The organism is Clostridium sp. CTA-17, assembly GCF_054767895.1.
This window is the reverse complement of the sequence record NZ_BAAABF010000008.1, coordinates 57,672-115,342: the sequence shown is the minus strand read 5'-3', so window position 1 is coordinate 115,342 and position 57,671 is coordinate 57,672. Positions and strand designations below refer to the sequence as shown.

The following is a 57,671-nucleotide window of genomic DNA, read 5'->3' as shown; positions in this document are numbered from 1 at the left end:
AATGAAGCATCATCTGCTCCATAAAAATGCATCATTGCTCTCTTAACCCAAACATCTACTGGGAATGCAGAACTTTTTTTCATAGAAAATAGCATTATACAATCTGCTACCTTTGCTCCTACTCCCATAAATTCTTGAAGTCCTTTATGACATCCATCAGCATCCATATTAGTTATCTTTTCTAAATCATATTTTTCTAATATTTCAACTATATCTTCTTCTGGTGCATCTAGTATTCCCTTTTTAGCTAACTCACAATTATATATATTTTTAGTTGTCTCCCATATATACTTACTTCTAAATGAAGCTCCTGTCTCTCTTATATCATCTATTGAAGCCTTAGATAGACTTTCTGGAGTTGGGAATGAATAATAAGTATTTCCCTTATACTCTATTGGTTCTCCCCATTTTTCACTAATTTTCTTTATGGTCTTTGAAATTACAGGAATACTATTTCTTGCTGATATTATAAATGAAATAACAAGTTCAAATGGATCTTGATTTAATATTCTTATTCCATATCCAAATTCAACAGCACTCTTTAATGTTTCATCCCAAGATAAAGCTTCCTTTACCTTTGAGTAATCTCTTTCTAAATCAAAATAATCAATCCAAATATTTTCAAAGTCCTCTTTGTTAGTATTGTATATTATTACATCATCGCCTTCTTGAGCTAACTCTATAACCTTTCCAAAGGCAACTCCTATATATGAGCCACTTTCTGTTCTTTCCCATCTAAAACATTGACCACATTCAAAAACTTGTTTTATATTAAAGTTTTTTGCATCTTTTAATATTACTTTGTTCTCTCCATATTCTACACTTTTAAAATCCATTCTTTTCACCTATCTTTCTCTTCTTACGATTTCATCTAAAACCTCAGCTGCCGCTTCTATCATAACTATGCATCTTCTGTCATCATCTTTTTTGTACTTAGCTTTTAAGTCAGTACAATTATAGTATCCCAATTTATCATAAAACTTTTCCATAAATTCCCGTGTTAATGCTCTAGTTTGTGGACTTTGATGACCTCTATCCTCTGTAAATATAAGTCCTAGAACACCGGCTGCCCCTGTTGCTGCTCCACATAAATTTCCTATTGCTAATCCTCCACCAAAAGAAGACATTACTTTTAAAGTTTCCTTTGATAAATTTAAATTATATTCTTCATTTGCAGCATACATTATGCATTCTGCACAATTTAAATCATGTTTCTTATCCCATTTTTCTCTTGCTTTTTCAACTAACATATTATCCCTCCAAAATAAAGTTTTATTACTATAAACTTCTATCTTCTAGTTATTATAAATAAAAACTTTATTTTTAAAAATACATATAAATAATATTTTAAATTATAATTTTAAAACCTTATACTAATAATATTATACTAATAAAAGTTATTAATAAATAGTCTTTTTATATAATCTAAAAAGAAAAACACGGATAGGTGTTCTTTCGAATCACCCTCCATGTTATTAATCTAAGCCTTTATTGTTTTTTTCTTATCAACTTTAAAAGTATCCCAAAGTATGCTTATTGCAATTAGAACCATAAGTCCTGATATTACTATAGGCTTTGATAAAAATACTGTAACATACCCTAAGAAAGGCATATGAAATAAAACTTTTCCTATTAAGTCTTCTACTCTAACTATTTCAGTATCATTAGCATTATTATTATCACCCTTTGTTATAAATCCCTCTTCATTTTTTTCAACAACTCTATGGGTAACTACTTTCCCCTCATATTTAAATGTTATTATATCTCCAACTTTAACATCCTCAGAATCAATACTCTTAACAATAGCTAAATCTCCAGTATTAATCTCTGGTTCCATACTTCCACTTAATATTGAATATGTTCTAAATCCAACAGCTTTAAATATTGAATCTGACTTACTCATAAAATTATTTACTAATATTATAACTAACATAAAAATAACTATGTAATATATAGTATTAACAATCTTTTTACTATTCATAAATTCACCCTTGCTAAATATAAAATATAATTCTCCTATTATATGTATATTCAAAGATTATGTAAAGTATTCCTATATAAAAATAAAAACTGTACTAAAAGCAAATAAAATTACTCTTAATACAGTTTTAATTAAACTAAATTATAAATTATGAAGATTACTATAAACACCACCAAGCTTAATAAGCTCTTCATGTGTTCCCCTCTCTTCTATGCCTTTATCCGTTAATACAACTATCTCATCAGAATTTTTAACAGTTGAAAGTCTATGAGCAACTACAAGGGTTGTTCTATCTTTACTTAATTCTTCTAAAGCTTTTTGTATTTCATATTCTGTAACATTATCTAAGGCTGATGTAGCTTCATCTAATATTAATATTGCTGGGTTCTTTAAGAATACTCTAGCTATTGAAATTCTTTGCTTTTGTCCTCCAGAAAGCTTAACCCCTCTTTCACCTATAAATGTATCATATCCATCTTCTAAGCCCATAATAAAATCATGTAGACATGCATTCTTAGCTGCCTCTATAACTTCCTCATCTGTGGCATTAGGATTTCCATACATTATATTTTCTTTTATAGTTCCTGTAAATAAAAATACATCTTGTTGAACTATACCAATATTTTCTCTTAAGGACTTTAAAGTAACAGTACTTATATCCACATCATCAATAAAAATTTGACCACTTTCATAGTCATAGAATCTAGGTATAAGATTACATATTGTTGTCTTTCCTCCACCTGATGGACCAACTAAAGCAACCATTTTCCCTGCTTCAATATCTAAATTGAAATTCTCTAAAATACTCTCTTTATTATCATATCTAAAAGTAACATCTTTTATTGTAATCTTTCCTTTTACATCTTTAAGATCCTTTGCATTAGGAATTTCTTTTTCGTTTTCCTCATTCATTATCTCTTCATATCTTTCAAAACCAGACATTCCATTTTGGAACATTTCATTGAAATTTATAAGCTTTCTAATAGGCTGTAAGAACATCTTTATATATAATAAGTATGCTGCAAAATCTCCTACATTTATTTTTCCTAAGTAAGTAAAATATCCAGCTGCTATTAAAACTATAAGTTCAAGCATATCTACAAGGAAAAACATCCCTGAAAAATATTCAGCCATTGCCTTATAAGCATGTTCTCTAGCTTTCTTAAAGATACCATTACTATTATCAAACTTTTCCATTTCATAAGCCTTATTACCAAAAGATTTAGTTACTCTAACCCCTGAAATACTATTTTCTATAGTAGCATTTACTTCACCAGTTTTAACTCTTGTCTCTTTAAATGCTTTTTTCATTTTATTTCTCTTATGAATAGTATAAAAAAGTAAAAAAGGTATTATAGCAAAAGTAATAATTGTTAAAGGTACATTTATTGTACATAAAATTATAAATGATCCTACTAACATAACTAATGATATAAATAAATCCTCTGGACCATGGTGAGCTAATTCTGATATATCTAGAAGGTCATTTATAATTCTAGACATAATAACTCCAGTTTTATTATTGTCAAAATACTTATTAGGCATATCCTGTAACTTATCAAATAAGTCTCTTCTCATATCAGCTTGCATTCTAACACCAACTACATGTCCCCAATATTGCATAAAATAGTTCAATCCTGCCTTAATTAAGAATATTAGAGTAAGTACAATTGTAAAAACAAACAATAATTTTATCTGCCTATTTGGAATAACATCATTAATTATATTTCTTGTAATCATAGGATAAAATAAATCACAAGCTGAAACTAAAAATGCCGCTAATAAATCTAAAATAAACAATTTTTTATATGGTTTATAATAACGTATAAATCTTTTTAACATGCTACCTCCTTTTAATGATAAAAATTATTAATTAACACCAATTTTCATTCTTTTAATTATAATGAACTTTCTAAATTAAATCAACCTGATAAAATTATTTAAATAAAAAGCTTTTTATAAAAGAAAAAAGAGATTGATAAAATATCAATCTCTTACTTTGCTTCAATCTCATCCTATAATATATACCTTAAAATATTATAGAAAATTTATACCTTATAAACTTTCAATATTATGCGTTGTAGTTGTAGAATCCTCTACCAGTTTTTCTACCTAACCATCCTGCTCTAACATATTTTCTTAAAAGACTGTGAGCTCTGTATTTACTATCTCCAGTTTCTTTAAATAATACGTCCATTATAGCTAAGCAAACATCTAATCCTATTAAATCTCCTAAAGCTAAAGGTCCCATTGGATGATTAGCTCCTAATTTCATTGAAGTATCTATATCTTCAACTGAAGCTATTCCTTCTGCATATATTCCAACAGCTTCGTTTATCATAGGGATAAGTATTCTATTAACTACAAATCCTGGTGCTTCAGCAACTTCTACTGGAGTCTTTCCTATAGCTTCTGACATAGCTTTTACTTTGTCAAAAGTTTCTTGTGAAGTAGCCATACCTCTTATTACTTCAACAAGTTTCATTATTGTTGCAGGGTTAAAGAAATGCATTCCTATAACTCTATCAGGTCTGTTTGTAGCTGAAGCTACTTCTGTTATTGATAATGAAGATGTATTTGAAGCTAATATAGTTTCTTCTTTACAAATTTTATCTAATTCAGCGAAAATTTGTTTTTTGATTTCCATATTTTCAACTGCAGCTTCTATAACTAAATCACAGTCAGCAGCTAATCCTAAATCAGTAGTTCCAGTGATTTTTGATAATACTGCTTCTTTATCTTCTTCAGTTATTTTTCCTTTAGAAACTAATTTAGTAAGACCTTTGTTGATTCCAGCTATTCCTCTATCAACAAACTCGTCTTTGATATCTCTAACGATAACTTCATATCCTTTTTGTGCAAATGCTTGAACTATTCCAGCACCCATTGTACCTGCACCAATTACAAAAATCTTTTCCATATTAAGTTCCTCCTAAATACTCTCTTTAATTGGACTTTTCTGACTTAACAGAAAAGCCCTACACCATTAATTGAAAAATTTTATAAGTTTACCCTTGTTATATTATTTATTAATTAAGCTTCTTCCTTCATAGCTTTTAATTGAGCTATGAATTCTGGAACAACTTTATTTACATCCCCAACTATTGCATAATCAGCAATCTTCATTATTGGAGCATTAGCATCTTTATTTATAGCTATTATCATATCTGAATCTTGCATACCAGCAGCATGTTGAATAGCTCCTGATATACCACAAGCTACATATATATTTGGTCTAACAGTTTTTCCTGTTTGTCCAACTTGGTAATCTTTATCTACCCATCCTTTTTCTACGGCTGCTCTTGAAGCTGCTATTGATCCATTCATAACTTCTGCTAATTCTTTAAGCATTTTAAAGTTTTCTTCTGAACCAATACCTCTACCACCTGCAACTAATACATTAGCTTCTGATATATCAACGATATCTTTGTGTTCTTTAATTATTTCAACAATTTTTGTTCTTATATCATTAGAGTTGAATTTTACTTCAACATTTTCTACAATTGCATCATTTTCTCCTAGTGGAAGTTTTTCAAAAACTCCTGGTCTTACTGTAGCCATTTGTGGTCTATGATCTGGACATACTATTGTAGCCATTAAGTTACCGCCAAATGCTGGTCTTGTTGCTAATAAATCTCCACTTTCAACATCAACATCTAAAGATGTACAGTCAGCAGTTAAACCAGTTTCTAATCTTGCAGCAACTCTTGGACCTAAGTCTCTTCCTATGAATGTTGCTCCTATGAAAATTATATTTGGTTTTTTAGCATTAGCTAATTCACATATAGCTTTTGTATATCCATCAGTTGTGTAATGTTCTAATTCTGGAGCATCAACAACTAGCACTTCATCAGCACCATGTCTTGATAAATCTTCAACCAAATTTTGAACTTTACTTCCTATTAATAACGCTGTTAATTTTGATCCTAATTTATCAGCGATTTTTCTACCTTCACCTAATAATTCTAATGAAACTTTTTGTAATTGACCTTCTCTTTGCTCTGCAAAAACCCAAACGCCATTGAAATCTGCTTTATTCATCTTAAATACCTCCCATAATCCTTAGATGTAGTGTTTTTCTTTTAATTTGCCTAGTACATAAGTAACTGAATCTTTAGGTGATTCTTTAACTATTTCTCCTGCACCCTTAGCTTCTTTAGTCATTGATCTCTTAACTTTTGTTGGAGATCCTTTTAATCCTAATTCAGCTTTATCTACATCTATGTCATCAGCTGACCATACTAAGATTTCATCATCAGATGTTTCAAATATATTTTTAACATTCATGTATCTTGGCTCATTTAACTCTTTTATAGCAGTTAAAAGTACTGGAGCCTCAACTTTTATTAATTCATATCCATCTTCTAAAGCTCTATTTACTAATAATCCATCTTCTTCAACTTTAACGCCTTGAACATAAGTTACTTGAGGAATATTTAAATGTTCAGCTATTTCTGGACCAACTTGTGCAGTATCTCCATCTATAGCTTGTCTTCCTGCGAATATTATGTCATATTCTAATTTCTTTAATGCTCCTGCTAAAGCCTTTGAAGTAGCTAATGTATCTGCACCTGCAAATGCTCTATCAGTTATAAGAATTGCTTTATCAGCTCCCATACATAAAGCTTCTCTTAAAGCTAACTTAGCTTGAGGTGGTCCCATACTTAATACAGTTACTTCTGCTCCATTATTATCTTTTAATTGTAATGCAGCTTCTAAAGCATGCTTGTCCTCTGGGTTTATTATTGATGGAACTCCATCTCTTATAAGAGTTCCTGTTTTTGGATCTATTTTAACAGCTGTTGTATCTGGCACTTGTTTTAAGCAAACTACTATTTTCATCTCAAAGCCCTCCTAAAATTATCTTAATATGCTTCCTGCAATAACCATTTTTTGAACTTCTGAAGTTCCTTCGTAAATCTCAGTTATCTTAGCATCTCTCATCATTCTTTCTACTGGGTATTCCTTAGTATATCCATATCCACCGAATAATTGAACTGCCTTAGTTGTAACTTCCATAGCTACATCTGCAGCGAATAACTTAGCTCTTGCAGCATCTATAGAATATGGTTTACCCTCTTCTTTTAAGCAAGCTGCTTTATATACTAAAAATCTTGCAGCTTCGATTTTAGTATCCATTTCTGCTACCATCCATTGTAATCCTTGGAATGCAGATAATGATCTACCAAATTGTTTTCTTTCTTTCATGTAAGCAACAGCTTCTTCTAAAGCTCCTTCTGCTATACCTAATGCTTGAGCAGCGATACCTATTCTACCACCGTCTAAAGTTTTCATTGCTATTCCAAATCCTTTTCCTTCTCTTCCGATTAAGTTTTCTTTTGGAACAACACAGTTTTCCATGATTAACTCAGTTGTTGAAGAAGCTCTTATACCCATTTTGTCTTCTAACTTACCAATTGAGAATCCTGGGAAATTCTTTTCAACTATGAAAGCTGAAATTCCTCTTGTACCTTGACTCTTATCAGTCATAGCAAAAATTATGAAAGTATCTGCAACTCCACCATTAGTTATGAAAATTTTACTTCCATTTAAGATATAATTATCTCCTTCTAATACAGCTGTAGTTTGTTGTCCTGCAGCATCTGTACCTGCTCCTGGTTCAGTTAATCCAAAAGCACCTAATTTTTCACCTTTTGCAAGTGGAGTTAAATATTTTTCTTTTTGAGCTGGAGTACCGAATTGATCTATTAATGAAGCACATAATGAAGTGTGAGCTGAAACTATAACTCCTGTAGTACCACAAACTTTTGATAATTCTTCAACAGTTAAGATGTAAGATAAAGTATCTCCACCAGCTCCGCCATATTCTTTACTAAAAGGAATTCCCATCATTCCTAATTTAGCCATTTTCTTAACATTTTCCATAGGGAATCTTTCTGTTACATCTATTTCTGCAGCTATTGGTTTAACTTCATTTTGCGCAAATTCTCTAACCATTTGCTTAACTAATTCTTGTTCTCTTGTTAATTGAAAGTTCATTTTAATTACCCTCCTTAAATCCACACAACCATTTTGTTTAAAAAATTACTTGTTTTTAAAGTTCTTTTCTCTTCTTTCTACAAAAGCACTCATACCTTCTGTTTGATCTTCTGTAGCAAAACATTTTCCAAAATCTTCAGCTTCTATAACTACCGCTGAATCTATATCAACTTGCATTCCTCTATCAATTGCATCTTTACATAACTTAACAGCTATTGGTGCATTATTAGCTATTTTCTTAGCTATTGACATTGCTTCTTCCATTAAATTCTCTGGTTCAACAACCTTATTTACTAAACCAATTCTTAAAGCTTCATCAGCTTTTATCATATCTCCTGTGTAAATAAGCTCTTTAGCCTTACCAGGTCCAACTATTCTTGGTAATCTTTGAGTTCCACCAAATCCTGGAGTTATTCCTAATCCAACCTCAGGTTGAGCAAATTTAGCCTTTGTAGTTGCTATTCTTATGTCACAAGCCATAGAAATTTCACATCCACCACCTAAAGCGAAACCGTTTATAGCAGCGATTACAGGCTTGTCTAATTTTTCTAATCTTCTAAACACTTTATTACCTAAAAGTCCAAATTCTCTCCCCTCTTCTTCATTTAGATCTTTCATTTCTGCTATATCAGCACCTGCAACAAATGCTTTATCTCCAGCACCTGTTAAAATAACAACATATATATCATCTTGTTTTTCTATATGGTCTATAGCAGTATCTAAATCCTTTAAAGTTTCTGAGTTTAGTGCATTTAATGCCTTAGGTCTGTTAATTGTTAAAACCCCAATGTTTCCCTCTTTTTCAAAGATTACATTATTTAATTCCATTGTATTTCCTCCCTCATATACCATAGCGAATATATGGTTTTAAATAACTTAACAACTAATAACTAACAACTTAATATTTTTTATCCTATGCTTTTTCCAGAATTTATTGTTAATTTTGTAACAAGCAAAGACAAAAAAAATAATTGAAGTACTCGGTACTTCAATTAAATTATAAAACTTAAAAGTAAATTTTTCAATATATTTTTTTGAAAATCTAATACTATTTTTCCATATTAAACAAATTTTTATAAAATAAAACCAATTTATTTTACATCATTGTGATTTAAAAGATATACTAAAGTCATCATGCTTTCACTTAAGTGTACATTCTCTACTCTTATATCTTTTGGCACCTCAAGATCTATAGGCGCAAAGTTCCATATACCTTTGATTCCGCCTTCAACAAGATCATTACATACCTTTTGAGCATTTGTTCTTGGAACACAGATTATACCTATTTCAATATCATTTTCTTTTACGAAATCTTTTAATTTTTCAACATCTTGTATCTCAACATCTCTTATTTTTATTCCAAACATTCTTGGATTAGCATCGAAAATACCTTTTAATTTAAATCCTAATCTATTGAAACTATTATAGTTTGCAATAGCCTGACCTATGTTACCAGCTCCGATTATAACTGTGTTATAGTCTCTTGTAAGGCCTAATATACTTCCTATGTTATTATATAATTCTTTTACATTATATCCATATCCCTGTTGCCCAAAATCTCCAAAACAATTAAGATCTTGTCTTATTTGAGAAGCAGTAAAGCCTATTTTTTCGCTTAACTCTTTTGAAGATATTCTATCAACATCATTTTCCATTAATTCTTGTAAATATCTATGGTATTTAGGCAATCTTTTTATAACAGCCATAGATATGCCTTTTTTCTTTTCCATTTTAATAGCACCTCTTTCTAAAATTGTTCTTTTTTTAAAAAGCAATTACTTTTTAGACTGTATTCTAAAATCGAATGATAAAATTACAAATTTAACCTTCTAAAATATTACCATAACCTAAAAAGTTTGTCTATATTTTAACATTCTTTTGGTTTCACTATCAAAAATATATGTATTAAAGTGTATTTTTTACATTTAATTGCATTTTTTATATTTTGCAATTAATATTATTAAATTTATACTATTTCATTATAACTTAACTTCATAATAAATTTCTACAAAAAAAATAAGGCTTGCGTGGCTAAAACCCTACGTGCACACAAGCCTATTTAAACATTTCATAATGTTTAATATAAAAGTTTAAGGGAATTATTTACAATCTATACCCTATGCCTGAAAGTATTCTTACCTTATTAAGATAGCAAAAAAACTAATCCTTGTCAACAACATTAGACAAATTTCACGCTTATAATTTTTTATTTTTTAATATTCTACTTGAATTTATTACTGCTATTAGGGTTACACCTACATCTCCGAATACAGCTTCCCACATATTAGCCATTCCTAGAGCACCAAATATTAATATTACAATTTTAACGCCTAAAGCAAAAATTATATTTTGCCATACAATTTTATTTGTTTTCTTAGCTATTTTTATTGCTTTTATTATCTTACTTGGCTTGTCATCCATTATTACCACATCTGCCGCTTCTATTGCTGCATCTGATCCAACTCCACCCATAGCTATTCCTATATCTGCTCTAGCTAATACAGGTGCATCATTAATTCCATCTCCAACGAAAGCAACTTTTTTACCTTTACTCTTATCTTCAAAAATTTGCTCTAATTTTTCAACTTTATTTTGAGGTAATAAACTACAATACGCTTTATCTAAACCTATTTCTTTAGCAACACCTTCTCCAACCTTCTCATTATCCCCAGTTAGCATAATTGTTTGCTTAACTCCTATTTCTTTTAATCCAGTTATGGCTTCTTTAGAATCTTCTTTTATTTCATCTGAAATAACTATATATCCTAACTCGCTCTTTTCATTTGCTAAATAAACAACAGTTCCTATTTCATTGATTGAAGAAATCTTTATATTAAACATATCCATTAACTTTAAATTACCTGCTAAGAATGTTTCTCCATCAATGTCTACTTTTATTCCTTTTCCTGAAATTTCTTCATAATTTGAAATTAAGGCTTTGTTAATTTCTTTATTAAATTCACTTACTATAGATTTAGCAATTGGATGATTTGAGTAATATTCAGTATAAGCTCCTAATTTTAATAATTCTTCATTACTTAACTTGCTTGTGCTCTCTGATTTTTTAACTTTAAATGTACCTTTTGTTAGTGTTCCCGTTTTATCAAAAACTATACTCTCCACATTATTTAGTGCCTCTAAATAGTTACTTCCTTTTATTAAAATACCATTTTTAGAAGCTAAACCAATTCCAGCAAAATATCCAAGTGGTATTGATACTACTAAAGCACAAGGACATGAAACAACTAAGAATATTAAGGCTCTTGAAATCCATTGTGAGAAACCTTCTCCACTTATTACTAAAGGCGGAATAATTGCAAGGGCTAAGGCAGAAAATACAACTACTGGTGTATAATATCTTGCAAACTTAGTTATAAATTTCTCTGTTGGTGATTTTTTATTTCCTGCATTCTCAACTAAATCTAGTATTTTAGAAACTGTAGATTCTCCAAAACTTTTTGTTACTTTTATTTTTAATAATCCACTTTTGTTTATTGATCCTGCTAATACATCGTCTTTTGCCTCAACTTCTTTTGGTAAAGATTCTCCTGTTAATGCAGATACATCAAGAGTTGCCTCTCCTGATAAAACTACTCCATCTAGAGGAACTTTTTCTCCTGCTCTTACCACTATGATTGATCCAACATTAACGCTTTCTGGAGATACTCTTTTTTCCTCTCCATTAAGATCAATTAAATTTGCAAAGTCTGGTCTTATATTCATTAAATCAGATATTGATTTTCTTGATTTATTTACAGCATAATCTTGGAACATTTCTCCTACTTCATAGAAAAGCATTACTGCTACCCCTTCTGGGAATTCTCCTATAGCAAAAGCTCCAATTGTGGCTATAGCCATCAAGAAGTTTTCATCGAATACTTGTCCTTTTAAAATATTTTTAAATGCTCTTAAAAGAACTTCTCCACCTGCTATAATATAAGCTACACCAAAGATAATAAACTCATACATTTTATCTAAATTAACTATCATTCCTATTATAAATAAAACTAAAGCTATACCTAGTCTAAAAAGTTCCTTCTTTTCTATGCTTTGGTTGACTCCTCCATGATTATGAGAATGTCCATGTTCATGAGAATGTGAATTTCCCTCTCCATTATTGTGTTTATGAGATTCTCCTTCTCCACAACATCCATCATTGCATGCATTAGCTGAAGGTTTCATTCTATTTTTATCCTTTAGTACTTTAACATCTGGCTCTAAATCTAAAACTATTTTTTTAACTTTATCTTCTAACTCTCCTTCTGAAACACCTTCTTTAGGAGTTATCAATAAAAGTTTTGTTGAAAAATTAAGCACAGCTTCCTCAACATCATCAAGTTTATTAACTTTATCTTCAATTTTACCAGCACAGTTCGCACAATTTAAGCCATCTAAATAAAGCTTTATATCTTTCATGTCTAAATACCTCCTTTACTCTAAAACGTGATTTAAGCCTTCATTGAATATGTGTTTAACATGATCATCAGCTAAAGAGTAATAAACTATCTTACCATCTCTTCTAAACTTAACTAATCTAGCTTGTTTTAAAACTCTTAATTGATGAGATACTGCTGATTGACTTACACCTAATAATTCTGCCATATCACATACACACATCTCTCCTTCAAAAAGAGCACATAAAATTTTTATTCTTGTTGAATCTCCAAAAACTTTAAATATTTCTGCTAATTCATAAAGTACTTCTTCCTTTGGTAAATGTTCTTTCACCCTACTTAATATATCTTGGTGGATATAAGAACAGTTACAACTTTCTATTTTATTATTATCCATATCCTTAACTCCTATTATTCATTTTTACATATGAGCATTTGTTCATATGTTCACTTTTATTATATGTCTGTTTTACAAAAAATGCAACTAAAAAAGGTTATATCAAAAAATTTTATTGATACAACCTTTTTCCATTATTTATTTAAAAACATTTCTATTTTTTTTAATATGTCTTCTTCTCCAACTACAAGTAGATTATCATCTTTTTCAAATTTCAAATATGGTCCAGGAGATATTATTAACTCTCCTTTTCTCCTTATAGCAACAATAGTTGCCTTTGTATTTTGCCAAAACTTTGAATCTGAAACACTTTTACCTATAAGACTGCATTCCTTTGGCAATTCTATTTCTATAGGTGTCAAAGGATTTGTATATCTAAGCCTGTTAGAGTAATCCACTATTTTATCTATCATTTCGCCTATATTTTTTTCTATAGCCTTTTTCTCTTCCATTAAGGATTCTATATCATGTTTTAAAGATGTTACACTTTCAATTGAATGAAACCTATTTATGAAATTATAAGCATTATCTTTTGAAATAATTGTTACTCCACTCCCCTTGCTTGATGATACCACTTTCATATCTTCTAATAGCTTAACGGCTTTTCTAACTGTTTCTGGTGATACATTATAACTACTTGCTAAAGTAGATCTACCATGTATCTTTTGTCCTACCTTTATGTCATTATTATATATTCTACCTGCAATATCTAAAGCAATTTGCTTATATATAGGTTCATTTACCTTACTCTCCATCTCATTTCCTTTCTATTATAAAAATTAGTTTAATCAACATACATATATAATTGATTTTAACATATTTTATTAATCAAAGGAAATATTTGTATTAAGCTATAGCTTCAGAATAAGCTGTCTTTGTATTTTTAGCTATAGAATCGCTTATATATTTAACTATACTTCTGCATGCAAAGTATGCATACTTCATATCATTCTCATAACTTTCTCTTTTTCTATATATCTTATGAGCTTCTTCTAAGAAAAACTCCACAGACATATTACCCCATATTTTAAAATCATCTTGTGATGGAATATATGTTTTAGCAAAGTTAGCTAACTCTTTTTCATATTTAACATGTTTATTCATACTATGCTTAAATTCCCATCTTTCACTATGAGGAATGCAAAAAAAATCACATATAAAATGACATATAACTCCTAGTTCCTGACTAAATCTACTTACTGAAAATTTCTTTTTAAAATCATACATACTAAGTGATGCTAATTTTTTTATCTTATTAACTATCATATCAAAAGATTCATCTAAATAATGCTTCTTTAATTTATATTTTGAAACCATATCAGGTTTTACATTTCCATATATAAAGTTTTTATCACTTATTTTAAAATCTACGTCAACATCTCTCAATATATTTTGTGCAATAAGAATGTGAGTGTTCATTAACATAATTTATTACCTCTAATCTCTTTTAAAAAAGTCTCTTATTAATATAGTATTTCATATTAACTAAAAGTATATTACAAAAATCTATTGAATTTATTAATTAATTATTAATTAATGATTTATCTATAGTATAAAATGATTCCTAAAATAAAAAAACTAGACATGTAAGTTAAAATTTACAGGTCTAGTCTTATTAAAAATATATATTAATAATCGTACTTTCCTACATTCTCACAAATTCTTATATCTAAAAGGTCATCTGAAAGAGTTTTTTTGTATGAACACAAGAACTCATTTAACTCACTGTCCTGAAGATCTATATGTTTAGGACTAGTTATAAGAACTTTGTTATTTTCTAAAATTAATTCAATATCATTTTTTTCATTTTTAATAAAATATGTAGTAACAGTAGATGTTTTTACTTTTCCTTTATACTTCTCTTGAAAACTCAAAGTTTTTCTTAAACTTTCATAATCTCCACCTTGAATTCCTAAGTTACTCATATCTATACCTAAGTTTTTCATTTGCCCTTCAATATCACCCATATCAAAGCCATATCTCTTAAGCATTTCTGCTTGAATATTTAAAAACTTTTCTTGAGAAATATTATTTTCATTCATATATTTAGTTATCTCTCTAGAAAGATCCATCATACTCATTTTTCCTTGAGCTACTGAATAATATAAATCATAAATATATGACTCAAATTTATCTATATCTTTATCTCTTGCCTTATTTTTTAACTCATTAAAATCTACAATTCTATCACTCATAAAACAATACCTCCGTAAAGTTCAAACTTATATTATTACTATAATAACATAAAAATATCTTTATAACATATTTTAAAGATTAAATTTAATTTTATTTTAATTTGGTGTGAATTTTAAATAATTTTATTCCTTCTCAATAAATTTCAAATAAAAAATCTACTAAAAAGTCCTATATCATACACCTAAAGTATATGATATAGGACTTTTTTTACATAAGTTTATAAACTTATAGATATTCTTTAAATTCCTTCTTACCACTAATAGAATTTAATAGATGCTTAATCTCTTGGTCCCTACCCTTGTCCATGACCAAAATAACATCTCCTGCATCAACTAATACTAGATCTTTTATTCCAAATCCTATTATTAATTTTTCCTTTCCAAAAACGGAACAATTCTCACATTCCTCTAAAAAAACATTATCTGAAGTTCTATTATTTCCATTAGGCTCTAAAAATCTACCTAGAGCTGAGAAAGTACCTATATCATCCCAAGAAAAATCACATTTTATAACAAATGATCTTCTTGTTTTTTGCATTACCCCAAAATCTATAGATATTCCATCAATTAAAGAATACTGCTCTTTTATTATTTCTTCCTCATCATCTTCTCCAATGTGTTGATATATCTCCATTAAACATTTATACATCTTAGGAATATATTTTTCAATTTCTCTCAATATAACATCAGCTCTAAATATGAACATTCCACTATTCCATAAATAAGTCCCTTTTAATAAGAAGTCCTTTGCTACTTCTAAATTAGGTTTCTCTGTAAACCTTGCTATCTTGAAGGTAGGAATGTGTCCATTGACTCTATCGCCCATTTCTATATAGCCATAACCTGTCTCTGGTCTAGTTGGCTCTATTCCTATGGTAACAATAGCTCTCTTCTTATCCGCAATCTCTACGGCTTGTTCCAGAGTTTGAAGATAACTTTTATCTCCTTCTATATAATGGTCTGAAGGCAATACAATCATAACTGCATCCTTATCTTTCTTTAAAAGCTTAGCTGCTGAAAGACCTATACAGGTTGCAGTTTCTTTATTAGCAGGTTCAGTAAAGATATTTTCCTCTCTTATGTCTTTAAGTTCATCTCTTATTTTGTCTTCATACTCCTGGTTTGTCACTACATAAATATTATCTTTATGGATTATAGGTCTAATTCTATCCACAGTATTACTTAAAAAACTCTTCCCATTATTGTGTATGCTAAGAAATTGTTTAGGGTTTGAACTTCTTGAAAGCGGATAAAGTCTAGTACCCTTTCCTCCTGCTAAAATTAATGAGTAAAGCATGTTGCCTTCAACTCCGTTAATTGTTATAGTGTATTTTATGTGAAAATATTCCATTATGTGAGTATTAAAAAAATTTAAGGCTTTAGTTTAAGTAAAAATACTCCAACTAAAGCCTTTCCTCATTTATTCATATTAATTTATTTTATTGCTAATTTTATAATAAAAAACTTTTTACATAATCATATTAACGTAGAAAATTTATTTTAGAACTGATCTAAGCTAAGTAAATTCAAAGTTTTAAAAACCATTATTATGAGAAACTTCTTTTATCCATCTTCCTGATTTTTTAATAGTTTTCTTTTGAGTTTCTAAATCTAATGATATAAATCCATATCTATTTTTATATGAATTTAACCATGACCAACAATCTATTGGAGTCCATAAATGATATCCTACACAATTTGAACCCTCTTCAATAGCCTTATGAAGCCATTCTAAATGCTCTATTATGAATTCAATTCTATAATCATCTTCAATTATACCTTCAGCATTTTTGAATTTCTCTTCGCCTTCAACACCCATTCCATTCTCTGAAATGAACCATTTTATGTTGCCATAGTTCTCTTGCACATTTTTAGCTATATCATAAATCGCCTTAGGATATATTTCCCATCCTCTATGAGGATTCATTCTCTTTCCTGGCATATCATAATTATCAAAATATTTTTCTGGAGCCCATGTTTCTCCACTATATTCCTCTTCTCTAGCTTTAACTCTTCTTGGTTGATAGTAGTTTACTCCTAAGAAATCCACAGTATTATTTTTTATAACCTCTAATTCTTCCTTAGTAGAATCCCACATTACTCCATCTTTTTCTAAAACCTCAACTAAGTTCTTAGGAAATTCTCCTTTAGTTGCTGGATCTAAGAATAACTCATTGAAGAAAGCATTAGCAATTTCAGCTGCTCTTAAATCTTCTTTTGACTCACTTCTTGGATATGCTGGCGTTAAGTTAACTATTATTCCTATTTCTCCATCTTGTCCTAATTTTCTATACTCTTCTATGGCTCTAGCAGAAGCTAATGCTATATTATAGGCAGCTTGAAGTCCTCTTTTTCCATCAACTATGCAAGGATAATGCCATTTATACAAAAACTGTCCTTCAATAATAACTATAGGTTCATTAAATGTAGCCCATTTCTTAACCCTATCACCAAATAACTCAAAGGCAGTCTTAGCAAATTTCGCGAATAATTCTACAACATGCTTTGATTCCCACCCACCATATTTATCATATAATTCAACAGGAAGATCAAAGTGATGTAAATTCATGATTATATCTATTCCATTTGCTAAACACTCATCTATTACACCATTATAAAATCTTACTCCATCTTCATCTGGCTCACCAGTTTCAAAATCTTTAATTAATCTTGTCCATTGAATTGAAGTTCTAAATGAATTTAATCCAATTTCTTTTAGCATTGCTAAATCTTCTTTATAACTATTGTAAAAATTTGATGCTACATTTGGTCCTATACCATTGTGAAATAACTCTGGATTTATATCGAACCAGTGATCAAATACATTGTCGTGTTTCTTGTTAAATCTACCTTCTGACTGAGGTCCTGAAGTTGCAGCTCCCCACCAAAAGTTTTCTGGGAAAGTATATTTCATGTGAAAACCCCCTATACCTTTGTAAACTTTTTCTCTACTTAATTGTATATTTTAAAGAAACTTTTTTCTAGGGTTCTTATATGGCTTAATTCCAAAAAAAGTGGTTAATTTCAAGAAAAAAAAAGATCTAAGTATAACTTAGACCTTTTTTTCTCAAACCAATATTATAAATATAATTGTATAAATTTTAATTTAAACTCATAACGTCCCCTTTAAATGACCATATTTAATAAATTCTCTCAAAATTCAATAATAAAATAATTTCTCAATATAAATACCCTAATATCTATCATAAGTCGAAAGATATGCTAGCTTCTTCCCCGTCGAAGCTTATAAAATTCATGTAAGAACAATTTCTTATTCTTAAGTTTAAAATAAAATTTACTCATATTTTCAATAGTAATTGTACTAGAAGGCTCCCCCAAACCTTAAAGCTTAAAAACTTAATCTTAAATATGTTTATCATACCATTATTGGCTTGTTAGAAGTTCATCTATAAATAACAGGCATTAGTACATAGACGTAACTTTCAAAGATTGTATTCCTAATTTAGTTATATGTTTTTAGTATAAATTGAACACTTTATTTTAAATACTTTTTATCCGCTCATTGAAAACATATACAATCTTTAAGTATATTATACATAACTTTTTTAATCATTTCCATACAAATCCACCCATATTCATTCATTTTTTATTTATTTCATGATTTTTTTAACAATTGTTAACTTATTTTGGAAAGGAGCATACCTAATCTTTAAGTCTAAGAATGTTTTTCTGTTCATAACACCCTTTTTATTGGAAAATAAGTCAAAACTATACTTACCATGATATTTTCCCATACCACTATTTCCAACTCCACCAAAAGGTAAATATGATGATGATACATGAACTAATGTATCATTTATTGTTACTCCTCCTGATGATGTACTATTAAGAACTTTTTCAATTTTATTTTTATCCTCTGAAAAATAATATAGTGCTAAAGGCTTGTCCTTACTATTTACTACCCTTATTACTTCATCTAAATTTTCAAAAGTTAAAATTGGGAATATAGGACCAAAAATTTCTCTTTCCATAACTGGATCATCCCAAGTTATATTTTTTAATATGGTTGGTTCTATTTGAAAAGTTTTTCTATTATAATTTCCTCCAAAAACTAATTTTTCTTTATCTATATATGAAAGTACTCTATTAAATTCTCTTTCATTTACCATTTTAGAATAATCTTGAGATTCTAAAGGATTATCTCCAAATTGATTTTTTATTTCTTCCTCTAATTTTTTTATAAATTCTTCTTCAATATTCTTATGGACATATAAATAATCTGGTGCAACACAGGTTTGTCCCGAATTCATTAACTTTCCCCAAACTATTCTTCTAGCTGCTAACTCAACCTTACAATCCTTATCAATAATACAAGGACTTTTCCCTCCAAGTTCTAAAGTTACAGGGGTTAAATATTGAGAAGCTGCCTTCATTACTATTTTTCCTACAGTGGCACTTCCAGTAAAGAAAATATAATCAAATTTTTCTTTTAAAAGTTCTTCTACAACTTCTTTTCCCCTTTCTGGATTAACATGAAGAACATACTTTTCATCAAATACTTTTTCTAATATTTCTTTAAGAATTTTAGATGTCTCTGGCGCTGATTCAGATGGCTTTATAACGGCTGTGTTTCCAGCTGCTATTGCTCCAATTAAAGGATCCATTGTAAGCATAAAAGGATAGTTAAAAGGGCCTATTATTAAAACAACTCCATAAGGTTCTAACTGTATAAAACTTTTTGCAGGAAATTGTACTAATGGAGTTTTTACTCTTCTTTTTTTGCTCCATTTTTTTATATTTTTAATGTGCATATTTATTTCATCATATACCATTGCTACTTCTGTAACATAGGATTCAAAGCTAGATTTCATTAAGTCTTTTTTTAAAGCTTCAAAAACTTTCTCTTCCTCACTTTTTAAAACATCTCTTAACTTTTTTAGTTTCTCTATTCTAAAATTTATATCCTTAGTTTCACCTGTACTAAAATATTCCCTCTGTTTATTTATTTTTTCTCTTAAGGCTTCCATAAAATTTCCCCTCCCCATTGTTCCAATTCCTTTTAAATTTATTATAGACCTATTTTATTTAATATTAAAACACATGATTCTTTAAATTATTTTTATAAAGAACTTTAAACAAAAAAGTTTAGAAAACTACTACTAGTTTCCTAAACTTAATTTTAATCTCCTAATTTATAAATTAATCCTTCCTTTAATTCTACATAAGGAATTTTAAATTCTCTAATACCTGAAGAGTATGGAGCTATTTCATATTGTTGAAAATACACTATAATTCCATCTCTATTTAAATAATAGGCTTGATTTTCATTAACTCCCTTAAACAAAGCTCCATTATCAAAATAAAGCTCCTTTTCTTTTTCAATATCCTCTTTTACCTTTTTATCAATTATACTTTTATAGTCAAATCCTTCTTTAAATAAATCTTTTAATCTAAGCTCTTTTCCTGTTTTAAGGTTATAATTATAACTTACTTTAGTCGTTAATCCATGAGCTCCACCAGTATATTGATAATATGAAACAGGTAAACTAATTACTTCATCTGTATTAAATGCTTCAAAAAGACTATATGCCTCCATTTTAGGCATTTCTTTTCCTGCCTTTTCATATTCTTTGCTGTACTCTTCTCCTAATAACTTAATGTCATTTATCCAATTTAAAGTATAATCCTCTACAATTTTATTTATTTTATCTGTAACATCTTTTTCTCCACCTTGAATTATTGGATATTTAACTTTAATTTCATACTTGTCAGTATTTTCTTCTATAGATTTTTCTATAACTTCTATTTTATTTATTTCTTCTCCTAAAACTACAGTAGAAAAAATAAGAAGTAATGACATAAGGCATAAAAAAACTTTTTTAAATTTCATAAAATAAACCTCCACTTTATATTTGGCTAATTTTATTTTTCTCTTAAGTGTTATAATTATGTATAATGTATAAATAAAATCTATTAAAAGCTGATTGGAGTGATATAAGTGACCTATCTTATTATATTGATAATTATTGCAATTCTAGTTATTGTCTTTTTTTTAGCAACAGGTCTGTATATATTTAGATCTACTGTAACTAGAGAACTGCATGATATAGAAAAAAGTTATACTAGATATGTAGAAAATAATCTTTTTGACGAAGCTTTATATAATTCTGCTTCTAAGGAAGATATTACTTTAAAATCCTTTGATGGTCTTAATTTAACCTCAACACTTATAATGAATGAAAATCCTACAAATAAATTTATAGTATTAGTCCATGGAGTTTCTATTTGTTATGTTGGTTCTTTAAAATATTTTGATATATTCTATAAAAATGGCTTTAATGTTCTTATAGTGAATCAAAGAAGACATGGAAAAAGTGAAGGGAAATATTCCACATATGGTTTTTATGAAAAATATGATGTAAACATGTGGATAGAATATTTAAAATCTAGATTTGGTAATGATATAATTTTAGGTCTTCATGGTGAATCAATGGGAGCAGGAACAGTTATGGAGACTATTCCTCTAAATAATTCTATAAAATTTGTCATTGAAGATTGTGGTTACTCTAACTTTTATGAACTTATAGGCTTCCAAATAACTCATCAATATAAAAATAGACTTGTTAGAAGAATTCTTCGTCCAAGCCTTATATTTGCAAACTTCTTTATGAAAACTAAAGCTAAATTTTCTATGAAAAAAATAGTACCTATAGATATAGTATCTTCAACCTCATTACCAATGATGTTTATCCATGGAAAAGAAGATTATTTTGTCCCATGGTATATGTCAGTAGATTTATATAAAGCTAAAACTAAAGGCTATAAAGAACTTTACCTAGTTGAAGGTGCCAAACATGCTGAAGCTTTAGAAGTTAATAAAATTCTATACGAAAAAAAGATAATGACCTTTATCGAAAAAGCATTATCTTTGTATAAGTAAAGTAAAAGTTTAAATTCTATATCAAGACATGTTTTAATAAAACTTACAAACAGTATGAAGAGAATATCTAGATGAGCTTTAGAATTTAAATCATTACGGAGAAGATATTACGTTAAAAAGCTGAGACTGTTCGAAGCGTAGCAAGTTTCGAAGCTTTAGTAATATCTTTGGAGTAATGATTATAAATTCTTAGCGAAATCTAGTAATTCTCGGAATATGTTTGTAAGTTTTATTATTAACTTTTGATATATATCACTTAATTATTAAATTGAAGCCTCTTCAGTCTTTGAAGAGTTTTCTGTTAATCTGTTTATTTCAGCTAATTCTTTCTTAGTTAAGTATCTCCAAGATCCCATTTTTAGGTTTCCTAGGCTAACATTCATTATTCTTATTCTTTCTAATTTTTTTACCTCATATCCAAAATACTCACACATTCTTCTTATCTGTCTATTTAACCCTTGAGTTAGTATTATTCTAAATGAGTTTTTGCTTTCTTTCTTAACTAAGCATTTCTTAGTAACTGTTCCTAGTATAGGTACTCCATTACTCATACCTTTTACAAATTCATCAGTTATAGGCTTATTTACAGTGACAATATATTCTTTTTCATGATTATTACCAGCTCTTAATATCTTATTAACTATATCACCATCATTAGTCATAAATATTAATCCTTGAGAATCCTTATCTAGTCTTCCTATTGGGAAAATTCTTTTTTCATGATTTATAAAGTCAACTATATTACCTTTTATCTTACTCTCAGTAGTACAAGTTATTCCAACAGGCTTATTTAAAGCTATATAAACTAGTTCATTTTCAACCTTTAGAGGTTTTTCATCAATAGATACACTTTGCCCCTTAGAAACCTTCATACCTGTTGTAGCCTTTACCCCATCTATCTTAACTCTTCCTTGTTCTATAAGCTTATCAGCCTCTCTCCTTGAGCAAAATCCTGTTTCACTTATATATTTATTTAATCTAACTTCATCTCTTATTTCATTTTTATTTGATACTATAATAGTATTTTTTGCTGAAGCTTTTTTAGCTACTTTTTGTTTATTATTTTTATTAGTTTTATTTAAATTTTTATCTTCACTCTTAAACTTTTTATTAGATAAACTCTTATCTCTTCTATTGTTATTTTTTGATGCTTTTCTCACTATAAATAATCCTTTCCTTAATTAATTTTTCTTCTCATAGCCTGAATTATTTATTTTTATTCTAAAATTATTCTTTGCATTATCATCCTTATTTACACTTTCAACATATTCTGTAACCTTATTTAAATCTACAGTATCAACCATTTTTCCAGTTATATAAACATCCACAATTCTATTAGGAGGAAGCATATCCTCTTCTTCAAAACCTTTTAAAATTGAGATCATACCATCTTCAAATTTCTTGTTTTCTAATTTTAGTTCTGTTATTAATATAGTTCCCTTTTCTGTTGGAGAATAACTATAAACTATTCTATCAAACCTATTCAATCCAATTTTAACCTTTGATGTTCCTTGAATTAATATAGTAGTTTCCTGTTGCTTATAAAGAAAAGTAACACTTCCTATAAGAATAAATGCAATTAAAGCTACGCTAACTATTACCTTCCTATAATGTCTTAAAGTTTTCTTCTCTTTTCCGGACAATTCATCTCCAACTTTATTTTCACATCTTGTTTTTATTCTTATAAATTGTCCTTCCTTAGTTAATATTATAGTACTCTTTTTCCCCTCTAACATAACTAATCCTTTATGGACAATTTCTTCCCCTTTTGTACCCTTTATAACAGCTAAGTTTTCTAAGTCCTTAAAATTTATATTTAAATACATAGCTAAATTTGTGTAATCTGCATTGTATAATAAAATTAAATAAGCTATTATGTAATTTGACCAACTTATAATCTTTTCATTACTAAATCCTGTTTTTTTAGCTATAACCTTTGTTTGTAATTCTCTTCTATTTATTATCTTTCTTAATAACACTTCTTCATCAACTAAGAAATAGGCTATATTAAGAATTAAATTTCTTTCCTCAATATTAAACTCTTCATTTGAAAGACTCTTTAAATCAACTTTAAATTTTCTAAGCTCTTTTATGAAAGTACTTATTTCTTTTTTCAATATGTTTTTATCTAGATTTTTCTTTATATTTCTAGTAGAAAACATATATTTATCTTTTCTAAAAGTTACCTCACTCACTCAAGATACACTCCTTTATGTATATTTTATAAAAAATAAGACTAAGGCAAAAACCCAGTCTTATTCCACTAACTTTCCTTTTACTATAACCCTATTTTTAGCGTCAGTTGTACATGTAACTATAGTTATAGTAGCATCTTTTGTTGGGTTTAAAGCCTCAGTTTCATCTGGAGTAACCTCATACATATAAGTTACTTCATAAGTGTACTCTTTTCCATTGTAAGTAACTTTGACTTTATCCCCTTTTTCAAGCTTATCAATATCCTTAAAAGCTTGTCCAAAATATGATATTCTATGTCCTGCTATTGAGAAATTTCCTTTTTCCCCTGGCATTGGTGAACCTGGGAAATGACCCACTACATACTTTATATCTTCATATCTAACGCCTTCTATTATGCCTATCTCTAAATTTATCTTTGGAATATTTAAAATAGCAATTCCTTTTCCCTCTTCAAGTTGTGCTTTTTCTGGCTTTTTGTCTTTTTCAACTTCACCTTTATCAGCTATATTCTTTTCGTCACTATTTTCTTTAGTATCTTCTTCTAATGTTTCCCTATCTTTATTTTCACCCTCTGGAACATCAAACTGTAAATTTCTAAAACTATCTAAAACAGCTTGCTGCTGTCTATAAGTATCATATTTCATCCAAATAGTTACTCCAATAAGTGATACCCCTGCCACTATTAAAAGAATACCTAATACATTTCTAATTTTTCCCCACACTTCTCAATTCACCCTTTCTATTTAAATTCCCTTTTACTTAAAGCTTCTAATAATATTAATAAAAACTAAAATTATTTCTAATCAATTATTATAAGCTATTTTCTTTAATTAAATCTCAATTTATTATACCATAGCCCCCATGATATCTATATAAAATTTTATATTATAAATACATCTTTTACATAATTAAAACCTATAAATATTTTAATTTTATGTAACTCTATTTTTGTTACAACTAGGTTTAATTTTCTTTAATAGCTATTGATACTTTGATAACATAATAGAATTATATATAATGAAATCATAAAAATAAATTTTTATTGAAAAAATAAATAAATTTAAGAGGTGATAAGAATGAGAATAGGAATGGGATATGATGTTCATAAATTAGTTGAAAATAGAGATTTAATATTAGGTGGAGTAAAAATTCCTTATGAAAAAGGACTTTTAGGCCATTCAGATGCAGATGTATTATTACACGCAATAATGGATTCACTTTTAGGAGCAGCAGCCTTAGGAGATATAGGAAAACATTTTCCAGATACAGACCCTAAATATAAAGGTGCTGATAGCATAAAACTTCTAGAATTTGTAGGTGAGCTTTTAAATAAAAATAACTATAAAATATCGAATATAGATGCAACTATAATAGCTCAAAGACCCAAAATGGCTCCTCATATACCTACTATGAGAGAAAATATAGCTAGAGCATTAAATATAGACTTAGATCAAATAAATGTTAAAGCAACTACTGAGGAGGGACTTGGTTTTACTGGTTCAGGTGAAGGAATCTCATCTCAAAGTATTTGTCTTTTAATAAAATAAAAAAGATAGGCCTTATATAGCCTATCTTTTTTTACTTTATACCAAAGTTGATTAAACCCCTTTTATATAAATCCCCTTTTTAATGCTTATTGCTTTTTAACATTTTATTCAACGGCTATAGCATTTAACTCCCCACTTTTTTCATCACTTTCTTTCTTTTGGAAAAATGCTATGAATACTATTGCACTTATTCCCATTAAATATGGGTAGAATAAAAATTTCATTATTTCAAATGAACTTAATCCAGTTAAAGCTGCCGCTGACATTAATTGTGCTCCATAAGGAATTATTCCCTGAACTGCACAAGAGAACATATCTAATATTCCTGCAATTCTCTTTGAATCTAAGTTATATTCATCTGAAATATCCTTTGCTAAAGGTCCAACTGTAACTATAGCAATAGTATTATTTGCAGTACATGCATCAACTAAACTTACTAATAATCCAATACCAAATTCAGCCCCTTTTTTGCCATTGATTCTCTTAGTAACTAAGTTTAATACATAGTCTATACCACCATTTTCTTTTATTATTTCAACAATTCCCCCAATTATTATTGAAATTAATATAAGTTCACTCATTCCACCTATACCAGTTGATATTGAAGTAAAGAAAGTCTTTAAATCTAGAGATCCAGTGAAGAATCCAATTGCTCCAGCTAATACTATTCCACCTGATAATATAGCAATTACATTAGCCCCCATTAATGCAGCTATTAAAATACCTAAGTAAGGAATAATCTTAATAAAATTATAATCGTATTGACCTACTGATGTATTAGCTCCACTTCCTAAGAATGTATATATTACAATTACTAAGATAGCAGCTGGTAATATAACTTTAAAGTTTATTTTAAACTTATCCTTCATTTCGCATCCTTGAGTCTTTGTTGCTGCTATTGTGGTATCAGAAATCATTGATAGATTATCCCCAAACATAGCTCCACCTACTACTGCCCCAACTATAAGTGGTAAGGCTATATTAGTCTTATCTGCAATCCCCATTGCTATTGGAACTATAGCAGCTATTGTTCCCATTGATGTTCCTAAGGATATAGCTATAAATGATGATATTATAAATATTCCTGCTACTAATATATTTTTAGGTAATATTGTTAATCCTAAATTCACTGTAGATTCTACAGCTCCCATATTTTTAGCAACCTCTGCAAATGCACCAGCTAATATAAAGATTAAACACATTAAAATTATATTGCTATTTCCAGCCCCCTTACAAAATATCTCTATGTTCTTTTCAAGCCCTCTTTTTCTATTCATGAATATCCCAACTAGAACTGCAATTATTCCTGGAACTAAAACAGATACAGAGTAGAAATCTTTCATTACTAATGAAGTTCCCAAGTAAATCGATACAAAAATTATTAATGGTAATAATGCTGAAAACTTTCCTTTTTTCATTTTCTCTCCTCCTAATCCATTTAATAAATCTATCCTTTATCCTACAAAATAAAAAAACTTCTATCCTAGGATAGAAGTTATTATTCTTACAGACTCTCTTTCTTATCTCTCAGTTTCTACCGCAGGATTTAGCACCGCTATAAATCTTTGCATAGGAAATTGCTACTGATTTTTCTCATTTTAAAATCAGTATTGTTTTAACCGCAAAGAATTACCGGTTGCTGGGTTTCACAGGGCCAGTCCCTCCACCTCTCTTGATAAGATTTATTAAATTTTGTTTTTTTAAATAGTATCATGCTAAAATTACTTTGTCAATTTATTTTTTTGAGTTTAATAATTTATTTACTTATTAATTTATATAACAAACTTTCAAGTAATATTCCTTCATTTGGAGGATAATCAAATTTTTCGCTATATTCTATAGCTTCTGCAATAAAATTACATGACTTCTCCAATGCTTTTTCAGTGCTTTCACCTCTTAATATCCATCCGATTAACAATGAAGCAAAAGCATCACCTGTTCCACAATAAAAAGCATTTATTCTTTTATGAGAATAGGTGTAAAACATTTTTTCTTCTCTATCATAGAGTACAGTATCAATATATTCATTTGCTATTGAACTTGCTACACTTGTTATTATACTTATTTTAGGTCCTAAATTCCCTAGACCTACTAAATACTCTTTTATCTCATCTTCATTTAAAATTTCTTTATATTCTTTACCCAAAAGAAAAGAAGCTTCTGTAATATTGGGAGTTATTATATCTGCACTTTTTATTAACGTTCTCATTTCTTCAATCATTTTCTCACTCATGCCATCATAAAGCTTTCCATTATCAGCCATGACAGGGTCTATAACTACTAGAGTATCATCTTCTTTAAACTCTTCTATAAATTTTTCAACAAATTTAACTTGATTAGGATCAGCTAAATATCCACTATATATGCATTGAAAATTTAAATTAAGTCTTTTCCAATGATCTTTGGTTTCATATATAAAATCGCTTAAATCTCTGATTGCAGGTTTTCCAAATCCATCTGTATGTGCTGATAATACTGCTGTTGGAAGTGGACATACTTGATTTCCCATTGAAGATAATATAGGTATTATTGTTGCTAATGCTGCTCTCCCATAGCATGAAATATCATGAATAGCAGCGATTTTATTCATAGGTTCCATTTCTATCTCCCTTCAAAAATCTGCTCTTAAATAAAATTCTTATTACCTAGTATTATATTAATTAAAATTTCTTATATCAAATGTATCGGTATTTTTATATAAAATAAAAAAAGCATCGCTTATAAAACGATGCTTGGTGCACCATCAGGGATTCGAACCCTGGACTCCCTGATTAAGAGTCAGGTGCTCTACCAACTGAGCTAATGGTGCATATTGTATATTTTTTAATAATTTTACAGTAAAACTTTAAAAAATGGAGCGGGTACCGGGAATCGAACCCGGGTATCCAGCTTGGAAGGCTGGTGTTCTACCATTGAACTACACCCGCTTAGTATGTTTATATATTAACATACTGTTAATATGTTGTCAAGTTTTTAAACCAAGTTAAAAACTGGCTGGGATAGCAGGATTCGAACCTGCGAATGACGGAGTCAAAGTCCGTTGCCTTACCGCTTGGCGATATCCCAGTATGGTGTACCTTAAGGGATTCGAACCCCTGACCCACGGCTTAGAAGGCCGTTGCTCTATCCAGCTGAGCTAAAGATACAAACTTGAATCAACAAAAATTATTATACATAGTTATTTAAAAAATGTCAACATTTTTTTCAATTTATTTTATATTTCTATTAATACTAAGCGATTTTAATTTTAAAATATCAAGAAAATTTAATTTTATACAATATCTTCTAAGTGTTTAAATAAAACTTTTTTAAATTTTTGCTCATCTTCTTTATTTTTATGAGCATTTTTACAAACTTTAAACCATTCTTCTGTAGTCATTCCTATAGTTTTTTCATAACAATCTTCACAATCTGTTTGTAAGTTAGTTTCTACTACAAAATTCCCTAGCTCTTCAGCACTACCAAAAGCTTTTAAGTATAAAAACTCATCATCATTTCCAAGCCAATTGTTATTGAATCTACTACAGAATATTTTTAGTTTTCTCATTCCATTGTCAGCACTTAATCCTTTTAATTTTCTTAATGCTGAAATATCATTTTTCATTTTTTCTTTTTCTTCTTCAGTTGCTTTTCTATTTATCATAGAAATTATCTTCTCTACATCAATTGAAGGTATATGAGTTATTAATTTCTTTTTTCCTTCAACCCATTTATAGTATGCTTCTGGCATAAATACATACTCTATAAATTCTATTAATCTGTTAAAATTAGGTACCATAACCCAAACATTTTGAAATCCAACTTTTCTGTTAAATATTACATAATGTAGGTATTTTGTATCCTCAGTTATAGGTTCATCTTTAAACATTCTTCCTTTTAGGGTTTCATTTTTTGTTATTAATTCCCTCCAAAACTTCTCGGGATTTTCTTCTATCTTTGATCTTTTACGAAATAAGTTATGCATCTCAAAACCCCCTTATATCCTTTATATTTTAATTATATTGCTAACTTTTTTTAACAGCAAAGTGTAAAAAATCCTAAATTCCTTTATATATCTTCATCTTTATCTGAAAAGCTCCGTTATATTGATTAAACTGTTTTTTTATGCTATTTTATTACTATAAATGGGTATTAAAAGTTAAGGAGGATTATATGTCTTATTATTGTGAAATTTGTGGTGATTATGCAGATGTTCATCACATAGTTCATAGGTCAGAAGGCGGTTTAGATTTTAAACTTAATTACAAGTATTTATGCAAAAAACATCATAGGTCTAAAATGGGCCCCCACAGAGATAAAGTCGTAGATTTAAATTATAAACTTGAAATGCAAAACAAACTAAGAGAACTCTTTATAAAAAGTTTTTATACTGGTAATGACATAAAAATTATGTTAGGTCTTACACCTGGTTCTTTAAAAAAGTTAACTAAGAACTTAAAACTTTATAAAGAAGGATATTCTAGTGATGAAATAATATTTAATCTTATGGGCAGAAAAGTTTATTCAGAAGAATATATAGAAGATTTCATATTGCAAAAAGCAATAAGTTGTATATAGAAAGCTGTATCAAAGCTACTTCAGTTTTGATGCAGCTTTATTTTTATCAATTATTTAATATTCATTATGAAATAAAGCTATTATTTCTCTTTTAAACAAATTTAACTTTTATATCCTCATTTTGTATCTCAACTAATTTCTTTATAATTACTTATGCTTTAAAGAACTAATTTTTAATATCCTAAGATCTTTCTATTGTAAAACCACATATTAAACTATTATAATCATATATTCTTAAATCCTTAAAAATCTTCTTAGCAATCGCTAAATGTCCTCTATGATTTGCTCTTCCTTCTACTAACCATGATTCTATAACCCATTTTTTAACTTTGCTTAATCTATCCCAATACTCATAATGATCTATTAAAAATATTTTTTCTTCTTCAGAAACCACTCTTATAACTTTTACATATTCCTCTATATTGCTTCCATTTTTTATTGGACTTTGTAATATAGGTATTGAGTTTATATTTTTAACCTTGCTTACTATATTAACTAAATTATGTTTAAATTCCTCTGGAGTAATTTTTTCATTTCCTCCAATCATTATAAAAACAACTTTAGGATTATATTTTGATACTAAATGTTCAAGGTTATTCATTAAATACTCTGAATTAATATCTTCTGTGCCAAAGTTAATCATAAATTTTTCTCTTTTATTTATGCTTCCATCATTTAATTCCCATCTAATTCTTTCTTCCATATATTCAACATAATTTTTATAACCCAAGGTATCCCCTATTTCATTTGTATCTTCATCCCCTAAAAACACCCATATACCCTTTTTATCTTCATTTATTAAATTTGTTATAGATTCTAAATTATTATTGAAATTTTCTTTAGTATTCTGAATTAATTCTTCTTGAGAGAAATTCTTATTACTTATGTCATTAAAAAATCCTTTATTCCATTCACTATCAACTTTTCTTTCCAAATCATTTTCTGCTTTTATTGGATAACTTAAATTGCAGGTGTAACTATCTTCTTCAAAAATATCTAATTCCTTAAAAATAAATTTAACTATTTCTAAGTGCCCTTTTTCATTAGGATGTATTAAATCATTAAGAAGCTCATTTTTAATATTAGAATCCTCTTTTTCTAACTCCTCCCAATGACTATAATGATCTATTAGCATTACATTATTTTCTCTAGCAACCGCTCTAACAATATCCATATAAAATTTAAGGCTTTTCCTACTTAAATCCATTTTTATTATGTTACTTGTCTGAATGATTGGTATTGCCCCAATTTCTCTAACTTTATTAATAAGTTCTAATATATTGCTTCTATATTCTTCTAAAGGAACAATTTGATTTGATGAATCATTCATTCCAAGCATTATAAAAACAACGTCTGGATCATATATATTTACACAGATATGAAAGTCTCTTATTATGTCTCTAGTTGTAGCTCCTGACACCCCAGTATTAAAAACCATAATATTCTCGTTTTTAAATTTCTCTTTTAATCTTTCTCTAAAATGTTCTGTATAACTTCTATATCCTTTAGTATGAAGTGGCCCATGAGTTATACTATCCCCAGTAAAAACAATGCTTAATCCCTTATCTCCTCTAATCATTCCAATTCCCTCTTTCCTTTTATCCTCTAACTTTAGTTTATAATCCCCTTTTACTTTTAGTAAAAATAATCTTTCTTAAAAACTTAATTTTCTATAAAGCACTTACATATTTGGTAGATTACTATTTAATTAATCCTCTCCCCTTATATATTTATTGCTATAAAAATATTAATATGCTTAAAAATTAATTTTTACTAAGCAAATCATATATTTAATTTTAATAAAAAAAGACTTCAATAAAATTATGAAATCTTCTAAAAATTTTATTATAAAATAAAAAAAGCATCGATTATAAATCGATGCTTGGTGCACCATCAGGGATTCGAACCCTGGACTCCCTGATTAAGAGTCAGGTGCTCTACCAACTGAGCTAATGGTGCATATTATATTTTTTTTAATAATTTTACAGTAAATCTTAAAAAAATGGAGCGGGTACCGGGAATCGAACCCGGGTATCCAGCTTGGAAGGCTGGTGTTCTACCATTGAACTACACCCGCATAAGTGGAGCGGAAGACGGGACTCGAACCCGCAACTTTCACCTTGGCAAGGTGACACTCTACCATTGAGTCACTCCCGCATATTTTTATATTAATTTGGAGCGGGTACCGGGAATCGAACCCGGGTATCCAGCTTGGAAGGCTGGTGTTCTACCATTGAACTACACCCGCTTAGTGGTGCAGGTGAAGGGAGTCGAACCCCCACGCCGTAGGCGCTAGATCCTAAGTCTAGTGCGTCTGCCAATTCCGCCACACCTGCAAAACTATGTTTTTATTATAATATTTTTCAAATTCTATTTCAAGATTTTTTTGCAAATTATTTTTTTAAAACTTTAATTAACTTAATAACTTTTTTAATTAAAATTTATAATATTAAGAACTTATTTCCACCTAAACCCTTATAATATCTTATATTCCAATTAGAATTTATTTTTATTTTATCCATTGACATACAAAAATAATAAACTTATAATCTAAAGTAAATATTATAAATTTATTAACACAATGAAGAGACGAGTAAACTTTGGTACATTTTCAGAGAGAAGGTACAATAGCTGTAAGTACTTTTAAATGGAATTAGTTGAAGACTACCTCTGAGTGACTCTAATCCAGTCCGTCATAATCACGTTACGATTAATTTTAAGTGGTACTTTATTTTTTAATTATTAAAGTACAATTTGGGTGGAACCACGGGAATATACACTCTCGTCCCTTTTCTATATTTAGAAGAGGGATGAGAGTTTTTATTTTATATGAATGAAAATTAAAAGAAATTTATTTTGAAAGGAGAAATTAATATGATAAAAATTACACTTAAAGATGGTTCAATAAAAGAAGTTGAAGCTGGACTATCAATTTTTGAAATAGCTCAAAGCATAAGCCAAGGACTAGCTAGAAATGCTTGTTGTGGTATATTAAACGGAAAAGTTGAGGACTTAAGATTTATAGTTAATGAAGATTCTTCATTAGAAATCTGTACTTTTGATTCTAAAGAAGGTCAACATGCTTTTAACCACACTGCTTCTCATGTATTAGCAGCTGCCGTTAAAAGATTATTCCCTCAAGATAAATTAGCTATAGGACCATCAATAGATAATGGTTTCTATTATGATTTTGATACTGAAAAACCATTTTCTGCTGACCAATTAAACAAATTAGAAGAAGAGATGAAAAAAATAATAAAAGAAAATCCTGAAATAAAAAGATTTGAACTTCCTAGAAACGAAGCTTTAGAACTTATGAAGGATGAACCTTACAAAGTTGAACTTATAAATGATCTTCCAGAAGATGAAGTGATTTCATTCTACCAAATAGGTGATTTTGTTGACCTTTGTGCAGGACCTCACTTAATGGCTGTTAAACCAATAAAAGCAGTTAAATTATTAAGATCTACTGGTGCTTACTGGAAAGGTGACGAAAAGAACAAAATGCTTTCAAGAGTATATGGAACTGCTTTTCCTAAGAAATCAGAATTAGATGCTTATTTAGAAGCTTTAGAAGAAGCTAAGAAAAGAGACCATAATAAATTAGGTAGAGAGCTTGGAATCTTTACTACTGATGAAAATGTAGGTCAAGGGCTTCCATTATTAATGCCAAAGGGAGCTAGAATAATCCAAACTCTTCAAAGATGGATAGAAGACGAAGAGCAAAGAAGAGGATATGTTTTAACTAAAACTCCTTTAATGGCTAAGAGCGACCTTTATAAAATTTCAGGACACTGGGATCACTATAAAGATGGTATGTTCGTTTTAGGTGATGAGGAAAAAGATAGTGAAGTATTTGCTTTAAGACCAATGACTTGCCCATTCCAATACGCAATATATAACTCAACTCAACACAGTTATAGAGACTTACCAGTAAGATTTGCTGAAACTTCTACTCTATTCAGAAATGAATCTTCAGGAGAAATGCACGGTCTTATAAGAGTAAGACAATTCACTCTTGCTGATGGACACATAGTATGTACTCCAGAGCAATTAGAAGATGAATTCAAAAATACTGTTGACTTAGTTAAATATGTTATGGAAACTTTAGGAATAGCTGATGATATTACTTACAGATTCTCAAAATGGGATCCAAACAATACTGAGAAATACATCAATGATCCTGAAGCTTGGGAAAATACTCAAAATATAATGAGAGAAATATTAAACCACTTAAATATAGACTTTACTGAAGCTGATGATGAGGCTGCTTTCTATGGTCCAAAACTTGATATCCAATTCAAGAATGTTCATGGAAAAGAAGATACAATCATCACTATCCAAATAGATTTCGCTTTAGCTGAAAGATTTGGAATGTACTACATTGATAAAGATGGAGAAAAGAAACGTCCTTACATCATTCATAGAAGTTCAATTGGATGTTATGAAAGAACACTAGCAATGCTTATAGAAAAATATGCAGGTGCTCTTCCAACTTGGATAGCTCCAGTTCAAGCTAAAGTTCTTCCTTTATCAGATAAATATGCTGATTATGCAAATGAAGTTGTTGAAGAATTAAGAAGAAGAGGCGTTAGAGTTGAAGCTGACCACAGAGCTGAAAAAATCGGTTATAAAATAAGAGAAGCTAGATTAGAAAGAACTCCTTACATCTTAGTTGTTGGAGAAAAAGAAGCTGAAAATAAAGAAGTTTCTGTAAGAAGCAGAAAGAACGGTGAAGAAGGTGCTATGCCTTTAGCTGACTTTGTAAACAGAATAGTTCTTGAAATAGCTAACAGAGAAAACTAAGAAAATACAAAGTCTAATTAACTAAACATTTTGATTTATAATCAAAAAAGAACTTGGATGTATTCCTATGAAATCCATAAGTAATACTCCAAGTTTTTTTATTTTAAAAGAAATATTAATCTAAAATATTAAGCAAACAAATCTATACTAAATAAGATTAATAATATTTTATAGTTATTATTAATTTTGATAAGTTTAATCTATATTCATAATAAACTTACTTAATCATACTCTAAATAGATCATAAATTTTGTTTTAAAAACTAAAATTTGCTGTCGTCTATGCTTTCTAAGTATTCATCTACTACTCCTACTACACTTTCAACACATCCATTTTCAAATGGTGATTTTAAGTTAGCATATTTTAATAAGCCTAAGAATGTTTTAGTTCCACCTATGTTACATAGATTTAAATAATCTTCCCATGCTTTTTCATGATTTTCTCTATCTTTTTTCCAGAATTGAAGTGCACATATTTGAGCTAAAGTATAATCAATGTAATAGAATGGTGATAAGAATATATGGTTTTGTTGGAACCACCAACCACCTCTTTCTAGGAAATCACATTCATCATAGTTTTTATGTGGAAGATATTTTTTCTCTATTCTTCTCCATGCATCTTTTCTTTCCTTTGGTGTACATTCTGGATTTTCATATACAAAGTGTTGGAATTCATCTACAGTTACTCCATAAGGAATAAATTTAATGGCATCTCCTAAATGATAGAATTTATATTTGTCTGTATCCTCTTTAAAGAATAAATACATCCAAGGCCAAGTAAAGAATTCCATACTCATTGAGTGTATTTCACAGCTTTCCATAGTTGGCCATTGGCACTCTTGCATTTCTATCCAAGAACTTCTAAAGTTTTGGAATGCATGTCCAGCTTCGTGAGTTAATACATCTACATCCCCAGCTGTTCCATTAAAGTTTGAGAATATAAATGGAGCTTTATAGTTAGGGAAATTAGTACAATATCCTCCAGCTGCCTTTCCTTTCTTAGCAACTAAGTCCATTAAATCATTCTCAACCATAAAATCAAAGAATTCTTTAGTTTCCTTTGAAAGCTCTGAATACATTACCTTTGCATTTTCAACTATCCACTTTGAATCTCCCTTTGGAGTTGGATTTCCACTTAAGAATTCAAATTTTTCATCATAATATTTTAAAGTTTCAAGTCCTAATCTCTTAGCTTGTCTTTCATATAATTTACTATCTATAGGAACTATAAACTCTTCAACTTGTTTTCTGAAGTTTTCAACCATTTCCTTATTATAGTCATATCTTCTCATTCTTACATAGCCTAATTCCACAAAGTTATTAAAACCAAGCTTTTTAGCTATTTTTGTTCTTACCTTTACAAGTTTATCAAAGATATCATCTATTTCATCTTCATGCTTCACAAAAAAGTTATATTTAGCTTCTGATGCTCTTTTTCTAACTTCTCTATCCTCTGATGTTACAAAAGGAACTAATTGTGCTAAGGTTCTTTCCTCTCCATCAAAGTCAATTTTAGCTGAAGCAATAAGTTTTTGATATTGACTACCTAATTTATTTTCAAGTTGCATATCTTCTATTACTTCTTTTGAAAAACTTTTTTGAGAATACTCTGCCTCTTTTATTATAGTTTCACCATAATAATCACCTATTTCATTTTTAAAAGGTGAACTTAATAATGCTTTATAGAATTCATTATTAACTTCTTCAATAAGAGGAGAATTTTCATCCCAGAAATCACTTTCTTCATTATAGAATTCATCCTCAGTATTTATTGTATGTCTAACTTCTGATAATGCCATCATAGTTGATGTATTATTTCTTATCTTATTTATTTTGCCTATTACTTCTTTAGCCCCATTAAAGTCCTTTGCTTCTTCTAACTCTTTTATAAAAGATCTAATATCTTCTCTATCTTTTTCTATATTAGGTCTTTCATATTTAAAATCTTCAAATTTCATTGTTTACCCCACCTCACAATTATATTTTCTATAATTCTGACACAAGTAAAATTTATTATCAATAAAGTAAAATTATCAAAAATATTATTTTACTATTATGATTTTTTTAAACTAATAATTTTCTCTTCACTTATTATTAAATCAACCTTCTCATCAAAGAATTCATGTGGAATTTCATCAAAAACTTGAAAATCATAACATAAAGCAACTCTCTTACTATTAGGGTATTTACTTAAAAATCTATCGTAAAATCCTCCCCCATATCCTAATCTATTTCCCTTTAAATCAAAGGCTAAACCAGGTATTATAATTAAATCAACTTCCTCACTTATATCTTCACATTCAATGCTTGGTTCTAATATTCCAAAGGCACCACTTTCATTTAATTGAAGTAAAGATTCTATTTTCAAAGCCTTCATTTGTCTTTCTTTTAAACTAACAGGAATAACTTTAGGAACTGCAACCTTTTTATCTGAAGCTAATAATTCTTTTATTATCTCAACTGTATTTACTTCAGAGTCCATATTTACATATATAAATACAACCTTACTATTCTTATATATATCACTTTCCAAAAGAGTTTTTCTTATTTTTTCATCAGCCCTTAACTTAGTATCTCTATCTATATTTTCTCTTTTTAGCTTAATCTCTTTTCTTAACTCTCCCTTATCCATATGAAATTCCTCCTCATAGACTTTTAATAATTTTACCATATTTTGTATTGCAATACTATATAAATACACTTAATATTCTTTTCGTATAAATACATCATAATAAAAAATAATGTGCTGTATTAAAATATAATAATAAAACTTACAAACATATTCCGAGAATTACTTCTTCATACTGTTTGTAAGTTTTATAAAAATCTATTTTGATACACGACCAAGTCTATTAAATTATTTTCTAGCTACTATTGTAAAAGTCTTTGGAATCCCTTTATCAAAAACATCACTTGATAAATTAGGCTCCTCTGTTAAACTTTCTATCTTAAGCCCAGTATCAGCAACGGCAGTTACTATTTCTCCTAAATTCCACTTACGTAAAAATACTTTTTCTATTTCTCCTTCTTCTAAGTATTTTGAGTAAGCAACTTCTTTTTCCTCTAATGAAGTATCAAAGTAATCTCCTGTAACCTTATGTTTTCTTACCTTTGCTGTAGATCCTCTTGAAGTTATTAACTTAGTTGATACAGGATGAAAATCTCTTAATACCGCTTTTCCTCCATCCTTTAATAAGCTATGTATAACATTCATGAAAGGAGATAAATCTGAGAAATAATGAAGTATTCCCATCTCTGCAAATACTATATCATAATCTCCACTCATAACTTCTTTAGGCATTTTTAAAACATCACTTAGAATGAAGTTAATCTTTACTCCGCAAGCCTCAGCTAAATCTAAAGCATATCTTCTATTTCCTTCTGAAAAATCTACTACAGTAACATCTGCCCCTAATAAAGCTAATGCAACAGCCTTATTTCCATTAGAGCCCATAAGATTAAATATCTTCTTTCCTTTAACATCTCCAAATTTATCCAATAAAACATTTAATTTTTTCTCAGGCATAGCTTTAATTTTTTCTGCGGCTTCTTTAGCAGTTCCAAATCTCTTTACCCAAGCATTATATGTCTCTTTATTCCAAGCCTCTTCATTTTCATTTATACATACTTTTTTATCTTCTAAAATATTATTTTCTTGAAATTTTTCCACTGTAAATACCTCATTAATTAATATTAGCTTATTCCTCAGAATTATGAGGTTTTAGCGAAAGTATTATACTTCAATAAAAAGCATTTTTCAATATATTTTTCACTAAAAATAAGGAGTGTTTAAAATCACTTTATAGCATTTTAAATACTATTTTAATGATTTAAACACCCCTAACACATATAAATAAGGTTAAAATTTTAAGCTAATTTTATATTAAATTCTTTCAGCACCAATTGCTGCTTCTAAATCTCTTATTATTACATTTACTATATCTAACTTACCCTTAGCATAGTCTTTCTCTTCTAACCAGTTTAACCCTGTTTCAAGGCACTTTTTAGTTTCCTTATACTCTGCTAATAATTTTAATAAACTCTCATTATTCATATTCAAAATCCCCCTTTTTTTATTCAACAGTTACTGATTTAGCTAAGTTACGTGGTTTATCAACATCAAATCCTTTAGCTTTAGCTACATAGTATGAGAATAATTGTAATGGTACAACACTTAAAACCGGTGATAATAAGCTTAATGTTTCTGGTATTTCTATTAATCCTTCAAACATTTTTCTCTTACTTTCTTCCATGTCACCTTTAAAGCAAACACCTAAAACGTTAGCTCCTCTTGTAACAACTTCTTGAACATTACTTATCATTTTATCCATAAGCTCTCTTTGAGTTAATAATGATACTACTGGAATATCTTTTTCTATAAGAGCTATTGGCCCATGTTTAAGTTCTCCACCTGCATAAGCCTCTGAGTGAATGTAAGATATCTCTTTAAGTTTTAATGATCCTTCCATTGCAACTCCATAATCCATACCTCTTCCTAAGAAGTATAAATCTTTTTCTGTAGATGCTTTAACTGCAAACTCTTTTATTAAATCTGTATTTTTAAGGATTTCTTCAACTTTTTCTGGTAATTCAAGCATTGCTTTTTTGATTTCCTCAATTTCTTCTACTGATTTGCTTCCCTTTAATTCAGCAAAGTGTAATGCTAATGTGTACATAGCAATTAATTGAGTTACATATGCCTTTGTTGATGCAACAGCTATCTCTGGACCAGCCCATGTATATAATACATCGTTAGCTTCTCTTGAAACTGAGCTTCCTACTACGTTAGTTACAGCTAACACTCTTGCACCTTTTGCTTGTCCATCTCTTAAAACTGCTAAAGTATCTGCAGTTTCTCCTGATTGGCTTAATACTATTATTAAAGTTTTATCTGTAATAACAGCATCTCTATATCTAAATTCTGAAGCTATATCAACTTCTACTGGTATTCTAACTAATTTTTCTATAGCGTATTTTCCAATTACTCCAGCATGGTAAGCTGTTCCACAAGCAACTATATATACTCTATCAACATTATCTAAATATTCTTTAGTTATTGATATATCATCTAAAGTTACTTCTTTTCCTTCCATTATTCTTGAAGTCATTGTATCTTTTATAGCTTTTGGTTGCTCGTTAATTTCTTTTAACATGAAATCTTCATATCCACCTTTTTCAGCAGCATCAACATTCCATGTTATATGATAAACTTCTTTTTCCACTGGATTTTTTTCTTCATCAAAAAGAGTAACTCCATCATTTGTTAATACTACAAACTCTTTATCTTCTAAAAGATAAACTTCTCTTGTATGATTTAAAACTGCTGGGATATCAGAAGCTATAAAATATTCTTTTTCTCCTAATCCAACTATTAATGGACTATCTTTTCTTACAGCTACTAATTTTTCTGGCTCATCATTACATATAACTCCAATGGCATATGAACCTTCCATGTGTTTAGTAGCTTCCATAACTGCATCTAATAAATCTCCTTTGTAGTAGAAATCTACTAAGTTTGGAATAACTTCCGTGTCTGTTTCTGATTTGAATTCATATCCTTTTTCCATTAACCAGTTTCTTAATTCATTGTAGTTTTCAATGATTCCATTATGAACTACAGCTATTGTTTCTTTATTATTTAAATGAGGATGTGAGTTAACATCTGATGGTTCTCCATGTGTAGCCCATCTAGTATGTCCTATTCCGATTCCACCCTCTATTGGATTTTCATTTAACATTCCTTCTAGGTTTGCTAATCTTCCTTTATGCTTTTCAGCCTTTATCTTATTATCTTCTAAAACTGCAACTCCTGCTGAATCATATCCTCTATACTCTAATTTTGATAATCCTTCAACTAATATATCTGTTGCCTTTTTCTGTCCTACGTATCCAACTATTCCGCACATATTGTTTTCTTCCTTCCCTTTTGTAAAATTATATTCTAACTTTCAAAATAAGCTTTATATAACTTCTTACTGCATAGAAGGTTTGAAACACCCAATTGGCTTTGTCCTTAAAATCACTTTTAAGTTTTAACCAATCTTTTACGGTAGTGCTTTACCGTGGGGCATCCGCCGAAAATTCGATACTCCCCAACCTCGTCAACTTAAATTTATTAAGAATCCTAATAAGCATTTTAATCTACTAGAGTTAAATTACTTATTAGTCTATCAATAAAACTTTAAGTTCTGGCGCTTTAATCTATTATTTTGAAAGTTAATATATTCTATGCATCATCTTTCTAAAAAGCCACAAACTTATTCTAACACTTTTTTAAAAAATTTCAACCTTTTAAAGCTTATTTTAGTTCATTTTTAGTTATTTTCATTTATTTTTAAGAAATATTTTTAATTATCTGTCTATACCTCTATATTTCTTTCATTTAATATATTAATGTATAGTTGTATAGACATCTATAGTATTTAATTTTAAAATTAACTTTTCAAATTCCATATTGTAAAAGAAATTTTTATATTTATTTCTTTCATTTTTAAATTTAAAGTATAATTAGTGTATAAATACTTTCCCTTGTTTAAAATTTCTCAGCAAAAAAGCTCACTTATTTATAGTAATTAATTTTTATACTTTAATTTCTTATAAAAAAGCTTAGAACAAGTAAATATATATCTTTAACTGTTCCTTTTCCTGTGAAAAATCATATTATGAATACTATAAAAATAATTTAGGAGATTTTTTATGAGCTATACTACAGAAAAGCAACCTCAAGGAAAAGCCTTAGACATAAAAGGATTTTTGAGGGAAGCTTTAATATCAGAAATAGTTGCCATCAATGGTTATAGTAAACATATAGATGAAATTGCTTTAGTAGAGATAAAAGAATTATTACATCACATAATGGAAGATGAAAAAAGACACTATGGTCAATTTTTAGAAGCTCTCAGAAGATATGATAAAGAGGAATTTGAAGTCTATGTAGAATCAGTTGATCATGTAGAAATAAAAGACAAACCTTTAAAGAAAACATATCACGAAAATAAAAAATTAACTGCTTATAGTATTTTAAATAAAATACGAGATGATATTAAAGGAGAATACGAGGCAATATTACTCTATGATGATTTAATAAATAAAATAGAAGATAAATGCCTTGTTAAAATGATAAGAGATATAACTAAGGAGGAAAAAGAGCATGTGGAGGAACTTACCCTTGCTTTAATGAGACTTGATTCAGATAAATATGGACCAATTGAAGATAATTAATATAACTTTTCATAATCAAATAAATAAGAATATTCTAAATTATAAAAAGCTATAAATAACATGAAGATCTTGAATTAAACTTATCATGTATTTATAGCTTTTATAATTCTATGATTTTAATAATATTTTTATAATTTAATATAATATATTAATTACATTTTGCTTCTATCATTTTTGCTAAGTTGTGAGCCATTTCATCTATTTCAGCTTGATTTTCACCTTCAAGCATAACTCTTACTAATGGTTCTGTACCTGATGGTCTTATTAATACTCTTCCGCAACCATCTAAAGCAGCTTCCATCTTTTTAATTTCAGCTATTATTTCTTCATCTTCTTCATGAATATTTTTCATGTTATTAGGTACTTTTGCATTAACTAAAACTTGTGGTAATACCTTCATTACATTTTTTAATTCAAATAAAGATTTTCCAGTTCTCTTAACTATGCTAGCTACTTGAAGTGCAGTAACAAGTCCATCTCCAGTTGAATTGTGCTCTAAGAATATGATATGACCTGATTGTTCTCCACCTAAAGAATATCCTTTAGCTAACATTTCTTCTAATACATATCTATCTCCAACTTTTGTAACTGCAGTGTTTATTTTTTCATTCTTACAAGCTATCATTAGTCCTAAGTTACTCATTACAGTTACAACTAGAGTATCATCTTTTAATCTACCTAATTCTTTTAAGTATTTAGCACATATTGTTAAGATGAAATCTCCATCAACTAAGTTTCCTTGCTCATCAACAGCTAAGCATCTATCTGCATCTCCATCAAAAGCAAATCCCATATGACATTTTTTCTTAACAACATATTCCATTAATTCTTCTGGATGAGTTGATCCACAATTTTCATTTATATTAGTTCCATCTGGATTATCATTTATTACAAATATTTCTGCTCCTAATTCTCTAAAAGCTCTAACAGCAGCTTCGTGAGATGCACCATTTGCACAGTCTAAAGCTACTCTTAATCCTTCTAAAGATATTCCTATTGTATCTTTAGCAAAGCTTATATAATCTTCTAAAGCAGCTTTTTCTATTATTTCTCTTCCTAAATTAGCTCCCGTTGGTGAAGGTACATTTTCAAAACCACTTTCTATAACTCTTTGTATTTCATCTTCTAAATCATCTGATAATTTATATCCCTTATCATCAAAGAATTTTATTCCATTATATTCAACTGGATTGTGTGAAGCTGATATCATAACTCCAGCATCTGCTCCATATACTCTTGTTAAATGAGCTACCGCTGGTGTTGGAACTACTCCTAAGCATACTGCCTCTGCTCCAACTGATAATATACCTGCAACTAAAGCAGCCTCTAGCATATCTCCTGATATTCTAGTATCTTTTGCTACTAATATCTTAGGTTTATGAGTTCCCTCTGTTAAAACATAAGCTCCAGCTCTACCTAAGTTATATGCTAATTCTGCTGTTAATTCAGTATTTGCTATTCCTCTAACTCCATCTGTTCCAAATAATCTTGACAATTTATGTCACCCCTCTAATAAATTTATATTATACTTATATTTAATTAAAATACCTATAATTTTGCTACTTAATTAATACTTTTTACACTTTCAAAGAATACTGTATGTAATACTATTTGTCAAATATTAGTTATTAAAAAATTAAAATTTCTCTATTTTATAGTCATTTTTTATATTATCACATGAATAAAATATATTTATTACTAAAATATTATTTTTAGCTTATTTTAGTTAACATTATTTTCATTAATTATTACATAGATTTATTTATATTAATATAATATATCATCAATATTAGCATATAATTGAAATTATAAAGGTAATAAATTTATGTCTATTTAAACATCTATAAATCTTATATTTCTATATATCCTACATAAATATTGATGAAAACATTTTAATTATGGACATAAGACTCGTTACGCCTTAAAATATTAATTGAGTGATATAAAAGAAAGGGGATAATTTACATGACAACTAATGAATCTAATTACATAGATGAAAATAAAAATCCTATAGAAACTGAAGATTTTGCTAAAGCTTTAGCTGCTGAAGAAGAAAATTCTTGTAAGAGAAAAAAAGAAGTAATTGAGAAAATAAAAAGCTTAGCAAAAAATGCTCAAAATTGGAAAGAAGCTAATAAAGAATTCAACACTCTTCTTGAAGAGTTTAACAATATTTATTACTATGACCAAGAAACTGAGAATACCCTAAAAAGTAAATTAAGAGAAGCTAAAAATGAATTCTATAATGCTAGAAAAGAATTCTTTGAAAAAGCAAATGAAGGTTTCAAAGAAAATGCTGAGAAGAAAGAAGATGTTATAAAAAGACTTGAAGCTTTAGTATATACAAGTGATATAAAAGCTGGTGATATGTTAGCTAAATCTTTATCTGAAGAATTCTATGCTTTAGGTTTTGCCGGTAAAGATTTAAACACTGAATTATACAATAGATTTAAAAAGGCTAGAAATGCTGCTCAAGAAACTAGAAAAGCTGCTATGGAAGGCTTAAGAGAAGAATTCGGAAATAAAGCTGATAGAAAAAGAGAAATTATCTCAGAACTTAAAGCTTTAGTTAATAATGAAAACTGGAAAGAAGCTACTGAAAAGTTCAATGCTCTTTGTGATGAATTCAAAGGTATAGGTTTCTCTGGAAAAGAAGGAAATGAAGAAATTTCTCTAGGATATAAAGAAGCTAAAGATGCTTTCTTTGCTAAGAGACAAGAATTTTTTGATGCCTTAAAAGCTGAGAATAAAGTTAATATAGAAAAAAGAAAAGCTCTTATAGAAGAATTAAAGAAACTATATGAAAATGATAGTTGGAAAGAAGCTTCTGCTAAAGTTAAAGAAATAAGTGATGAATTCTTTAAAATAGGATTCTGCGGAAAAGAAGAAAACGAAAAACTTATAAACGAGTTTAAAGAAATAAGAGATGGTTTCTACGCTGCTAGACAAGAATATTTTGATAAGATAAATGCTGCTAGAGCTAATAAACAAAAAGATTTCTTAAACTCTTTACTTAAAAATAAAGATGAGTTTGTTAAAAAACTAAAAAAATATATTAGCCAAGATGAAGAAAGACTTTCTGACTTTACTAACAGATTATTTAATGTTAGACCTGGAAACAATTCTTTAGAAACTATTGAAAAATACCAAGAAATAGTTGAAGATATCAAAGGTAGAATTGAAAGCAACAAAGCTAAAGTTAAAGAAGTTCAAAATGAAATGCATGAAATAAGAAATGAACTAAACAATTTAAAATAAAAATATAGGTTATAATCTAGGAAAATATATTTGTATATTATTAACTTATAAATATTAAAAACACCCCTTAAGTAGATTCAAGAAAACCACCTTTTTAAAACCTACTTAAGGGGTATTATATTTTTACCCAACTATTTCATTTTAACTATTTTATTAAAATTATATATTTTCTAAGTATTTTAATTGTTTATATAGTACTATAAGAGGATAAAATCACTTTACAAGAACATAATTATATATCTTCCTTAGGTAATATTATAGTAAACTTACTTCCTTCACCTAGTTTACTTTCTAATTTAACCTCTCCTCCATGAGAAGATACTATAGATTTAACTATAGTTAGTCCTATTCCTGTTCCTCCAGTAGCTCTAGTTCTAGACTTATCTGCCCTATAGAATCTTTCAAAGACATATTTTAAATCCTCTTCTGAAATGCCTATACCTTGATCTTCTATGGATATTATAACCTTGTTATCTTTTAATTTTTCTTCTATAAAAATAGTACTTCCCTCATTTGAATATCTAATAGCATTTGAAAGAATATTTACTAAAGCCTGTGTTATTTTATCCTTGTCACAATATAAATTAATATTCTTTTTTTCATATTCTATCTTTATATTTTTGCTTTTTGCTAAATTAGAAAATTGAAATATTACAAAGCAAATTATATCACTTATATTCACATTATCCTTTTTAAGCTTAATAGAAGCCTCATCATACTTATTTAACTTTTGCATATCACTTACTAATGATGATAATCTTTCTGCCTCTTCCTTAACACTTATTAACCTTTCCTCTGTAGGTTCCCATATTCCATCTATCATGGCCTCTAAGTGAGACTGTATATTTGTTAAAGGAGTTTTTAATTCATGAGAAATATCTCCAGTAAGTCTTTTTCTTATATTCTCTTGCTCTTTTATACTCTGTGAAAGATTATTTATGGAATTTATCAAATCATTTATCTCTAAAATATCTGTATTTATCTCAATTTTCTTGTCATATTCTCCTTTAGACATATACTTTGCCTTTGTCATGAGCTTATTTATTGGTCTTATTATTGACCTTGAAATTATAAATCCCATTATTGTAGATGCTAGAATTAGTAAAACTCCAATACCTAATATTATCTTATTTACTATGTCCAAAAAAACTAATTCATTCTGCATATAAAATATAGGTCCGTAAAATTTAACCCTAACTTCTCCAATTTTTTCTCCACTCTTTATTAAAGGATAATACACAGGTTCAAATTGACTTGTTGTAGAGCCATATTTACCTTCCATAGAACTTTTTATAAAATTCATAACTCTATTGCATTTATCCTTAGAGTTTTTTTCTATGTTCATTATTTCATTATCTTCTTTATCATATAAAGCAACTATAATCCCTTTATCTAAGGAATTATAAGTTATCTTCTCTATATTCTTATAATTCCACTCATTGTCAGAATATTGTTCACTTAGCTCCATCAAAATGTTTTGTACTGTATTCTGATTTTTAATCATAATATAGTCACCAAATTTTTTATCAAAATAAAATTTAGATATTGCTACAGTAAGTAAAGTGACAATTATTATGATAACTATAGATGGAACTATAACCTTAAAATTTAAACTTTTATATTTTCTTACCTTCAAATTTATATCCCACCCCATATACAGTCACTATGAACTTAGGTTTTCTAGTGTTTTCTTCTATTTTACCTCTTAAATTTTTAATGTGAGAATCTATAACTCTATCAAAGCTATCACTTTTATCCCCTAATACTAACTCTATTATTTCGTCTCTAGTAAATATTTTCTTTGGATAGCTACTCAAGCAAAGAAGTATATTAAACTCTGTTGATGTGAGAGTTATTAATTCACCTCTAACCCATACTTCTCTTGTGTCCACATTAATTTTTAACTCTCCATTATCAAATACTAAAATATCATTTCCCTCATTAGGACATGGTGTGCTTCTTCTAATAATAGCTTTTATTCTAGCAATAAGCTGTTTAACACTAAAGGGTTTTGTAACATAATCATCTGCTCCAATATCAAATCCTTCTAATAAATCCTCTTCCTCAGTCTTAGCTGTTATCATTATTATTGGAACACAACTCTTTGCTCTAATAACCTTACAGACCTCTTCTCCACTTAAATCCGGAAGCATAAGATCTAAAAGAATCAAATCTATTTTATTGTTATCAAATATTTTTAAAGCCTCTTCTCCATTACTACAAGAAAAAACACTGAAACCTTCTTTTTTCAAATAAGCTTCTAATACCTCAATGATTTTTTCTTCATCATCAACTAATAATATATTCAAACTTTCCACCTCTTATAAATAATTAGAATTTTCATTAGTTATATTTATAACTAAAAACTATATAAATAATATGTAGAATTATAAGCTTGTCCAATAAAATAAATAGATTTATTTAAAAAGAAGACTAAATCATATAGTCTTCCTTCTAAATTAGTAAAATCAATATTTTATTATTCTTGTCTAAAAGTTGAACATTCTGTATTGTCTTGGTGTTGTGCATAATCACCTGAAATATCTATGCTTTCAGCATGACATTTGCAGTTTTTATTATAGCAGCATTTCTCAGCTTCACATGCAACGCTAGTTGCTGGCTCTGCAGGCCCCATATCAACGGCAGCGTTAGTGAATCCACCTTTCTCAACAAAGCTTCCACAACAAGTAGCTTCTGAGTGATTAGCAAATGAACCATTTACTTTTATTGAATTTAATGAACACATATCATTTTGATTATATGCACAGTTATCTACACCACAGCTTAAATTTGGCATACTATATCCCTCCTTAAGTATTAATGATTGTAGTATGCCTCTTTTTAAAATAATTATTCTCCTAATTATTTCTCATCTAATCTATTTAAGATATTGTTGTAACCATCTGCTCCATAGTTTAAACATCTATTTACTCTACTTATAGTAGCTGTTGAAGCCTTAGTCTCCTCTGCAATTTCAGTATATGTCTTTTTCTCCCTAAGCATTTTTGCAACATGTAATCTTTGTGCTAATGCTTTCAATTCTGAAATAGTGCATATATCTTCAAAAAAATTGTAACATTCATTTATATCTTCTAACTTTAATATAGCCTCAAATAAAAAATCTAAATCCTTACCTTTTAGTTTAGACTGTACTCCATTCATATAATCTTCTCCTTCAACTACTGGTATATTAATATAACTCTATAATAATTAAATATTTTTTTCTTTAATAAGTTAATTATATATCTTTATCATAATAAATAAAATAATACTTGTATTAGAACTAATTTAATCTTTATAAATTATACCTTAGTATTAGAGCTACCCTTTGGATCTGTTAATGGTCTTAAGGAATTCCATCCATGTTCAAGCTTTTCATAAACAGATTTAGTTGGTATTAGCCATACTTCTCCAGTCCCCCTAAACACATTTAAAAGACCTTCTCCTCCAGTAGCCGTAGATACTAATGATTTTGATGACTTTTCAACTGTAAACTCAATATCTCCAGTTCTCAATATGGCAAAATTTCCATCAACCTTTAACACATCATTATTTATTTTACATTTAAATACTTCTTCCTCAGGCACTGGTATTTCTAAAACCACTATTCCATTTCCTGAAAGCTTAGTTTGAAATACTCCCTCATTTCCTAAAACCATAGAGGATAAAGACTTATTCATGTGTGCAGTTATTTCTACACTACTTTCACAAGCGTAAAACAATCCATCATCAACTATTATTTCATCATCTTCTAATTCAATTAAGGCATAATGACCAAAGGAAGGTTCTAAAAATATATCCCCTGTTCCTTCATATTTAGGTTTAAATGTACTCTCTCCCGTAACTTTACTAGAAAAAAGTTTTTTACCTAATCCTATTGGCCCACCAATCTTATTTTTCATAGATATTGGACCTCTCATATAGCTTAAGGCTCCCTTTTCTATATTTACAGAGCTATCTTCTAAAATAATTCTTACCTGTCTAAGCTTTATATTAGCTTCCTTCATTTGATTTAGTTTAACTGCAAGCTCTAAGGAATTTCCTCCCTTTAAACTATCATACTCTAAAACCTGAAATACAGAATCTCCTCTCATTTCAGTTATCATATTAATTTTATTTTCTATATTCAATGATGTTCTCATGTAAATCGCCCCTTTACGCTAAGTTCTTCCTTTAATTATATCCTAAAATTACAAACTTAATAATCACAAAAATTAAAAAAAGCTAGAGATCATTAAATTAATCTCTAGCAAAACATTTATATAAATATATCTTTGTGGACTTTTTTTAATTTTTTGTAGTTTCCTAGAATATCCTCATAATAAACTCTAAGCATTTCTCCAACACTCCAAGCTTGAGAATAACATCCCCTAGCTCTATAAGGATTATCACCATCAAAAATTTCAGCAATACTTCCTAAGCATTGATCTTGTATATGATCTTCCATATCACTCATTAAAGAATCAACTAAATCTACAGCTTCTTTAGAATAATCATTTACCTTACAATAAGCTGTGAAAAATCCTCCAAGAGGAAATGCCCATGTTGTTCCTTGATGATAGGCCATATCTCTATCAAAAAGCTTTCCTATATAAACTCCATGATAATCCTTATGGTCTCTACTTAAACTTCTTAATCCATAAGGAGTGTATAATTCCTCAAAAACCTTTTGAACAATATACTTTTCTTTTTCTCTATCTAACATTGTAAAAGGTAATGATACTGCCCAAATCTGATTAGGTCTTAAACTATCATCCTTCTCATGATCATTTACAACATCATAAAGATACTTTCCATCTTCATTCCAAAAAGCCTTAGTAAATGAAGATTTAACCTTTTGCGCTAGCTCTTCGTACTCATTCTTTTCTTCTTTTTCAAATTTATCTTTTAATAAGGCTGCTATTTTTAATGCATTATACCATAAGGCATTGATTTCAACTGGTTTACCATGTCTAGGAGTAACAACTATGCCATTTACTCTAACATCCATCCAGGTTACTTGGTCTAATCCTGATCCAGCATTTATTAAAGAATCCTCTTCATCCATTTTTATTGAGAACTCAGTACCTTCTTTATAAGCCTTTATTATATTTTTTATAGTTCCATAAACTTCTTTCTCAACAAATGCTAAAGCTTCATCACTATTAGCATAAAGCAAATAATTATAAACTGCATTTATAAACCATAGTGAAGCATCTACTGTATTATAAAGTGGCTCTTGTCCTTCCCCAGGGAACATATTTGGTATTAATCCATCTTTCTCATAAAGGCTAAAACTTCTTATAATATCTTTAGCATCTTCTAATCTTCCAGTTGATAACGTTAATCCATTAATAGCAATCATAGCATCTCTTCCCCAATCCAAAAACCAAGGATAGCCAGCTAATATTGTTTTTCCATTTATAGATTCTCTATTTACTATAAATTGATCCCCTGCAATAGGAAGATATTTAGCTAAAATTCTTGAATCATCAAAGGTATTTGTAAGACTATTTATTCTTTTCTCTTCATTTTTTATGATTTTTTCACAGTCAAAATTCTCTTCATTTTCTATAGTGCAAAGTAAATAAACCTTTTTTCTTTCCTTAGGATTTAAATTTATTTCAACAGTTCCAGGAATATAACATTTATCCACAAACTTATCACCTGTACTTTTATCCACATCATAATAAATTTTATCCACAATTTTCTCAGATTTATCTACTATTTTTCCACCATAAGTAAAAAATCTTATATTTATGTCCTCATTTAGCTGTGGAATAAGTTGAATTTTATTTTTATCCACAGTTTTTGAAAATTTTAAATTTTCTTCTCCACTACATACTCCTGGATTCCTAAAAGTAAATAGTGGCTCAATTTTTATTTTTGATTCTTTACTTCCGTTTAATATGTCATATTCTATTACTACAGTGTTCTTTCCATATTCCATAGCAATCTTTTTATTTATAACTACTCCATCTACAAAAAATCTAAAATGAGGTAGTCCATCATAATAAAATCCTTGAAGATTTTTAAAGCCATCAACTATTTTATCTGTATATTTACAAGAACTCAACTGGTTAACTTTCCCATTAATATTTATTTCCTCATTTAGATTTGAAAGAATCATGTATCTCTCTTCTGGAGAATTAGTACATGCTACTAATAACCCTTGATATTTTCTACAGTTTGCTCCTATAGCAGTTCCTCCACAAAATCCACTTATGCCATTAGTAAGCATCCACTCTTTTTCTATACCTCTGTCATAATTAGTCCAATCTTTTTTTCCAAACTTCATAAATTAACACCCCTTAATTCAATACCTAATGTACCCTTTTAGCTATAAATTTCACGAATTTTAAGCTTGTACATAAATTTAGAAAAGGCCTTGCACAAAACTCAAAACCAAACTTAAAATTTACACTTTAATAAAACATAAATTCCTACTAAGTTTTCAAGCTTTAGCAAAGCCACTCCTCTTATTACTTATATTTCCTAGTCATATATAACATAAAACTTACAAACAATATGAAGAGAATATCTAGTAATTCTCGGAATATGTTTGTAAGTTTTATTATTATGTTTTTATAAAGTTATTTTCCCTATTATTTATTAGTACATTTTTTAATTCCCCAAATATCATCACAATATTCTTGTATTGTTCTGTCACTTGAGAACATACCTGCATTACAAGTATTTTCAAAAGCTTTTTTAGCCCATCCTAATTTATCTTTATAAGCTTCAAAGACCTTATCTTCAGTATCTTTAAATGCTTTAAAGTCTGCTAATAAGAAGTATTGATCCCCTTCTTCTAATAATGAATTATAAAGATCTTCAAAGTCACCATTACCTCCATCATCAAAAGTACCATCTACTAATGAATCTAAAACTCTCTTTAAATCTGCATCTGCTTCATAGTAAGCAACTGGATCATATTTACCTTTTAATGCTTCTATCTCTTCTACTTCTAATCCAAAAATAAAGTTATTATCTGATCCACTTTCTCTAACAATTTCTACATTAGCTCCATCATTTGTTCCGAAAGTTGGTGCACCATTTAACATGAATTTCATGTTTCCTGTTCCTGATGCTTCTTTACCAGCTGTTGATATTTGTTTTGATACATCTGCCGCTGGGAATAATTTTTCTGCATAAGAAACTCTGTAGTTTTCTACAAATACAACCTTTATTTTTCCTTTTATAGATTCATCATTATTTATAAGTTTAGCAACTTCATTTGTCAACTTAACTATTGATTTAGCTCTCTTATATCCTGGGAAAGCCTTTGCTCCATATATAAATGTTACCTTTGGTATATCCATATCTGGATTTTCTTTTAATCTATAATATAAATCTAAGATATATAGAGTATTTAATAATTGTCTCTTATACTCATGTAATCTTTTAATTTGTATATCAAATATTGAATCTGGATCTAACTGAACACCTTCATGTTCTTTAATATATGCAGCTAATTGCTCTTTTTTAGTGTGCTTAATATCCATGAATCTCTTTAATACTTCTTCATCATCTTTATATTTTTCTAATCCTTTTAATAAGTCTAGATTTTTAACCCAATCTTCGCTTCCTAAAAGTTCAGTGATTAAAGCTGATAACTCTTGGTTACATAGTCTTAACCATCTTCTTGGAGTTATTCCATTTGTTTTGTTTTGGAACTTCTCTGGATATAATTCATACCAGTTTTTAAGCTCAATATTTTTTAATATATCTGTGTGTAACTTAGCAACACCATTAACAGCAAATCCTACATGTATTGCCAAGTTAGCCATTCTAACTTTTCCATCATTAACTATTCTAAACTCTTCTATCTCTTCCTCTGAGTATCCTTTTTCTTCAAGGCCAACTATGAACTCTGCATCTATCTTTTCAATTATTTCTAATATTCTTGGGAATAATTCCTCTATTAAGTCAACATCCCATTTTTCTAAAGCTTCTGCTAATATAGTATGGTTTGTATAAGCAAAAGTTTTTGAAGCTACATTGTAAGCTTCTTCAAAAGTAAATCCTTCTTCATCTACAAGAAGTCTTATAAGCTCTGGAATTGCTAAAACTGGATGTGTATCATTTAATTGAACAGCATGCATCTTTGCAAAATCTTCAGTAACGTTTCCAAAAACCTCTTTATGCTTTCTTATTATATCTTTTAATGAAGCACTTACTAAGAAATATTGTTGTCTTAATCTTAATAATTTACCTTCTCTATTTGAATCATTTGGATATAAAACTCTTGATATGTCTTCTGCTCTATTTTTAAGCTCTAATGCCTCATCATATTTTTGTTCATTGAATAATTTAAAATCAAATTCTTTTACAGGCTCACACTTCCATAGTCTTAAAGTATTTATATTTTTACTAGCATATCCTATAATTGGAGTATCATATGGAATTGCTTTAACTGTCATATCTTCAAAATCAACAGTTACAAATTCATCCTCTTTTCTTATGCTCCAAGGTTCTCCATATTTTAACCAGCTATCCACATCTTCTTTTTGGAAGCCATCCTCAAAATATTGAGAGAATAAACCATTATTATATCTAATTCCATAACCCTTTAAAGGTACTTCTAATGAAGCTCCTGAATCCATAAAACAAGCTGCTAATCTACCTAATCCACCATTTCCTAAACCAGCATCCTCTTCTATTTCCTCAATTCTATTTAAATCAAAGCCAAGTTCATCTAAAACTTCTTTTACTTCATTATAAAGTCCTAAACTTATTAAGTTATTTCCTAAAGCTCTACCCATTAAATATTCAGCTGAAAAATAATATGCATTCTTTTCTTTCTCATAAAGATCTTCTGTATGATTCCAATCGTCAACAATTCCCTCTAAAAGAGTTAGTGATAATGCATTGAAAATTTCAAAGTCCTTAGCATCTTTAATTGAACTTTTACCATACTTTACTTTTAGATATCTTTCGATTCCTCTCTTTATTTGTTCTTTATTCATTGATATTCACCCTTCCATATAATTTTGTTATATCATATATTTTCTCTGCTAATTCATCAGTTAGAGCATCATCTTTAACTCTCCATTGCCAGTTGCCACCAAGAGTAGATGGATAGTTTATTCTTGCCTCATTTCCTAAGTTTAAGAAATCTTGCATTAGAGCTATAGCTGTATGTGATACACTGCTCCAAACTCCTCTGATAAATCCCCAGTTATACCCTTCCTCTTCAGTAAGTTTTAAATATTTTTTAGAATATTCCACATCTTCTCTATTTCCTGTAACTTCAAACCATCCTCTAAATGTATCATTATCATGAGTACCTGTATAAGCTATTGAGTTAACTGGATAATTATGTGGAAGATAATCACTTTCTTCTCTAGAATCAAAGGCAAATTGTAAAACCTTCATTCCTGGGAATCCAGTTTCATCTCTAAAATCTATAACTTCTTGAGTTAAATAGCCAAGGTCTTCTGCTATTACGTTAACCTTACCTAACTCCTCTTTAATTGCATTAAATAATTTTATTCCAGGCCCTTTAACCCATTCACCATTTACAGCAGTTTCATCTCCATATGGTATTTGCCAGTAAGCTTCAAATCCTCTAAAGTGATCTATTCTTAATATGTCATAAAGCTTAAAGCTTTCTTTTACTCTATCAATCCACCAACTATATCCTGTGTCATCCATGTAACTCCAATCATATATAGGATTTCCCCATAATTGACCTGTTTCTGAAAAAGCATCTGGTGGACATCCAGCAACCTTTTTAGGAATATTATTTTCATCTAATAAAAATGCTTTTGGATTTGCCCAAACATCAGCACTATCCTCTGCAACATATATAGGCATATCTCCAATTATCTTAATTCCAAAACTATTTGCATACTCTTTTAATTTATTCCATTGCTTAAAGAAATGATATTGTAAGAATACCCAGTAGTTTATTTCTTTTTCTAATTTAACTTTATATTCTTCTAAAGTCTTTTTATCTCTTAATCTTAATTTTTCATCCCATTCTTGCCAACTTACTAATTCGTTTTCATTTTTAATTGCCATATATAAAGCATAATCTTCAAGCCAAAGTTTATTTTCTTCTCTAAACTTTTCAATTTCTTCTTTGTTTTTATCTAAAGATTTTTCATATGCTATTCTTAACACTCTCATCTTCTTGTCAAATAATAAAGCATAATCTATTTTTTCTGGGTCATTTCCAAAATTAATTCCTTGGTAATCTTTTTTATCAAGTAATCCTTCTTTATTTAAAATATCAAAATCTATAAAATATGGATTTCCTGCAAAGGCTGAAAATGATTGATATGGTGAATCACCATAACTTGTAGGACCTAAGGGCAATATTTGCCAATATCCTTGTCCAGCTTTCTTTAAAAAATCTACAAACTCAAATGCTTCCTTACCAAAAGTACCTATTCCATACTTTCCAGGTAAGGAAGCAATATGCATTATTATTCCACTTGCTCTTCTCATATTACTTCCCCCTAGTTACTATTATTGAATTAATATCTCTTTTTCAATCATATTTTTATTTAAATCAAATATTTTTATATTTAACTTTTTAACCCTTGAATTTTTATTTTCTACTAATACATCATAATCTGATTGAGCTTTTGTAATCTTAATTTTTAACTCTTCATACTCACCATTCTTATAATTTTTAGTGATACCATCATCATTGTAATAAATATACTCAGCTTCATTACAAACAAAAGCAATTAGATTTAATTCACTAGTATCTATTTCTTCTACCCTTTTTCTTGGCTTACTTGCCATTGTTACTATTTTATTTTTTCTTATAAATATAGGAATCTCATTTAACTTAGCTTCAACATAATGATGTCCTTTTTCTAAAACCTCATAATCTCCATCATCATATTTTCTAGCTCTCCATAAAAGCATTTCCTCTGGAAGATATACATATCTTCCTAAAGCATTTTGCTCATATATAGGTGCTACCATTAAGCTATCTCCTAAAAGCATTTGATCTTCTACTCTCTTTACAAAGTTATCATTATATTCAAATGTTAATGGTTTAAAATACATTTCATTATTTAAAACAGCTTTCATATACTCACTATAAAGATATGGAACCATAACATATCTTAACTCCAATATATTTTTTAATACTTTGACAATTTCACCTCTAAATGAATATGGTTCTTGATGTCTTGTACCTAAAGCTGAGTGATTTCTGAATAAAGGTGTAAACATACTAAATTGTGACCATCTTATAACTAAATCTTCTGTTGCATCTCCTCCAAATCCGCCAGTATCAGCTCCTGTATAGATAAATCCACACATATTAATATTTGGCATCATTTGAAGGTTTAACTTAATGTGTTCCCACCAAGACATGTTGTCTCCAGTCCATATACCTCCATATCTATGCATCCCAACTGTTGATGCTCTAGAAAATAGTAAAAATCTCTTATTTTCATCTATATTTTCAAGGCCTTCAGCTGCTGCTCTTGTCATATTAAATCCAAAAAGATTATGAACCTTGTCATGTCTTATTTTTTCATTTCCTACTCTATGATAGAAACTTTGATAGTCCTCCATACTATTTTGAAGTCTTGGGAATGTATCCTTAACATCAAAATAATCATATATACCTAAATTCTTTCCTTTAGCCTCTGATATTTTTTCAAAAGCTTCATTTAATCTTTTTTCAGAATAGAATATTGCAGGCTCATTCATATCATTCCAAAAACCTTCTATTCCTTTATCAGTAAGCACTTTATATTTGTTTCCAAACCATAATCTTGCATCCTTATTTAAGAAGTCTGGGAAATGAACTCTCCCTGGCCAAACTGCTGCTACAAAAGGTTTTCCTTCCTCATCTAAACAGTAATAACCATTTTTAACACCTTCCTCATAAACATCATATCCCTCTTCAATTTTGCATCCAGCATCGATTATTGGAATAAGTCTGACTCCTTTTTCTTTAACTTCCTTCACAAAGTTTTCAAAATCAGGGAAGGCTTCTTTATTTATGGTAAAGTTCTTGAAATCCTCCATATAATCTATATCAAGATATATACAATCAAGAGGAAGTTCTGATTCATTAAAATTATCTAGGACTTCAAGAACCTCTTTACTATCCTTATAACTCCATCTACTTTGTTGAGCACCAAAGGCCCATTTAGGAGCTATGTAACTTTCACCTATAAGCTCTCTAAAGCTTTTTGCTATTTCCTTTAAAGTATCTCCTTCAATAATATATAAAGCAAAATTTTCATCATCAATTTCTATCTT

47 protein-coding genes, 9 tRNA genes, 1 riboswitch and 1 other annotated feature (2 of these 58 cut by a window edge) are annotated in these 57,671 nt (G+C 28.8%); of the genes, 6 read left to right on the top strand and 50 right to left on the bottom strand.

Going from position 1 to position 57,671, the window contains the following annotated elements; genetic code table 11:
* From ACYUCG_RS12715 to ACYUCG_RS12625, 19 genes are all read right to left on the bottom strand, one after another.
* Positions 1–836, bottom strand: partial view of a DNA-3-methyladenine glycosylase family protein gene (locus tag ACYUCG_RS12715; protein WP_415319527.1) — the 5' portion only. Its footprint begins 103 nt before the window's first position; the window shows 836 of its 939 coding nt (coding positions 1–836); its start codon is at positions 834–836; its stop codon lies off the left edge, out of view.
* Between the two features lie 9 nt (positions 837–845).
* The gene (locus ACYUCG_RS12710; protein WP_460268717.1) at positions 846–1,250 is read right to left on the bottom strand and encodes a C-GCAxxG-C-C family protein; all 405 of its coding nucleotides are present in this window, start codon (positions 1,248–1,250) and stop codon (positions 846–848) included.
* Positions 1,251–1,480: 230 nt separating this feature from the next.
* Positions 1,481–1,981, bottom strand: coding sequence for a signal peptidase I (locus ACYUCG_RS12705; RefSeq protein ID WP_221363941.1), 501 nt, complete (start codon positions 1,979–1,981; stop codon positions 1,481–1,483).
* A 141-nt stretch (positions 1,982–2,122) separates the two neighbouring features.
* Positions 2,123–3,823, bottom strand: a complete 1,701-nt coding sequence (locus ACYUCG_RS12700) for an ABC transporter ATP-binding protein (protein ID WP_460268716.1) — start codon at positions 3,821–3,823, stop codon at positions 2,123–2,125.
* Between the two features lie 229 nt (positions 3,824–4,052).
* Complete coding sequence (locus ACYUCG_RS12695; RefSeq protein ID WP_139934106.1) at positions 4,053–4,901, bottom strand: 3-hydroxybutyryl-CoA dehydrogenase; 849 nt, start codon at positions 4,899–4,901, stop codon at positions 4,053–4,055.
* Positions 4,902–5,014: 113 nt separating this feature from the next.
* Positions 5,015–6,022 (bottom strand): electron transfer flavoprotein subunit alpha/FixB family protein, encoded by a 1,008-nt coding sequence (locus tag ACYUCG_RS12690; RefSeq protein ID WP_004459216.1) that lies wholly within the window; start codon positions 6,020–6,022, stop codon positions 5,015–5,017.
* A gap of 21 nt (positions 6,023–6,043) precedes the next feature.
* Positions 6,044–6,823, bottom strand: coding sequence for an electron transfer flavoprotein subunit beta/FixA family protein (locus ACYUCG_RS12685; RefSeq protein WP_240298804.1), 780 nt, complete (start codon positions 6,821–6,823; stop codon positions 6,044–6,046).
* An 18-nt stretch (positions 6,824–6,841) separates the two neighbouring features.
* Positions 6,842–7,981, bottom strand: a complete 1,140-nt coding sequence (locus tag ACYUCG_RS12680) for an acyl-CoA dehydrogenase (RefSeq protein ID WP_139934109.1) — start codon at positions 7,979–7,981, stop codon at positions 6,842–6,844.
* A gap of 45 nt (positions 7,982–8,026) precedes the next feature.
* Positions 8,027–8,809 (bottom strand): short-chain-enoyl-CoA hydratase, encoded by a 783-nt coding sequence (locus ACYUCG_RS12675; RefSeq protein WP_139934110.1) that lies wholly within the window; start codon positions 8,807–8,809, stop codon positions 8,027–8,029.
* 263 nt (positions 8,810–9,072) lie between these two features.
* Entirely contained in the window at positions 9,073–9,711 is a 639-nt protein-coding gene (locus ACYUCG_RS12670) for a redox-sensing transcriptional repressor Rex (RefSeq protein ID WP_003454253.1), read from the bottom strand.
* Positions 9,712–10,177: 466 nt separating this feature from the next.
* Positions 10,178–12,397: a heavy metal translocating P-type ATPase gene (locus tag ACYUCG_RS12665; RefSeq protein ID WP_460268715.1), complete on the bottom strand. Its 2,220-nt coding sequence runs from the start codon at positions 12,395–12,397 to the stop codon at positions 10,178–10,180.
* Between the two features lie 15 nt (positions 12,398–12,412).
* Positions 12,413–12,772 carry an ArsR/SmtB family transcription factor gene (locus tag ACYUCG_RS12660; protein ID WP_060796840.1) on the bottom strand — a complete coding sequence of 120 codons (360 nt, stop codon included), beginning with the start codon at positions 12,770–12,772 and terminating at the stop codon, positions 12,413–12,415.
* Between the two features lie 134 nt (positions 12,773–12,906).
* On the bottom strand, positions 12,907–13,527 hold the full coding sequence (locus tag ACYUCG_RS12655; protein ID WP_060796842.1) for a TrkA C-terminal domain-containing protein: 621 nt from the start codon (positions 13,525–13,527) through the stop codon (positions 12,907–12,909).
* A gap of 91 nt (positions 13,528–13,618) precedes the next feature.
* A complete protein-coding gene (locus ACYUCG_RS12650) occupies positions 13,619–14,197 on the bottom strand; it encodes a zinc dependent phospholipase C family protein (RefSeq protein WP_060796844.1) in 579 nt (192 codons plus the stop codon).
* Positions 14,198–14,400: 203 nt separating this feature from the next.
* Positions 14,401–14,967 carry a DUF3867 domain-containing protein gene (locus tag ACYUCG_RS12645; RefSeq protein ID WP_139934113.1) on the bottom strand — a complete coding sequence of 189 codons (567 nt, stop codon included), beginning with the start codon at positions 14,965–14,967 and terminating at the stop codon, positions 14,401–14,403.
* A 226-nt stretch (positions 14,968–15,193) separates the two neighbouring features.
* Entirely contained in the window at positions 15,194–16,264 is a 1,071-nt protein-coding gene (locus tag ACYUCG_RS12640) for a mannose-1-phosphate guanylyltransferase (protein ID WP_060796847.1), read from the bottom strand.
* A 237-nt stretch (positions 16,265–16,501) separates the two neighbouring features.
* Positions 16,502–17,881, bottom strand: coding sequence for a glycoside hydrolase family 1 protein (locus ACYUCG_RS12635; protein ID WP_283704869.1), 1,380 nt, complete (start codon positions 17,879–17,881; stop codon positions 16,502–16,504).
* A gap of 697 nt (positions 17,882–18,578) precedes the next feature.
* A complete protein-coding gene (locus tag ACYUCG_RS12630; protein WP_283704870.1) occupies positions 18,579–19,955 on the bottom strand; it encodes an aldehyde dehydrogenase in 1,377 nt (458 codons plus the stop codon).
* 152 nt (positions 19,956–20,107) lie between these two features.
* The gene (locus tag ACYUCG_RS12625; protein ID WP_283704871.1) at positions 20,108–20,818 is read right to left on the bottom strand and encodes a DUF3298 and DUF4163 domain-containing protein; all 711 of its coding nucleotides are present in this window, start codon (positions 20,816–20,818) and stop codon (positions 20,108–20,110) included.
* A gap of 108 nt (positions 20,819–20,926) precedes the next feature.
* On the opposite strand from ACYUCG_RS12625, the gene ACYUCG_RS12620 reads away from it, so the two are divergent.
* Positions 20,927–21,868: an alpha/beta hydrolase gene (locus ACYUCG_RS12620; RefSeq protein ID WP_283704872.1), complete on the top strand. Its 942-nt coding sequence runs from the start codon at positions 20,927–20,929 to the stop codon at positions 21,866–21,868.
* A gap of 263 nt (positions 21,869–22,131) precedes the next feature.
* On the opposite strand, the gene rluF is transcribed toward ACYUCG_RS12620, so the two are convergent.
* From rluF to ACYUCG_RS12605, 3 genes are read right to left on the bottom strand one after another with little or no spacing between them, the layout of a single operon-like run.
* Complete coding sequence (gene rluF / locus ACYUCG_RS12615) at positions 22,132–23,028, bottom strand: 23S rRNA pseudouridine(2604) synthase RluF (RefSeq protein WP_283704873.1); 897 nt, start codon at positions 23,026–23,028, stop codon at positions 22,132–22,134.
* Between the two features lie 21 nt (positions 23,029–23,049).
* Positions 23,050–24,063 (bottom strand): anti-sigma factor domain-containing protein, encoded by a 1,014-nt coding sequence (locus tag ACYUCG_RS12610; RefSeq protein ID WP_283704874.1) that lies wholly within the window; start codon positions 24,061–24,063, stop codon positions 23,050–23,052.
* 60 nt (positions 24,064–24,123) lie between these two features.
* Positions 24,124–24,786: a class D sortase gene (locus ACYUCG_RS12605; RefSeq protein ID WP_283704875.1), complete on the bottom strand. Its 663-nt coding sequence runs from the start codon at positions 24,784–24,786 to the stop codon at positions 24,124–24,126.
* Positions 24,787–25,140: 354 nt separating this feature from the next.
* On the opposite strand from ACYUCG_RS12605, the gene ispF reads away from it, so the two are divergent.
* Positions 25,141–25,611, top strand: coding sequence for a 2-C-methyl-D-erythritol 2,4-cyclodiphosphate synthase (gene ispF / locus ACYUCG_RS12600; protein WP_124045155.1), 471 nt, complete (start codon positions 25,141–25,143; stop codon positions 25,609–25,611).
* A gap of 104 nt (positions 25,612–25,715) precedes the next feature.
* Here ispF and ACYUCG_RS12595 read toward each other — a convergent pair whose 3' ends face one another.
* The 7 genes from ACYUCG_RS12595 to ACYUCG_RS12565 form a co-directional block, all read right to left on the bottom strand.
* The gene (locus ACYUCG_RS12595) at positions 25,716–27,029 is read right to left on the bottom strand and encodes a Na+/H+ antiporter NhaC family protein (RefSeq protein WP_283704876.1); all 1,314 of its coding nucleotides are present in this window, start codon (positions 27,027–27,029) and stop codon (positions 25,716–25,718) included.
* Positions 27,030–27,128: 99 nt separating this feature from the next.
* Positions 27,129–27,293, bottom strand: a riboswitch (SAM riboswitch).
* A 74-nt stretch (positions 27,294–27,367) separates the two neighbouring features.
* Positions 27,368–28,210, bottom strand: a complete 843-nt coding sequence (locus ACYUCG_RS12590; protein ID WP_060796003.1) for a pyridoxamine kinase — start codon at positions 28,208–28,210, stop codon at positions 27,368–27,370.
* Between the two features lie 134 nt (positions 28,211–28,344).
* Positions 28,345–28,420 (bottom strand) — tRNA-Lys (locus ACYUCG_RS12585).
* A 44-nt stretch (positions 28,421–28,464) separates the two neighbouring features.
* Positions 28,465–28,538: transfer RNA gene (locus ACYUCG_RS12580), tRNA-Gly, on the bottom strand.
* Between the two features lie 64 nt (positions 28,539–28,602).
* Positions 28,603–28,677, bottom strand: a tRNA-Gln gene (locus tag ACYUCG_RS12575).
* Positions 28,678–28,680: 3 nt separating this feature from the next.
* A tRNA-Arg gene (locus ACYUCG_RS12570) sits at positions 28,681–28,757 on the bottom strand.
* 125 nt (positions 28,758–28,882) lie between these two features.
* A complete protein-coding gene (locus tag ACYUCG_RS12565; RefSeq protein ID WP_060796226.1) occupies positions 28,883–29,575 on the bottom strand; it encodes a hypothetical protein in 693 nt (230 codons plus the stop codon).
* A gap of 188 nt (positions 29,576–29,763) precedes the next feature.
* Here ACYUCG_RS12565 and ACYUCG_RS12560 point away from each other — a divergent pair, with 188 nt between their 5' ends.
* Positions 29,764–30,168, top strand: coding sequence for an HNH endonuclease signature motif containing protein (locus tag ACYUCG_RS12560; protein ID WP_060796225.1), 405 nt, complete (start codon positions 29,764–29,766; stop codon positions 30,166–30,168).
* A 181-nt stretch (positions 30,169–30,349) separates the two neighbouring features.
* Here ACYUCG_RS12560 and ACYUCG_RS12555 read toward each other — a convergent pair whose 3' ends face one another.
* From ACYUCG_RS12555 to ACYUCG_RS12530, 6 genes are all read right to left on the bottom strand, one after another.
* Entirely contained in the window at positions 30,350–31,747 is a 1,398-nt protein-coding gene (locus tag ACYUCG_RS12555; RefSeq protein ID WP_460268714.1) for an SGNH/GDSL hydrolase family protein, read from the bottom strand.
* 304 nt (positions 31,748–32,051) lie between these two features.
* A tRNA-Lys gene (locus ACYUCG_RS12550) sits at positions 32,052–32,127 on the bottom strand.
* A 44-nt stretch (positions 32,128–32,171) separates the two neighbouring features.
* Positions 32,172–32,245, bottom strand: a tRNA-Gly gene (locus tag ACYUCG_RS12545).
* A gap of 5 nt (positions 32,246–32,250) precedes the next feature.
* Positions 32,251–32,325: transfer RNA gene (locus ACYUCG_RS12540), tRNA-Gly, on the bottom strand.
* Positions 32,326–32,342: 17 nt separating this feature from the next.
* A tRNA-Gly gene (locus ACYUCG_RS12535) sits at positions 32,343–32,416 on the bottom strand.
* Between the two features lie 4 nt (positions 32,417–32,420).
* Positions 32,421–32,504: transfer RNA gene (locus tag ACYUCG_RS12530), tRNA-Leu, on the bottom strand.
* Positions 32,505–32,740: 236 nt separating this feature from the next.
* Positions 32,741–32,961, top strand: a binding site (T-box leader).
* 81 nt (positions 32,962–33,042) lie between these two features.
* Between ACYUCG_RS12530 and thrS the strand changes: the two genes are divergently transcribed.
* Positions 33,043–34,974 (top strand): threonine--tRNA ligase, encoded by a 1,932-nt coding sequence (gene thrS, locus ACYUCG_RS12525; RefSeq protein ID WP_150541770.1) that lies wholly within the window; start codon positions 33,043–33,045, stop codon positions 34,972–34,974.
* Between the two features lie 262 nt (positions 34,975–35,236).
* Here thrS and ACYUCG_RS12520 read toward each other — a convergent pair whose 3' ends face one another.
* From ACYUCG_RS12520 to glmS, 5 genes are all read right to left on the bottom strand, one after another.
* Positions 35,237–36,931 carry a M3 family oligoendopeptidase gene (locus ACYUCG_RS12520; protein WP_283684241.1) on the bottom strand — a complete coding sequence of 565 codons (1,695 nt, stop codon included), beginning with the start codon at positions 36,929–36,931 and terminating at the stop codon, positions 35,237–35,239.
* Positions 36,932–37,026: 95 nt separating this feature from the next.
* On the bottom strand, positions 37,027–37,605 hold the full coding sequence (locus tag ACYUCG_RS12515; protein ID WP_131337241.1) for a 5-formyltetrahydrofolate cyclo-ligase: 579 nt from the start codon (positions 37,603–37,605) through the stop codon (positions 37,027–37,029).
* A 225-nt stretch (positions 37,606–37,830) separates the two neighbouring features.
* Positions 37,831–38,643: a class I SAM-dependent methyltransferase gene (locus tag ACYUCG_RS12510; RefSeq protein ID WP_283704879.1), complete on the bottom strand. Its 813-nt coding sequence runs from the start codon at positions 38,641–38,643 to the stop codon at positions 37,831–37,833.
* A gap of 213 nt (positions 38,644–38,856) precedes the next feature.
* Positions 38,857–39,027, bottom strand: coding sequence for a hypothetical protein (locus ACYUCG_RS12505; RefSeq protein ID WP_003454473.1), 171 nt, complete (start codon positions 39,025–39,027; stop codon positions 38,857–38,859).
* 19 nt (positions 39,028–39,046) lie between these two features.
* Positions 39,047–40,879 carry a glutamine--fructose-6-phosphate transaminase (isomerizing) gene (glmS, locus tag ACYUCG_RS12500; RefSeq protein WP_003457837.1) on the bottom strand — a complete coding sequence of 611 codons (1,833 nt, stop codon included), beginning with the start codon at positions 40,877–40,879 and terminating at the stop codon, positions 39,047–39,049.
* A gap of 790 nt (positions 40,880–41,669) precedes the next feature.
* On the opposite strand from glmS, the gene ACYUCG_RS12495 reads away from it, so the two are divergent.
* On the top strand, positions 41,670–42,194 hold the full coding sequence (locus tag ACYUCG_RS12495; protein WP_003479186.1) for a ferritin family protein: 525 nt from the start codon (positions 41,670–41,672) through the stop codon (positions 42,192–42,194).
* A gap of 148 nt (positions 42,195–42,342) precedes the next feature.
* Here ACYUCG_RS12495 and glmM read toward each other — a convergent pair whose 3' ends face one another.
* Positions 42,343–43,689 carry a phosphoglucosamine mutase gene (gene glmM, locus ACYUCG_RS12490; protein ID WP_060796808.1) on the bottom strand — a complete coding sequence of 449 codons (1,347 nt, stop codon included), beginning with the start codon at positions 43,687–43,689 and terminating at the stop codon, positions 42,343–42,345.
* A gap of 470 nt (positions 43,690–44,159) precedes the next feature.
* Here glmM and ACYUCG_RS12485 point away from each other — a divergent pair, with 470 nt between their 5' ends.
* Complete coding sequence (locus ACYUCG_RS12485; protein WP_460268713.1) at positions 44,160–45,452, top strand: DUF349 domain-containing protein; 1,293 nt, start codon at positions 44,160–44,162, stop codon at positions 45,450–45,452.
* A gap of 232 nt (positions 45,453–45,684) precedes the next feature.
* On the opposite strand, the gene ACYUCG_RS12480 is transcribed toward ACYUCG_RS12485, so the two are convergent.
* The 9 genes from ACYUCG_RS12480 to ACYUCG_RS12440 form a co-directional block, all read right to left on the bottom strand.
* Positions 45,685–47,088, bottom strand: coding sequence for a sensor histidine kinase (locus ACYUCG_RS12480; RefSeq protein ID WP_139934126.1), 1,404 nt, complete (start codon positions 47,086–47,088; stop codon positions 45,685–45,687).
* On the bottom strand, positions 47,069–47,761 hold the full coding sequence (locus ACYUCG_RS12475) for a response regulator transcription factor (protein ID WP_060796805.1): 693 nt from the start codon (positions 47,759–47,761) through the stop codon (positions 47,069–47,071). The genes ACYUCG_RS12480 and ACYUCG_RS12475 overlap by 20 nt, the downstream gene beginning before the upstream one ends.
* Before the next feature lie 170 nt (positions 47,762–47,931).
* Positions 47,932–48,249, bottom strand: coding sequence for a DUF1540 domain-containing protein (locus ACYUCG_RS12470; RefSeq protein ID WP_003454391.1), 318 nt, complete (start codon positions 48,247–48,249; stop codon positions 47,932–47,934).
* A gap of 65 nt (positions 48,250–48,314) precedes the next feature.
* A complete protein-coding gene (locus ACYUCG_RS12465) occupies positions 48,315–48,614 on the bottom strand; it encodes a YerC/YecD family TrpR-related protein (protein ID WP_003454163.1) in 300 nt (99 codons plus the stop codon).
* A gap of 140 nt (positions 48,615–48,754) precedes the next feature.
* Positions 48,755–49,594, bottom strand: coding sequence for an AIM24 family protein (locus tag ACYUCG_RS12460; RefSeq protein WP_460268712.1), 840 nt, complete (start codon positions 49,592–49,594; stop codon positions 48,755–48,757).
* 116 nt (positions 49,595–49,710) lie between these two features.
* Positions 49,711–51,729: an amylo-alpha-1,6-glucosidase gene (locus tag ACYUCG_RS12455; RefSeq protein ID WP_460268711.1), complete on the bottom strand. Its 2,019-nt coding sequence runs from the start codon at positions 51,727–51,729 to the stop codon at positions 49,711–49,713.
* 307 nt (positions 51,730–52,036) lie between these two features.
* Positions 52,037–54,400 (bottom strand): glycogen/starch/alpha-glucan phosphorylase, encoded by a 2,364-nt coding sequence (locus tag ACYUCG_RS12450; RefSeq protein WP_460268710.1) that lies wholly within the window; start codon positions 54,398–54,400, stop codon positions 52,037–52,039.
* Positions 54,393–55,886 carry a 4-alpha-glucanotransferase gene (malQ, locus tag ACYUCG_RS12445; RefSeq protein WP_460268709.1) on the bottom strand — a complete coding sequence of 498 codons (1,494 nt, stop codon included), beginning with the start codon at positions 55,884–55,886 and terminating at the stop codon, positions 54,393–54,395. The genes ACYUCG_RS12450 and malQ overlap by 8 nt, the downstream gene beginning before the upstream one ends.
* A gap of 21 nt (positions 55,887–55,907) precedes the next feature.
* Positions 55,908–57,671: the 3' portion of a TIM-barrel domain-containing protein gene (locus ACYUCG_RS12440; protein WP_460268708.1), read on the bottom strand. 384 nt of this gene lie beyond the right edge of the window; only the last 1,764 of its 2,148 coding nucleotides appear in the window; the start codon falls outside the window, past its right edge; the stop codon is at positions 55,908–55,910.

Coding starts and splice junctions, on each gene's coding strand:
- ACYUCG_RS12710 (WP_460268717.1), bottom strand. CDS start 1,250: ATGTTAGTTGAAAAAGCAAGAGAAAAATGGGATAAGAAACATGATTTA.
- ACYUCG_RS12705 (WP_221363941.1), bottom strand. CDS start 1,981: ATGAATAGTAAAAAGATTGTTAATACTATATATTACATAGTTATTTTT.
- ACYUCG_RS12700 (WP_460268716.1), bottom strand. CDS start 3,823: ATGTTAAAAAGATTTATACGTTATTATAAACCATATAAAAAATTGTTT.
- ACYUCG_RS12695 (WP_139934106.1), bottom strand. CDS start 4,901: ATGGAAAAGATTTTTGTAATTGGTGCAGGTACAATGGGTGCTGGAATA.
- ACYUCG_RS12690 (WP_004459216.1), bottom strand. CDS start 6,022: ATGAATAAAGCAGATTTCAATGGCGTTTGGGTTTTTGCAGAGCAAAGA.
- ACYUCG_RS12685 (WP_240298804.1), bottom strand. CDS start 6,823: ATGAAAATAGTAGTTTGCTTAAAACAAGTGCCAGATACAACAGCTGTT.
- ACYUCG_RS12680 (WP_139934109.1), bottom strand. CDS start 7,981: ATGAACTTTCAATTAACAAGAGAACAAGAATTAGTTAAGCAAATGGTT.
- ACYUCG_RS12675 (WP_139934110.1), bottom strand. CDS start 8,809: ATGGAATTAAATAATGTAATCTTTGAAAAAGAGGGAAACATTGGGGTT.
- ACYUCG_RS12670 (WP_003454253.1), bottom strand. CDS start 9,711: ATGGAAAAGAAAAAAGGCATATCTATGGCTGTTATAAAAAGATTGCCT.
- ACYUCG_RS12665 (WP_460268715.1), bottom strand. CDS start 12,397: ATGAAAGATATAAAGCTTTATTTAGATGGCTTAAATTGTGCGAACTGT.
- ACYUCG_RS12660 (WP_060796840.1), bottom strand. CDS start 12,772: ATGGATAATAATAAAATAGAAAGTTGTAACTGTTCTTATATCCACCAA.
- ACYUCG_RS12655 (WP_060796842.1), bottom strand. CDS start 13,527: ATGGAGAGTAAGGTAAATGAACCTATATATAAGCAAATTGCTTTAGAT.
- ACYUCG_RS12650 (WP_060796844.1), bottom strand. CDS start 14,197: ATGTTAATGAACACTCACATTCTTATTGCACAAAATATATTGAGAGAT.
- ACYUCG_RS12645 (WP_139934113.1), bottom strand. CDS start 14,967: ATGAGTGATAGAATTGTAGATTTTAATGAGTTAAAAAATAAGGCAAGA.
- ACYUCG_RS12640 (WP_060796847.1), bottom strand. CDS start 16,264: ATGCTTTACTCATTAATTTTAGCAGGAGGAAAGGGTACTAGACTTTAT.
- ACYUCG_RS12635 (WP_283704869.1), bottom strand. CDS start 17,881: ATGAAATATACTTTCCCAGAAAACTTTTGGTGGGGAGCTGCAACTTCA.
- ACYUCG_RS12630 (WP_283704870.1), bottom strand. CDS start 19,955: ATGGAAGCCTTAAGAGAAAAAATAAATAAACAGAGGGAATATTTTAGT.
- ACYUCG_RS12625 (WP_283704871.1), bottom strand. CDS start 20,818: ATGAAATTTAAAAAAGTTTTTTTATGCCTTATGTCATTACTTCTTATT.
- ispF (WP_124045155.1), top strand. CDS start 25,141: ATGAGAATAGGAATGGGATATGATGTTCATAAATTAGTTGAAAATAGA.
- ACYUCG_RS12595 (WP_283704876.1), bottom strand. CDS start 27,029: ATGAAAAAAGGAAAGTTTTCAGCATTATTACCATTAATAATTTTTGTA.
- ACYUCG_RS12590 (WP_060796003.1), bottom strand. CDS start 28,210: ATGGAACCTATGAATAAAATCGCTGCTATTCATGATATTTCATGCTAT.
- ACYUCG_RS12565 (WP_060796226.1), bottom strand. CDS start 29,575: ATGCATAACTTATTTCGTAAAAGATCAAAGATAGAAGAAAATCCCGAG.
- ACYUCG_RS12560 (WP_060796225.1), top strand. CDS start 29,764: ATGTCTTATTATTGTGAAATTTGTGGTGATTATGCAGATGTTCATCAC.
- ACYUCG_RS12555 (WP_460268714.1), bottom strand. CDS start 31,747: ATGATTAGAGGAGATAAGGGATTAAGCATTGTTTTTACTGGGGATAGT.
- thrS (WP_150541770.1), top strand. CDS start 33,043: ATGATAAAAATTACACTTAAAGATGGTTCAATAAAAGAAGTTGAAGCT.
- ACYUCG_RS12520 (WP_283684241.1), bottom strand. CDS start 36,931: ATGAAATTTGAAGATTTTAAATATGAAAGACCTAATATAGAAAAAGAT.
- ACYUCG_RS12515 (WP_131337241.1), bottom strand. CDS start 37,605: ATGGATAAGGGAGAGTTAAGAAAAGAGATTAAGCTAAAAAGAGAAAAT.
- ACYUCG_RS12505 (WP_003454473.1), bottom strand. CDS start 39,027: ATGAATAATGAGAGTTTATTAAAATTATTAGCAGAGTATAAGGAAACT.
- glmS (WP_003457837.1), bottom strand. CDS start 40,879: ATGTGCGGAATAGTTGGATACGTAGGACAGAAAAAGGCAACAGATATA.
- ACYUCG_RS12495 (WP_003479186.1), top strand. CDS start 41,670: ATGAGCTATACTACAGAAAAGCAACCTCAAGGAAAAGCCTTAGACATA.
- ACYUCG_RS12485 (WP_460268713.1), top strand. CDS start 44,160: ATGACAACTAATGAATCTAATTACATAGATGAAAATAAAAATCCTATA.
- ACYUCG_RS12470 (WP_003454391.1), bottom strand. CDS start 48,249: ATGCCAAATTTAAGCTGTGGTGTAGATAACTGTGCATATAATCAAAAT.
- ACYUCG_RS12465 (WP_003454163.1), bottom strand. CDS start 48,614: ATGAATGGAGTACAGTCTAAACTAAAAGGTAAGGATTTAGATTTTTTA.
- ACYUCG_RS12460 (WP_460268712.1), bottom strand. CDS start 49,594: ATGAGAACATCATTGAATATAGAAAATAAAATTAATATGATAACTGAA.
- ACYUCG_RS12455 (WP_460268711.1), bottom strand. CDS start 51,729: ATGAAGTTTGGAAAAAAAGATTGGACTAATTATGACAGAGGTATAGAA.
- ACYUCG_RS12450 (WP_460268710.1), bottom strand. CDS start 54,400: ATGAATAAAGAACAAATAAAGAGAGGAATCGAAAGATATCTAAAAGTA.
- malQ (WP_460268709.1), bottom strand. CDS start 55,886: ATGAGAAGAGCAAGTGGAATAATAATGCATATTGCTTCCTTACCTGGA.